51 protein-coding genes (2 of these 51 cut by a window edge) are annotated in these 56,226 nt (G+C 65.9%); 35 read left to right on the forward strand and 16 right to left on the reverse strand.

Annotation, left to right across the window (positions count from 1 at the left end; all coding sequences use genetic code 11):
- A protein-coding gene (gene mexK, locus VQ067_RS06860; protein WP_003129911.1) for a multidrug efflux RND transporter permease subunit MexK crosses the window boundary here: on the forward strand, window positions 1-1,573 show its 3' portion. The gene continues 1,505 nt to the left of window position 1, outside the view; only the last 1,573 of its 3,078 coding nucleotides appear in the window; its start codon lies beyond the left edge, outside the window; its stop codon occupies window positions 1,571-1,573.
- 40 nt (window positions 1,574-1,613) lie between these two features.
- On the opposite strand, the gene VQ067_RS06865 is transcribed toward mexK, so the two are convergent.
- From VQ067_RS06865 to plsB, 3 genes are all read right to left on the reverse strand, one after another.
- The gene (locus VQ067_RS06865) at window positions 1,614-2,294 is read right to left on the reverse strand and encodes a DUF4197 domain-containing protein (protein WP_003092461.1); all 681 of its coding nucleotides are present in this window, start codon (window positions 2,292-2,294) and stop codon (window positions 1,614-1,616) included.
- A gap of 136 nt (window positions 2,295-2,430) precedes the next feature.
- The gene (locus VQ067_RS06870) at window positions 2,431-2,829 is read right to left on the reverse strand and encodes a YbaY family lipoprotein (RefSeq protein ID WP_003119337.1); all 399 of its coding nucleotides are present in this window, start codon (window positions 2,827-2,829) and stop codon (window positions 2,431-2,433) included.
- A gap of 142 nt (window positions 2,830-2,971) precedes the next feature.
- Complete coding sequence (gene plsB / locus VQ067_RS06875) at window positions 2,972-5,476, reverse strand: glycerol-3-phosphate 1-O-acyltransferase PlsB (RefSeq protein ID WP_023097288.1); 2,505 nt, start codon at window positions 5,474-5,476, stop codon at window positions 2,972-2,974.
- A gap of 283 nt (window positions 5,477-5,759) precedes the next feature.
- Between plsB and VQ067_RS06880 the strand changes: the two genes are divergently transcribed.
- From VQ067_RS06880 to VQ067_RS06895, 4 genes are read left to right on the forward strand one after another with little or no spacing between them, the layout of a single operon-like run.
- Window positions 5,760-6,683, forward strand: coding sequence for an ABC transporter ATP-binding protein (locus tag VQ067_RS06880; protein ID WP_003092453.1), 924 nt, complete (start codon window positions 5,760-5,762; stop codon window positions 6,681-6,683).
- Window positions 6,680-7,414 (forward strand): ABC transporter permease, encoded by a 735-nt coding sequence (locus VQ067_RS06885; RefSeq protein ID WP_033991073.1) that lies wholly within the window; start codon window positions 6,680-6,682, stop codon window positions 7,412-7,414. Before VQ067_RS06880 ends, VQ067_RS06885 begins: the two co-directional genes overlap by 4 nt.
- A 10-nt stretch (window positions 7,415-7,424) precedes the next feature.
- The gene (locus VQ067_RS06890) at window positions 7,425-9,272 is read left to right on the forward strand and encodes a GldG family protein (RefSeq protein WP_023097289.1); all 1,848 of its coding nucleotides are present in this window, start codon (window positions 7,425-7,427) and stop codon (window positions 9,270-9,272) included.
- 3 nt (window positions 9,273-9,275) lie between these two features.
- Window positions 9,276-10,256: a DUF4340 domain-containing protein gene (locus VQ067_RS06895; protein WP_033991075.1), complete on the forward strand. Its 981-nt coding sequence runs from the start codon at window positions 9,276-9,278 to the stop codon at window positions 10,254-10,256.
- 6 nt (window positions 10,257-10,262) lie between these two features.
- On the opposite strand, the gene VQ067_RS06900 is transcribed toward VQ067_RS06895, so the two are convergent.
- The 5 genes from VQ067_RS06900 to VQ067_RS06920 all read right to left on the reverse strand — a co-directional run bounded on the left by VQ067_RS06900 (window position 10,263) and on the right by VQ067_RS06920 (window position 14,029).
- Complete coding sequence (locus VQ067_RS06900; protein WP_003092439.1) at window positions 10,263-10,685, reverse strand: SufE family protein; 423 nt, start codon at window positions 10,683-10,685, stop codon at window positions 10,263-10,265.
- Complete coding sequence (locus tag VQ067_RS06905) at window positions 10,682-11,887, reverse strand: cysteine desulfurase (RefSeq protein WP_003098634.1); 1,206 nt, start codon at window positions 11,885-11,887, stop codon at window positions 10,682-10,684. The genes VQ067_RS06900 and VQ067_RS06905 overlap by 4 nt, the downstream gene beginning before the upstream one ends.
- A gap of 94 nt (window positions 11,888-11,981) precedes the next feature.
- Window positions 11,982-13,016, reverse strand: a complete 1,035-nt coding sequence (gene dapD, locus VQ067_RS06910; RefSeq protein WP_003092431.1) for a 2,3,4,5-tetrahydropyridine-2,6-dicarboxylate N-succinyltransferase — start codon at window positions 13,014-13,016, stop codon at window positions 11,982-11,984.
- A gap of 29 nt (window positions 13,017-13,045) precedes the next feature.
- A complete protein-coding gene (locus tag VQ067_RS06915; RefSeq protein ID WP_031685467.1) occupies window positions 13,046-13,669 on the reverse strand; it encodes a LysE family translocator in 624 nt (207 codons plus the stop codon).
- A gap of 12 nt (window positions 13,670-13,681) precedes the next feature.
- The gene (locus VQ067_RS06920; RefSeq protein WP_003092424.1) at window positions 13,682-14,029 is read right to left on the reverse strand and encodes an ArsC family reductase; all 348 of its coding nucleotides are present in this window, start codon (window positions 14,027-14,029) and stop codon (window positions 13,682-13,684) included.
- 303 nt (window positions 14,030-14,332) lie between these two features.
- On the opposite strand from VQ067_RS06920, the gene VQ067_RS06925 reads away from it, so the two are divergent.
- Window positions 14,333-14,686 (forward strand): YkgJ family cysteine cluster protein, encoded by a 354-nt coding sequence (locus VQ067_RS06925; RefSeq protein ID WP_003092421.1) that lies wholly within the window; start codon window positions 14,333-14,335, stop codon window positions 14,684-14,686.
- Window positions 14,687-14,700: 14 nt separating this feature from the next.
- On the opposite strand, the gene VQ067_RS06930 is transcribed toward VQ067_RS06925, so the two are convergent.
- Together VQ067_RS06930 and VQ067_RS06935 are read right to left on the reverse strand one after the other, a co-directional pair.
- A complete protein-coding gene (locus VQ067_RS06930) occupies window positions 14,701-14,994 on the reverse strand; it encodes a hypothetical protein (RefSeq protein WP_003138008.1) in 294 nt (97 codons plus the stop codon).
- Between the two features lie 321 nt (window positions 14,995-15,315).
- On the reverse strand, window positions 15,316-15,675 hold the full coding sequence (locus VQ067_RS06935; RefSeq protein WP_003092416.1) for a hypothetical protein: 360 nt from the start codon (window positions 15,673-15,675) through the stop codon (window positions 15,316-15,318).
- Between the two features lie 237 nt (window positions 15,676-15,912).
- Between VQ067_RS06935 and VQ067_RS06940 the strand changes: the two genes are divergently transcribed.
- The gene (locus tag VQ067_RS06940; RefSeq protein ID WP_003109341.1) at window positions 15,913-17,658 is read left to right on the forward strand and encodes a Na+/H+ antiporter; all 1,746 of its coding nucleotides are present in this window, start codon (window positions 15,913-15,915) and stop codon (window positions 17,656-17,658) included.
- 50 nt (window positions 17,659-17,708) lie between these two features.
- Here the strand turns inward: VQ067_RS06940 and dapC are convergent, their stop codons facing one another.
- The 3 genes from dapC to map form a co-directional block, all read right to left on the reverse strand.
- The gene (gene dapC, locus VQ067_RS06945) at window positions 17,709-18,917 is read right to left on the reverse strand and encodes a succinyldiaminopimelate transaminase (protein WP_003092403.1); all 1,209 of its coding nucleotides are present in this window, start codon (window positions 18,915-18,917) and stop codon (window positions 17,709-17,711) included.
- Between the two features lie 17 nt (window positions 18,918-18,934).
- The gene (locus VQ067_RS06950; RefSeq protein WP_003098610.1) at window positions 18,935-21,637 is read right to left on the reverse strand and encodes a [protein-PII] uridylyltransferase; all 2,703 of its coding nucleotides are present in this window, start codon (window positions 21,635-21,637) and stop codon (window positions 18,935-18,937) included.
- Between the two features lie 166 nt (window positions 21,638-21,803).
- The gene (map, locus tag VQ067_RS06955) at window positions 21,804-22,589 is read right to left on the reverse strand and encodes a type I methionyl aminopeptidase (protein ID WP_003092395.1); all 786 of its coding nucleotides are present in this window, start codon (window positions 22,587-22,589) and stop codon (window positions 21,804-21,806) included.
- 264 nt (window positions 22,590-22,853) lie between these two features.
- Between map and rpsB the strand changes: the two genes are divergently transcribed.
- The 24 genes from rpsB (at window position 22,854) to ispD (ending at window position 50,130) form a co-directional block, all read left to right on the forward strand.
- The gene (gene rpsB, locus VQ067_RS06960; protein WP_003092394.1) at window positions 22,854-23,594 is read left to right on the forward strand and encodes a 30S ribosomal protein S2; all 741 of its coding nucleotides are present in this window, start codon (window positions 22,854-22,856) and stop codon (window positions 23,592-23,594) included.
- Window positions 23,595-23,724: 130 nt separating this feature from the next.
- Window positions 23,725-24,594 carry a translation elongation factor Ts gene (gene tsf / locus VQ067_RS06965; protein ID WP_003092393.1) on the forward strand — a complete coding sequence of 290 codons (870 nt, stop codon included), beginning with the start codon at window positions 23,725-23,727 and terminating at the stop codon, window positions 24,592-24,594.
- A gap of 198 nt (window positions 24,595-24,792) precedes the next feature.
- Window positions 24,793-25,530: a UMP kinase gene (gene pyrH / locus VQ067_RS06970; protein WP_003092391.1), complete on the forward strand. Its 738-nt coding sequence runs from the start codon at window positions 24,793-24,795 to the stop codon at window positions 25,528-25,530.
- Window positions 25,531-25,532: 2 nt separating this feature from the next.
- Window positions 25,533-26,090, forward strand: coding sequence for a ribosome recycling factor (gene frr / locus VQ067_RS06975; RefSeq protein ID WP_003092390.1), 558 nt, complete (start codon window positions 25,533-25,535; stop codon window positions 26,088-26,090).
- 15 nt (window positions 26,091-26,105) lie between these two features.
- The gene (gene uppS, locus VQ067_RS06980; RefSeq protein WP_003113863.1) at window positions 26,106-26,861 is read left to right on the forward strand and encodes a polyprenyl diphosphate synthase; all 756 of its coding nucleotides are present in this window, start codon (window positions 26,106-26,108) and stop codon (window positions 26,859-26,861) included.
- Complete coding sequence (gene cdsA, locus VQ067_RS06985) at window positions 26,855-27,670, forward strand: phosphatidate cytidylyltransferase (protein ID WP_003092388.1); 816 nt, start codon at window positions 26,855-26,857, stop codon at window positions 27,668-27,670. Before uppS ends, cdsA begins: the two co-directional genes overlap by 7 nt.
- Window positions 27,667-28,857 carry a 1-deoxy-D-xylulose-5-phosphate reductoisomerase gene (gene ispC, locus VQ067_RS06990; protein WP_023109728.1) on the forward strand — a complete coding sequence of 397 codons (1,191 nt, stop codon included), beginning with the start codon at window positions 27,667-27,669 and terminating at the stop codon, window positions 28,855-28,857. The genes cdsA and ispC overlap by 4 nt, the downstream gene beginning before the upstream one ends.
- A gap of 25 nt (window positions 28,858-28,882) precedes the next feature.
- On the forward strand, window positions 28,883-30,235 hold the full coding sequence (gene rseP / locus VQ067_RS06995; protein WP_031755775.1) for a sigma E protease regulator RseP: 1,353 nt from the start codon (window positions 28,883-28,885) through the stop codon (window positions 30,233-30,235).
- A 70-nt stretch (window positions 30,236-30,305) separates the two neighbouring features.
- Complete coding sequence (bamA, locus tag VQ067_RS07000; protein WP_003129941.1) at window positions 30,306-32,672, forward strand: outer membrane protein assembly factor BamA; 2,367 nt, start codon at window positions 30,306-30,308, stop codon at window positions 32,670-32,672.
- A 50-nt stretch (window positions 32,673-32,722) separates the two neighbouring features.
- Complete coding sequence (locus VQ067_RS07005) at window positions 32,723-33,229, forward strand: OmpH family outer membrane protein (RefSeq protein WP_003098586.1); 507 nt, start codon at window positions 32,723-32,725, stop codon at window positions 33,227-33,229.
- Entirely contained in the window at window positions 33,229-34,290 is a 1,062-nt protein-coding gene (lpxD, locus tag VQ067_RS07010) for a UDP-3-O-(3-hydroxymyristoyl)glucosamine N-acyltransferase (protein WP_033991078.1), read from the forward strand. Before VQ067_RS07005 ends, lpxD begins: the two co-directional genes overlap by 1 nt.
- Before the next feature lie 45 nt (window positions 34,291-34,335).
- On the forward strand, window positions 34,336-34,776 hold the full coding sequence (fabZ, locus tag VQ067_RS07015; protein ID WP_003092375.1) for a 3-hydroxyacyl-ACP dehydratase FabZ: 441 nt from the start codon (window positions 34,336-34,338) through the stop codon (window positions 34,774-34,776).
- Window positions 34,773-35,549 carry an acyl-ACP--UDP-N-acetylglucosamine O-acyltransferase gene (lpxA, locus tag VQ067_RS07020; RefSeq protein WP_003092373.1) on the forward strand — a complete coding sequence of 259 codons (777 nt, stop codon included), beginning with the start codon at window positions 34,773-34,775 and terminating at the stop codon, window positions 35,547-35,549. The genes fabZ and lpxA overlap by 4 nt, the downstream gene beginning before the upstream one ends.
- A 3-nt stretch (window positions 35,550-35,552) precedes the next feature.
- Window positions 35,553-36,689 (forward strand): lipid-A-disaccharide synthase, encoded by a 1,137-nt coding sequence (gene lpxB, locus VQ067_RS07025; RefSeq protein ID WP_003109334.1) that lies wholly within the window; start codon window positions 35,553-35,555, stop codon window positions 36,687-36,689.
- On the forward strand, window positions 36,689-37,294 hold the full coding sequence (rnhB, locus tag VQ067_RS07030; protein ID WP_003092371.1) for a ribonuclease HII: 606 nt from the start codon (window positions 36,689-36,691) through the stop codon (window positions 37,292-37,294). The genes lpxB and rnhB overlap by 1 nt, the downstream gene beginning before the upstream one ends.
- 216 nt (window positions 37,295-37,510) lie before the next feature.
- Window positions 37,511-38,926: an alanine/glycine:cation symporter family protein gene (locus VQ067_RS07035; protein WP_003138024.1), complete on the forward strand. Its 1,416-nt coding sequence runs from the start codon at window positions 37,511-37,513 to the stop codon at window positions 38,924-38,926.
- A gap of 129 nt (window positions 38,927-39,055) precedes the next feature.
- On the forward strand, window positions 39,056-42,577 hold the full coding sequence (dnaE, locus tag VQ067_RS07040; RefSeq protein WP_003098578.1) for a DNA polymerase III subunit alpha: 3,522 nt from the start codon (window positions 39,056-39,058) through the stop codon (window positions 42,575-42,577).
- A gap of 149 nt (window positions 42,578-42,726) precedes the next feature.
- Complete coding sequence (gene accA, locus VQ067_RS07045) at window positions 42,727-43,677, forward strand: acetyl-CoA carboxylase carboxyl transferase subunit alpha (RefSeq protein ID WP_003109333.1); 951 nt, start codon at window positions 42,727-42,729, stop codon at window positions 43,675-43,677.
- Between the two features lie 69 nt (window positions 43,678-43,746).
- A complete protein-coding gene (gene tilS / locus VQ067_RS07050) occupies window positions 43,747-45,075 on the forward strand; it encodes a tRNA lysidine(34) synthetase TilS (protein WP_049950275.1) in 1,329 nt (442 codons plus the stop codon).
- 170 nt (window positions 45,076-45,245) lie between these two features.
- Entirely contained in the window at window positions 45,246-46,874 is a 1,629-nt protein-coding gene (locus tag VQ067_RS07055) for a CTP synthase (protein WP_003092366.1), read from the forward strand.
- 2 nt (window positions 46,875-46,876) lie between these two features.
- Window positions 46,877-47,722 carry a 3-deoxy-8-phosphooctulonate synthase gene (kdsA, locus tag VQ067_RS07060; protein ID WP_003092365.1) on the forward strand — a complete coding sequence of 282 codons (846 nt, stop codon included), beginning with the start codon at window positions 46,877-46,879 and terminating at the stop codon, window positions 47,720-47,722.
- A gap of 45 nt (window positions 47,723-47,767) precedes the next feature.
- Window positions 47,768-49,057: a phosphopyruvate hydratase gene (gene eno, locus VQ067_RS07065; RefSeq protein WP_003092364.1), complete on the forward strand. Its 1,290-nt coding sequence runs from the start codon at window positions 47,768-47,770 to the stop codon at window positions 49,055-49,057.
- 64 nt (window positions 49,058-49,121) lie between these two features.
- Window positions 49,122-49,406 (forward strand): cell division protein FtsB, encoded by a 285-nt coding sequence (ftsB, locus tag VQ067_RS07070; protein WP_340080809.1) that lies wholly within the window; start codon window positions 49,122-49,124, stop codon window positions 49,404-49,406.
- A gap of 19 nt (window positions 49,407-49,425) precedes the next feature.
- Window positions 49,426-50,130 (forward strand): 2-C-methyl-D-erythritol 4-phosphate cytidylyltransferase, encoded by a 705-nt coding sequence (gene ispD, locus VQ067_RS07075; RefSeq protein WP_003092359.1) that lies wholly within the window; start codon window positions 49,426-49,428, stop codon window positions 50,128-50,130.
- A gap of 60 nt (window positions 50,131-50,190) precedes the next feature.
- On the opposite strand, the gene yedF is transcribed toward ispD, so the two are convergent.
- The 3 genes from yedF to gfnR form a co-directional block, all read right to left on the reverse strand.
- Complete coding sequence (gene yedF, locus VQ067_RS07080; RefSeq protein WP_003092358.1) at window positions 50,191-50,439, reverse strand: sulfurtransferase-like selenium metabolism protein YedF; 249 nt, start codon at window positions 50,437-50,439, stop codon at window positions 50,191-50,193.
- Complete coding sequence (gene yedE, locus VQ067_RS07085) at window positions 50,405-51,631, reverse strand: selenium metabolism membrane protein YedE/FdhT (RefSeq protein ID WP_049885963.1); 1,227 nt, start codon at window positions 51,629-51,631, stop codon at window positions 50,405-50,407. Before yedE ends, yedF begins: the two co-directional genes overlap by 35 nt.
- Window positions 51,632-51,706: 75 nt before the next feature.
- Entirely contained in the window at window positions 51,707-52,615 is a 909-nt protein-coding gene (gfnR, locus tag VQ067_RS07090) for a glutathione-dependent formaldehyde neutralization regulator (protein ID WP_003092354.1), read from the reverse strand.
- 131 nt (window positions 52,616-52,746) lie between these two features.
- Between gfnR and VQ067_RS07095 the strand changes: the two genes are divergently transcribed.
- From VQ067_RS07095 to truD, 4 genes are all read left to right on the forward strand, one after another.
- Window positions 52,747-53,859, forward strand: a complete 1,113-nt coding sequence (locus VQ067_RS07095; protein ID WP_003092351.1) for an S-(hydroxymethyl)glutathione dehydrogenase/class III alcohol dehydrogenase — start codon at window positions 52,747-52,749, stop codon at window positions 53,857-53,859.
- 53 nt (window positions 53,860-53,912) lie between these two features.
- A complete protein-coding gene (gene fghA / locus VQ067_RS07100) occupies window positions 53,913-54,764 on the forward strand; it encodes an S-formylglutathione hydrolase (protein ID WP_003092349.1) in 852 nt (283 codons plus the stop codon).
- A gap of 70 nt (window positions 54,765-54,834) precedes the next feature.
- Window positions 54,835-55,308: a 2-C-methyl-D-erythritol 2,4-cyclodiphosphate synthase gene (ispF, locus tag VQ067_RS07105; RefSeq protein WP_003092346.1), complete on the forward strand. Its 474-nt coding sequence runs from the start codon at window positions 54,835-54,837 to the stop codon at window positions 55,306-55,308.
- Window positions 55,305-56,226, forward strand: partial view of a tRNA pseudouridine(13) synthase TruD gene (gene truD / locus VQ067_RS07110; protein WP_003092343.1) — the 5' portion only. 146 nt of this gene lie beyond the right edge of the window; the window shows 922 of its 1,068 coding nt (coding positions 1-922); its start codon is at window positions 55,305-55,307; the stop codon falls past the right edge of the window. Before ispF ends, truD begins: the two co-directional genes overlap by 4 nt.

Here is a 56,226-nt window from a genome sequence, read left to right on the forward strand (position 1 = left end):
CGGCGGCAGCGCCGACGGCTACGATCCCTATGCAACGGCCTTCTACCAGCGCTTCCGGCGTCTGGTGGAGTGGTGCGTGCGCTACCGCAAGACGGTGATCGTCCTGACCCTCGCCGCCTTCGTCGGCGCGCTGCTGCTGTTCCGCCTGGTGCCGCAGCAGTTCTTCCCGCCCTCGGCGCGCCTGGAGCTGCTGCTGGACATCAAGCTGGCCGAGGGCGCCTCGCTGCGCTCGACCGGCGAGGAAGTCCAGCGCCTGGAAAAAATGCTGCAGGGCCATGACGGCATCGACAACTACGTGGCCTACGTCGGCACTGGCTCGCCCCGCTTCTACCTGCCGCTGGACCAGCAGTTGCCGGCGGCCAGCTTCGCCCAGGTGGTGGTGCTGGCCAAGGACCTGGAGAGCCGCGAGGCGCTGCGCAAGTGGCTGATCGAGCGGATGAACGAGGACTTCCCGCACCTGCGCAGCCGCATCAGTCGCCTGGAGAACGGGCCGCCGGTGGGCTATCCGGTGCAGTTCCGGGTTTCCGGCGAGGACATCCCGCAGGTTCGCGAACTGGCGCGCAAGGTCGCCGACAGGATGCGCGAGAACCCGCACGTGGTGAATGTGCACCTGGATTGGGAAGAGCCGAGCAAGGTGGTGTACCTGAGCATCGACCAGGAGCGCGCCCGTGCCCTGGGGGTGAGCACCGCCAGCCTGTCGCAGTTCCTGCAGAGCGCGCTGACCGGTTCGCATGTGAGCTTCTTCCGCGAAGACAACGAGCTGATCGAGATCCTCCTGCGCGGCACCGAGCAGGAGCGTCGCGACCTGTCGTTGCTGCCGAGCCTGGCGGTGCCGACCGAGAATGGCCGGAGCGTGGCGCTGTCGCAGATCGCCACGCTCGAATACGGTTTCGAAGAGGGGATCATCTGGCACCGCAACCGCCTGCCGACGGTCACCGTGCGCGCCGATATCTACGACGATTCGCTGCCGGCGACCCTGGTCGCGCAGATCGCCCCGACCCTGGAACCGATCCGCGCCGAGCTGCCGGACGGCTACCTGCTGGAGGTGGGCGGAACGGTGGAGGACGCGGCGAAGGGCCAGAGTTCGGTGAACGCCGGCGTGCCGCTGTTCATCGTGGTGGTGTTGAGCCTGCTGATGGTGCAGTTGCGCAGCTTCTCGCGGATGGCGATGGTATTCCTCACCGCACCGCTGGGCCTGATCGGCGTGACCCTGTTCCTGCTGCTGTTCCGCCAGCCGTTCGGCTTCGTGGCGATGCTCGGGACCATCGCCCTGGCCGGCATGATCATGCGCAACTCGGTGATCCTGGTGGACCAGATCGAACAGGACATCAGCCATGGACTGGATCGCTGGCACGCCATCATCGAGGCTACCGTGCGGCGTTTCCGGCCCATCGTGCTGACCGCGCTGGCGGCGGTGCTGGCGATGATCCCGCTGTCGCGCAGCGTGTTCTTCGGGCCGATGGCGGTGGCGATCATGGGCGGGCTGATCGTCGCCACCGTGCTCACCCTGCTGTTCCTGCCGGCGCTCTATGCCGCCTGGTTCCGCGTGAAGAAGGACGAGGCGCGGGCCTGACGGGAGAAGGGGACGGGGCGATCGCGCCCCGTCCGTCGACTCACCTGGCCGCGCCGAAGACCTTCTTGGCCAGGCCGGTGGCGGCCGCCGCCGGGTTCTGGCGGATGCTCTTCTCCTGCTTGGCGATCATCTCGAAGAGCCCGTCGAGGGCCTGTTCGGTGACATAGCCCTCGACGTTGGCGCTCTTCGCATCGACCACCCCAAGGGTCGCCGCCTGGCTGGCGAAGGCGTTGTACTGCTTGACCAGGCCGACCTCGTCGGTGGCCTGCTTGACGATCGGCAGGAACTTCGCGCGCAGCTGTTCGCGGCTGGACTTGTCCAGGTATTCGGTGGCGGCGTCGTCACCGCCCTTGAGGATGCCCTTGGCGTCGGCCACGGTCATCTTCTTCACCGCCTCCACCAGCAGGCCCTGGGCCTGCGGCACGGCAGCCTCGGCGGCGCGGTTCATGCTCGCCTCGAGCTGGTCGACCTGGGCGCCCATGCCGAACTGCTTCATCAGCTTCGCCGCCTTGCCCAGCTTGCCGGGCAGTTCGATGCGCACGTCCGGGTTGTTGTTGAAGCCGCCCGGCTGGCCAAGCTGGCGGACGGCGATCTGCGCGCCCTGGGTCAGGGCGTCCTTCAGGCCGCTGGAGGCGTCGTTCTGCGACAGGTCGGCGAGGGACAGGGCGAGGGCGTTGGCCGAGAGCAGCAGGCCGGCGCAGAGGGCAGTGAGTCGGAACATGACAGCGTCCTTGATGTGGAACGTACGGGGTATCCGGCCGCTCGTCGTGAGGTGGATCGGCAACCGGTAGCGAATAGGAGGTGGAGTGTACTGGAGGGAACCGCCGATTCGCACCGGCGGCTTGCCGCGGTGTGCTTCAGCGCGCCGATTCGACCTGCACGCGATAGGGCTGCGGGTCGCTGCCGTCGAGTTTCACCGAGTGGCGGGTGGTGTTGATGAACAGCAAGCGGCCGTTCAGCTCGATGCGCGCGCTCACCGCGTAGCTGTGGCCCGGCTTGACCTGCTTCGGGTCGTACTCCAGGTGGAACGCCAGCGGCACCTGGCTGGTGATCTCGCGGGTCTGGCTGGCCAACTGCACCGAAGGGGCGTCGGCCAGGGACACGTCTTCCAGGCTCACGCTCAGGCGCGCCGAGGGCGGCAGGGCGATACGCTCGCGGTAGAAGACCTCACCATCGAAGCTGGCGTTCGAAGTCGATTGCTGGGTACCGCAGCCGGCGAGGATGCTGGCGGCGAGCAGCAATGGCAGTTTTTTCATGGGAGCCTCCTTTCAGACGGAACAAAAAACGAGCGGGCCTCTGACCCGGGAAACCAGCATAGGTTGCCGGGCCGGAACAGGGAAAGGTCGCAGGATATTTCAGCGGAGCGGCGCCCGTCCCTCGCAGGGCGGGCGCCGGGTCTCAGGTGGCGGCTGCGTCGTTGCTTTCGGCGGCGGCTTCCTCGGCGGGACGCTCCAGCGCCACCTGGCGGATCGACAGGCGGATCTCCGCCGGCAGCACGCGCTTGGCGGCGCCTTCGGCCAGTTCGCCGAGCAGTTCGTGGTAGCTCAGTTTGCCGGCCTCGTCCTTGCGCAGCACACGCAGGTCGAGAAGGGTCTGGATGAAGTGGCGGAACAGGCTCTTGTCGAAGAACTCCGGGGCGTTCAGGCCATGCAGGATCGACAGGCGCTGGGCCATCACGGTGCAGAGGTTCTCCAGTTCCTCGGCGGTCAGGGCGTTCTGCCCGGCGTTGAGCAGCAGGGCGATGGCCATGTAGAAGCGCTGCAGGGTCTGGGTCACCGAACGAGCGAGGAGGATCAGCAGCACGTATTGCCGCGAGCTTGGCGCCGGGCGGATGAAGGTGTCGTTCTCCTGGCGCAGCAGGCCCTGCTCCACCAGGGCCGCCAGCCACTGGTCGATCACCGCGTCGAGTTCGTCCAGGCTCCAGCGGATGAACAGTTCCGCCTGCAGGTAGGGATAGAGCGCGCGGGCGAAGCGCAGCAACTGTTCGCGGCTGATCCGCGAGTTGCTCTGGAAGAAGCTGGCGATCAGCGCCGGCAGGGCGAAGACGTGGAGGACGTTGTTGCGGTAGTAGGTCGCCAGCACCGCGTTCTGTTCGTCGAGATAGAGGATGCGGCCCAGCGCGTCCTTCTGCTCGGCCAGCAGGTTCATGCTCTTCACGTATTCGATCAGGGCCTGGCCGTCGCCGTCCGGCAGGGTCGCGCTGGGCGAGTAGGGCACCTTGCGCAGCAACGCCAGGTAGAGGTCGAGGATTCGCGCCAGGGCGCTTTCGTCGAGGGCCTGGCGGCTGGTGGAGAGCAGCGCCAGGGCGACCAGGTTGACCGGGTTGATCGCCGCCGCGTCGTTGAGGTGGCGGGCGACGTCCTTGGCCAGCAGGTTGGTGGTCTGCGGCAGCCAGTCGGGGCGGTATTCCGGGCCGAGGTCCTGGTCCTGCCAGTCGGGCTGGTGGCGGTCGAGGAACTGGTCGAGATGGATCGGCTCACCGAAGTTCACCCAGACCTGGCCAAAACGCTGCTTCAGGGCGCCGACCACCTTGAACAGGTCGAAGATCGACTCCTTCTTCTTGGTCGCGCCGCGCAGTTCGCCGAGGTAGGTGCGGCCTTCCAGCACGCGCTCGTAGCCGATGTAGACCGGCACGAAGACGATCGGCCGGCGCGAGTCACGGAGGAAGCTGCGCAGGGTGATGGCGAGCATGCCGGTGCGTGGGTGGAGCATGCGCCCGGTACGCGAACGGCCGCCCTCGACGAAGTACTCGGTGGAGAAGCCGCGGGAGAACAGGGTGTGCAGGTACTCGTTGAACACCGCGGTGTAGAGCTGGTTGCCCTTGAAGCTGCGGCGCATGAAGAAGGCCCCGCCGCGGCGCAGGATCGAGCCGATCACCGGCATGTTCAGGTTGATCCCGGCGGCGATGTGCGGCGGGGTCAGGCCGTTGCGGAACAGCAGGTAGGAGAGCAGCAGGTAGTCGATGTGGCTGCGGTGGCAGGGCACGTAGACGATCTCGTTGCCCTGGGCCACGTCCTGCACCCGCTCGATGTGGTTGACCTTGACCCCTTCGTACAGCTTGTTCCAGAACCAGCTGAGAATGACTTCGAGGAAGCGGATCACCGGATAGGAGAAGTCCGAGGCGATTTCATTGGCGTAGCGCAGCGCGATGCCTTCGGCCTTCTCCTGGGATATCCGTTCGCTCTCGCATTCCTCGTTGATCGCCTGGCGTACCAGCGGCGCGCGCAGCAGGCCCTTGACCAGGTTGCGGCGGTGCGACAGGTCGGGACCGATTACCGCGGTCTTCAGGTTGCGGAAGTGCACCCGGAGGATACGGTTGACCATGCGCAGCGTGCGTTCGTGGCCCTTGCCCTGTTCCACCAGCTCGCGCAGGTGGATCGGCGCGGAGAACTGCACGCGGGTCTTGCGTCCGAGAATCAGGATGCGCGCCAGCTTGCGCAGGCGCCCGGTGACCGCCCAGTTGTCGGCGAACAGCAGCTTCCAGGGGCTCGATTCGCTGTCCGGCGATTGTCCCCAGAACACGCTGACCGGAATGATCTGCGCGTCGTCGAGACCGTTCTGGCCGACCGCGGCGAGCATGCGCACCAGGGTCGGCGAGGCGCCGCGCTTGTCCTGGCGGCCCAGCCAGTCGGGTTCGGGCGTCAGGTAGAAGAACGCCGCCGGCTCGATGGCGTCGCCTACCGCTACCGGCATCACCGGACGCGGCAGCCCGGCCTTGCGGCATTCGGTATCCACTACCGCGAGATCGCTGACCGAAGGCTGTTGCAGCACGTAGAGCACCGGCTTGCTGCGGTCGATCTTCAGGGTGAAGGCCGATTGGTTGATGGTTTCCGAGCGTACCCAGAGGTACAGCAGGCGGCGCAGGGCGCCAAAACCAAAGCGGCGGAAAGGGTAGCGGGGCATACGGTGTCTACTGGCAGTTGATCGGGACCCGGCGTGACGGGCGCGGCTAGTTTGCCGCAATCCCCGGAGGGCCGCAAAAGAACGCAACGCGTCCTACGGCGAACGGCGGCGAACAGGTTGCGAATGTAGAACCTTCGGCAGGCGTTCGGGTTCTGTCACGTTTTGCCAAGGTTCTCCCGATGCCCCGTATTGCCAGGCGGCGGGGCGCTTCGGCTATAGTCCCTGCGCGTTTTTCGCGGCCCTGGCCGGACATGGCGGCGGCCGCCGGAACAGGTAGGGGACCATGATCGAAACAAGAAACCTCGGCAAACGCTTCGGCTCGCGGGTGGCGGTGGACGACCTGTCCTTCCAGGTGGCGACGGGGGAGGTACTGGGCTTCCTCGGTCCGAACGGCGCCGGCAAGTCCACCACCATGAAGATGCTCACCGGCTTCCTGGCGCCCAGCGCCGGCACCGCGAGCATTTTCGGCTTCGACATCCGCAACCGCACGCTGCAGGCGCAGCGGCTGATCGGCTACCTCCCGGAAGGTTCGCCCTGCTACGCGGAAATGACCGTGCAGGGCTTCCTCGATTTCATCGCCGAGATCCGTGGCTACCGTGGTGCCGGCAAGCGCGAGCGGGTCGCCCGGGCACTGGGGCTGCTGGAACTGGACGAGGTGCGCCGGCAGACCATCGAAACCCTCTCCAAGGGCTTCCGCCGGCGTGTCGGCCTGGCCCAGGCGATCCTCCACGAACCGCGGGCGCTGGTGCTCGACGAGCCCACCGACGGGCTCGATCCGAACCAGAAGCACCAGGTCCGCGAGCTGATCCGCGGCCTCGCGCAGGAGCGCATCGTGATCATCTCCACCCATATCCTCGAGGAAGTCTCGGCGCTATGCAGCCGCGCCCTGGTGATCGGCGGCGGGCGGCTGCTGGCCGACAGCACGCCGCTGGAACTGGCCAGCCGCTCGCGCTACCACCAGGCGGTGACGCTCTACAGCGACGACCCCCTGGATACCGTGGCGCTGGCGGTGCTGCCGGGCGTGGCGGGCATCGAGGAGAACCCCGCCGAAGGCAGCCTGACCGTCCTGGCGCAGCCGGGCGCGGTGATCTTTCCCCAGGTCAGCGGGCTGGTCGCCGAGCGCGGCTGGCGGATCCGCGAACTGGACGTGGAGCGCGGCCGGCTCGACGAGGTATTCCGCAACCTGACCCGGGGGACGGAGGCATGAAGCAACTGCCGGTGATCTTCAAGCGCGAGCTGGCGAGTTATTTCGCCACGCCGCTGGCCTATGTGTTCATCGTGATCTTCCTGGTCCTGGCGGGCGTGTTCACCTTCTACCTGGGCAACTTCTACGAACGCAGCCAGGCCGACCTGGCCTCCTTCTTCGCCTTCCATCCCTGGCTCTACCTGTTCCTGGTTCCCGCGCTGGCCATGCGCCTGTGGGCGGAGGAGCGCAAGTCCGGCTCGATCGAGCTGCTGATGACCCTGCCGCTGACCCGCTTCGAAGCCGTGGCCGGCAAGTTCCTGGCCGCCTGGGCGTTCGCCGGAATCGCGCTGCTGCTGACCTTCCCCATGGTGCTCACGGTGAACTACCTGGGCGAGCCGGACAACGGTGCGATTCTCGCCGGCTATCTGGGCAGTTGGCTGCTGGCCGGCGGCTACCTGGCCATCGGTTCGTGCATGTCGGCCCTGGCGAAGAACCAGGTGATCGCTTTCATCCTCGCCGTGGCCGCCTGCTTCCTGTTCATGCTCAGCGGCTTTCCGCTGGTGCTCGATGCGTTCAGCCAGTGGGCGCCGCAGTGGTTGCTCGATGCGGTGGCCTCGCTGAGCCTGCTGACCCGCTTCGATGCCGTCAGCAAGGGCGTCATCGACCTGCGCGACCTGCTGTATTTCGTCAGCCTGATCGTCGCCTGGCTGGCCGCCACGGCGGTGGCGGTCGAGCTGAAGAAAGCCGAATGAGGGGGAGTCGATGAAACGCGTGTTGTCCTCTGGCGCCGGGCTGTTGCTGATCGCGCTGGCGTTCCTGGCCTTCAACATGGTCTCCGGCCTGCTGTTCAGCGGCGCGCGGCTCGACCTGACCGAGCAGAAGCTCTACACCATCAGCCCCGGCACCAAGCGGATCCTGGCCGGCCTCGACGAGCCGATCAACCTGTACTTCTTCTATTCGGATAGCGGTGCCCGGGAACTGGTGCCGCTGCGCAACTACGCCAGGCGCGTCGAGGAACTGCTGCGCGCCTACGAGCGCGAGGCGAACGGCAGGATTCGCCTGCAGGTGATCGATCCCGAGCCGTTCTCCGAGAACGAGGACAAGGCCACCGAGTTCGGCCTGCAAGGAATTCCCCTGCAGCAGGGCGGCGGCAACCTGTACTTCGGCCTGGCCGGCAGCAACGTCCTGGACGGAGTCCAGGTCATACCCTTCTTCCCGCTCGATCAGGAGGAGTTCCTCGAATACGACATCAGCCGCCTGGTGCAGACCCTGGCCCAGCCGCAGCGGCCGGTGGTCGGCCTGATGTCGTCGCTGCCGCTCAATGGCGGCTTCGACATGGCCAGCCGGCAGCCGACCTCGCCGTGGATGGTCATGGAGGAAATCCGCCAGCAATTCGACCTGCGCAGCCTCAAGAGCGATGCCACGGAAATCCCGCCGGAGGTCTCGGTGCTGCTGCTGGTGCATCCCAAGCAGTTACCCGAGCAGACGCTATACGCCATCGACCAGTTCGTCCTGCGCGGGGGCAAGCTGCTGGCGTTCGTCGACCCCTTCAGCGAGGCCGACAGCGGCAGCGATTTCGCCGCTACGCTGGATGGCGACAAGTCGTCCGACCTCGCGCCGCTGTTCGAGGCCTGGGGGCTGCGGCTGCTGCCGGGCAAGGTACTCGGCGACGGCGCCTATGCGATGTCCATCAGTCTTGGCCGGGACCAGCGTCCGACCCGGCATCCGGCCTGGCTCAGCTTGCCGCGCGAGGCGCTGGATCAGGACGACATCGCCACTGCCGGCCTGGAAAGCCTGACCCTGGCGACGCCCGGCATCCTCGAAAGGCTCCCCGGAGCGAGCACCAGCTTCACGCCTTTGCTGCAAAGCTCGGCCCAGGCGATGCCGTTCGATGCCTCGCGTTTCGGCCTGCTGCGTGACCCCGGCGATCTGATGCGCGAGCTGCGCCCGAGCGGCCGGCGGCATACTCTCGCCGCCCGTATCCAGGGGCCGGCGAAGAGTGCCTTCGCGGAGGGCATCGAGGGGCATCGCGAAGGCCTGAAGGAGGCGCGCAACATCAATGTCATCGTCGTGGCCGATACCGACCTGCTCAGCGATCGCATGTGGGTCCAGGTGCAGGACTTCTTCGGCCAGCGCGTGCCGCAGCCCTGGGCCGACAACGGCGCGCTGGTGGTCAACGCGCTGGACAACCTGTCGGGCACCGACGCGCTGATCAGCGTGCGCTCCCGCGGCCGGTTCAGCCGGCCGTTCGTGGTGGTCGAGCGCCTGCAGCGCGAGGCCGAGACGAGCTTCCGGCAGAAGGAGGAGCAGCTCAAGCAGCGCCTCGCCGATACCGAGCAGCAACTCGCCGCCCTCCAGCAGGGTGCCGACCCGGAGAAGGCCGTCGAACTGACGCCCGAACAGCAGGCCACGGTGCGCCAGTACATGCAGGAGAAGCTGCGCATCCGCAAGGAGCTGCGCGAGGTGCAGTACCAGTTGAACGCCGATATCGACGCACTGGGCCGCACCCTGAAGCTGGTCAATATCGCCCTGGTTCCCTCGTTGCTCACGGTCGGCGTGCTGCTCGGCTGGCTCTGGCGGCGCCGGCGCATGGCCCGGGGAGGGCATTGACGCATGCGGCGCAATACGCTGATCGTCCTGCTGGCGCTGGTGGCGGCGCTGGCCGGAACCTTCGCCTGGCTGCAGCGCGAGCGCGCAGCCGAGGTACCTGCCTTGCCGGTGGCAGAGCGCTGGCTGCCGGAACTGGACAGCGCGACGCTGAGTGGCCTGCACGTGCAGTTTGCCGACGGTTCGCCGGATATCCGGGTCGAGCGGCGTGCGGGCGCGTGGGTCCTGCCGGCCAAGGCCGGCTATCCGGCCGATCGGCTACGCTTGTCGGCGCTGCTCGAGGCACTGGCAGAGGCGCGCAAGGTCGAGGCGAAGAGCGCCAACCCGAAGAACCACGCGCTGCTTGGCCTGGCGGAGCGTGGCGAGGGGCAGGCGCTACGCCTGAGCCTGCAGCGGCAGTCCAGCGAGCCTCTGGTGCTGCTGATAAGCAAGGATGCGCAGCATGGCGGTAGCTTCGTACGACGACTGGGCGATCCGCAGGCCTGGCTGATCGACAAGCGGCTGCCGTTGCCGAACAACGAACTGGAGTGGCTCGACCGGCGGATCGCCACGCTGCCCTTCGCCCGGGTGCGCGAACTGCAACTGCGCTATCCGAAGGGCGAGCGTCTGGATCTCTATCGCGACGACGCCGGGCAGCCGAACCTGCAGGTCCGGCAATTGCCCTCAGGGCGCAAGCTGGCCTATGAGGCAGCGGCCAACGGCGCGGCGGCGCTGTTCGCCGACCTGCGTTTCGCCGATGTAGCGCCGCTGGCGCAGGTGGGATTCAGACAGGCGCCATTGCTCCTGGTGTTCAGCCTGCGGACGTTTTCCGGCGCGCGCCTGGATGGCGAGATTCGGCGCCAGGGCGAGCAATACTGGTTGTTGCCGAAGAGCGTCGAGGGCTTCGCCGAGGGCGAGGTCGCCGCCCATCCTGACTGGGCCTATCGGATCGAAGAGGACCGCTACCGCGCCCTGGCCCGGCACCTGCCGGAACTGCTGGCGCGCTGAGCGGGCTCAGCCGGCGGTCTGGCCGGCCAGTTCGCGCATGCGTTGCAGCACGGCGTTCAGGCCGTTGCTGCGCGAGGGCGACAGTTGGCGGGAAAGACCCAGGCAGGTGAACCAGTCGTTGAGGTCCAGGCGCGCCAGTTCGCGGGTCTCGATGCCGTCGACCCGTGCCAGCAGCACCGCCAGCAGGCCGCGGATCAGGCGCGCGTCGCTGTCGGCACGGAAGCGCCAGTGGCCGTCGCGCTGCTCGCCGAGCAGCCAGACCAGGCTTTCGCAACCGTGCACGCGATGCTCTTCCTGGCGTTCGTGTTCCGCGAGCGGCGCCAGGCGCTCGCCCCATTGCAGCAGCAGACGCGCACGCTGTTCCCAACTGGCGGTGTGACCGAAGGCGTCCAGTGCCTCCTGGGCCTGTTCGGGGAGAACCGGGTTCATCGCAGCAACTCCAGTGAGCGGTCGAGAGCCAGGAAGAAGCGCTCCAGGTCGTCGGCATCGTTGTACAAGCCCAGCGAGACACGCAGGGCGCCGGGTACCTCGAGGCGTTGCAGCAGCGGCATCGCGCAATGGTGGCCGGCGCGCACCGCGATGCCCTGTTCGCCGAGCAGGTGGGCGAGATCGGCGACGTGCACGCCGTCGACGCAGAAGCTGGCCAGCGCCGCCTGCGGTTCGCCGAGCAGGCTGACGCCGTCGCGCGCCAGCAGGCCGGCGAGCAGGCGGGCGTGGAGGGCGCCTTCGTGGGCGGCGACTTCGGCTTCGTCCAGGGTGGCCAGCCAGTCGATGGTCGCGCCCAGGCCGATCGCCGCGGAAACCGCCGGGGTGCCCGCCTCGAAGCCGAGCGGAGCGGCATGGAAGCTGGCTTCGTGGAAGCCGGTGTGGCGTACCATCTCGCCGCCGAACTGCCAGTGCGCCAGTTGCTCCAGGGCCTGTGGGCGACCCCAGAGCACGCCGATGCCGTCGGGGCCGTAGAGCTTGTGGCCGGAGAATGCGTAGAAGTCGCAGCCCAGGCCCGGCAGGTCGTGGCGTCCGTGGACGCTGCCCTGGGCGCCGTCGACCAGGGTCCAGGCACCGCGCTCGCGGGCCAGCTGGATCAACTCCACCACCGGTTGCCAGGTGCCGAGAACGTTGGACAACTGGCTGATCGCCAGCAGGCGGGTACGCTCGCCGATGATATGGCGAGCCTGCTCCAGGTCGATCACCCCGCGCTCGTCCAGCGGCAATACGCGCAGGACCAGGCCGCGGCGCAGGGCCAACTGCTGCCAGGGAAGCAGGTTGGCATGGTGTTCCAGGGCACTGACCAGCAGTTCGTCGCCAGGCCGGAAATGCCGCTCCAGGCCATAGGCCACCAGGTTGATCGCCTCTGTGGTGCCGCGGGTGAACAGCACCTCGGCCGGGTTGCCGGCGTGCAGCCAGTGGGCGACGCGGCTGCGCGCGGCCTCGAAGGCCCGGGTGGCGCGCTCGCCGGGGACATGTTGGGCGCGGTGGACGTTGGCGGCGCCGCCGAGGTAGTAGCCGTTCAGGGCGTCGAGTACGGCCTGTGGCTTCTGGGCGGTGGCGGCGCTGTCGAGGTAGGTCAGGCCTTCCGCGGCGAAGGCGGAAAAGGCCGGAAAGTCGGCGCGCCAGGGAGACGGCAGGGACATGGCGGACACTGTGCGAGGACGGTTACAGGGGAAAGGGTAGCGCACCCGGCGGCGCTGGCGAGCGCCGTCGGGCGAGCGGGGAGGCGAGCTGGGCTCAGTTGTGCGCGTGCAGCGCTTCGTTCAGCTCGATGGCGGTCTTGTTGGTCTTGCACTCCACCGCACCGTTCTGCGAGTTGCGGCGGAACAGCAGGTCGGGCTGACCGGCCAGGTCGCGGGCCTTGACCACTTTCACCAGAGCGTTCTGCTCGTCGAGCAGGGCGACCTTGGTGCCGGCGGTGATGTACAGGCCGGCCTCGACGATGTTGCGATCGCCCAGCGGGATGCCGATGCCGGCGTTGGCGCCGATCAGGCAGCCTTCGCCGACGCTGATGACGATGTTGCCGCCACCGGAAAGGGTGCCCATGGTCGAGCAGCCGCCGCCCAGGTCCGACCCCTTGCCGACGAACACGCCGGCGGATACGCGGCCTTCGATCATGCCCGGGCCTTCGGTGCCGGCGTTGAAGTTGACGAAACCTTCGTGCATCACCGTGGTGCCTTCACCGATGTAGGCGCCCAGGCGCACGCGGGCGGTGTCGGCGATGCGTACGCCGGCCGGGACCACGTAGTCGGTCATCTTCGGGAACTTGTCGACGGAGAAGACTTCCAGCAGCTTGCCCTTCAGTCGCGCTTCCAGTTGCAGTTCGGCCAGTTCGGCCAGGTCCACCGCGCCGATGTTGGTCCAGGCCACGTTCGGCAGGAGCGGGAAGATGCCGCTCAGGTTCACAGCGTGCGGTTTGACCAGGCGGTGGGAGAGCAGGTGCAGCTTGAGGTAGGCCTCCGGGGTGGAGGACGGCGCGGCGTCTTCCGCCAACAGGGTGGCGACCAGCGGCTTCTGGCTTTCCGCCAGGCGCGAGAGCAGGGCCGACTGAGCGGCGTCGATACCCTTCAGGGCGTCGGCCAGCTGGTAGGCCTGCTGCGAAGTGAAGGTCAGCGCCTGGTTGCCGGCTGCGTAGCCAAGGATCGGTGCGACGGCAGCGACGATTTCGCTCGAAGGCTTGAGCAGCGGCAGCGCGTAGAACACTTCCAGCCAGGCTTCCTGGCGGTTCTGGGTGCCGACGCCGAAGGCCAGGCTGAACAGGGATTGCGACATGTGGGTTTCCTCGAAACGGAGTGGAACGGTCAGGCCGGACGGCGGCTGAGCAGCAGGCCCAGTCCCGCGCTGCCGAGCAGCGCGGCGCAACCGCGGTTGAACAGACGCCGGGCCCGCTGGCCGGCGAGCAGCCGGCCGAGGTGGAGCCCGGCATAGGAATAAAGAGCGATGGCCAGCCATTCGAGCAGCAGGAATGCCGCACCGAGCTGGGCGAACTGGGCGCCCAGCGGTTGGCCGGGATCGACGAACTGCGGCAGGAAGGCGGTGAAGATCAGGATCGCTTTCGGGTTGCCCGCCGCCACCAGGAACTCCTGGCGCCCCAGGCGCCAGAGGCTGGGACGCGCCGGGCTGGCTTCGTTCGCCAGTGGCTGCGCATCGGCCCGCCACAATTGCACCGCAAGCCACAACAGGTAGGCAGCGCCGAGCAGCTTGATCGCCAGGAACAGCCAGGCCGAGGTGTGCAGCACCAGCGCCAGCCCGGAGGCGACCAGGGCGAGCATGCCGGCGAATGCCAGCAGGCGCCCGCCGCCGGCCAGCGAGGCGGTGGCGAAACCGTGCCGCGCGGCGTTGTTCAGCGACAGCAGGTTGTTCGGCCCCGGCGCCAGGTTGAGGGCGAAGCAGGCGGGTACGAACAGGGCCCAGGCGATGCTCATGCGGCCTCCCGTTCAGGCCAGCGCGGCGGCGTAGGCGTCGGGCTTGAAGCCGACCAGCGTCCTGCTGCCCAGTTCCAGCACCGGGCGCTTGATCATCGACGGCTGGGCCAGCATCAGCTCGATCGCCTTGGCTTCGTCGAGATCGGCCTTCTGCGCTTCGTCGAGCTTGCGGAAGGTAGTGCCGGCGCGGTTGAGGACGGTCTGCCAGCCGTGCTCCGCGCACCAGCGCTGCAGGTGTTCGCGGTCGATGCCGACGGCCTTGTAGTCGTGGAAGTCGTAGGCGACCTTGTGCTCGTCGAGCCAGGTCCGAGCCTTCTTCATGGTGTCGCAGGCTTTGATGCCGTAGAGAACGTAGGTCATTGTTTTTCCTTTGGGGTTTTGGCTCCTCCAAAACCCCTCCAATATTCCTCTAAAATTCCCGCCGGATTATGCCACGTCGTTCCGCCCCTGTGCGGTCTCGGGGCTACCGCGCTCGGGAGCGGCGTGACGGCAGATAGCCGTGGACGGGCGGGCGGACAGGGAGCCGGGCTGTTTCCCTGGCCGGGAACGGAGAGAGCGCAGGTTGAACAGGTCGATTCGGCTCGCTGGAGAGCATCCTTACCGGTACTTTCGGAATGCTCCGGTCCGCGCTGTACAATCCTTCCCCCGCCGAGGAGATTTCCCATGAGTTGCATCGGTCGCCAGATAGACCAATTACGCCTGCAGATACCGGGCTTCGCCTGCAAGCCCGGCTGCCACGATTGCTGCGGGCCGGTTACCGCCTCGTCGGAAGAGATGGCTCGCCTGCCGCTGAAGAGCGAGGCCGAACACGACGCCGCCCTGGCCGAGTGGAACTGCGTCCATCTCGGACCGAACGGCTGCGAGGCATATGAGGAACGTCCGCTGATCTGCCGGCTGTTCGGCACCACGCCGAACCTGCCCTGCCCGGAGGGGCGGGGGCCCGAAGTGCCGGTGGCGGAGCAGGTGGAGCGACAGGTCCATGCGCTGATCGCCAGCACTCGCCAGGTGCTGGTGTAGCGGCCTGCCCGCCGCTAGGTTTCCGCGGTCTCGGTGGCGCGGGACTGCAGGGACGGTTCGAAGGCTGGTTCGGGCGGCGTTTCCTCTAGGGGCATCGGCTCGTCCGCAGAGAGTTTCTGGAGAACCGCGGCGATCCGCTCGATGCTCTCTTCGAGCTCGAGCACCCGGTTGACCATGTACAGGATCATCTCCGGCGAACTCAGGTGCGCCAGCCGCATGGTCGCCTGCAAGTCGTCGTGGCGGTTGTCCCGGTCGGCCATCAGTGTTTCCGCCAGGCTCTTCAGCAACAGCATCTCGGCGCGCCTCATGGGCCGCTGCTCCGCGATTCCGCGGTAGGGGAAAAAGCTCGTTCCATCTCGCGACCTACCCGAAACGACTACATCCAAAGGTGTAATTCTACATTGCCATCACTTCGATCGTCGGACAATAGCCGCGTTCCAGACGCCTTGCACAGGTGACGAACGGGACTCGAAGCGGCCTGGTCTGCATGGCCGGGTGATGGGCGAGTTCCTTGATGCGGGGCGGCGGCTGTTTGGCGCAGGACAAAAAAAGCCCCGCCGGGTAGGCGAGGCTCAGGGGGAGAACAGCGTGCGGGGGCTCGCTGTCCGGGATGAATCGTCGTGGTGCGCTTAGCCGCAGGGCTGCTGCGGACCGCCGGTCATGCTCTCGACGCTGTCCAGCACGGCATGGCCCTTGCCGACCTTCTGCACGTCGTCGACGTCGCGCATGATGCTGCCGCCGTCGCTCATCTGGTTGCGGGTCTTGATCAGGTTGGTGGTGATGTCCAGCAGGCTGCGACCGGTAGCGATCAGGTCATTGGTGGCGCTGGGGGTGCAAGGGGTGTTGGCGGAGGCGACCTGGGCCTGGCCGGGTTGCCCGGGCTGGGTGGTGCGGTAGCCCTGGGTCAGTGCGTTCTGCTGGAGGCAGCCGGAGGTGGCGGCGAACATCGAGGCGAGCAGCAGTGCGGAAGTAAGTCCCTTGCTTGTCATGGCGGCATTCCTTTGTCTGAGTGGGCGCTGCACCCCGTACTCCTTCGGGGCGTCGTCCTGGCCGACGCTACGGCGGGCCTGGACTGAAGGGGAGTGTAGGAGCGTCTCGCACCGCTATGAAATAGCTCGGATGTACTAGTGCGGGAACCTTGGCCGGGCGGCCCGGTCGTCGCCGCGGAGGGGGCGGACGCGCGGGGTAGAGCGGCGGGGCTAGGAAAGACCGTACGGATTGTGCGAATGTCGGATAGCTGCCTACCGATCGCGATGGTGCAATCGGCGCAGTCGCATCGTCCAGGGACGAAGCCGGAGATCCCCGCCCTCATGCAAACCGTGTACACCGTTCTGACCCTGCTGCTGGTCGTCGGCGCCACCCGCCTGGCCGCCCAGTTGCTGCCCTTGCCGCTACCGCTGATCCAGATCGCCGCCGGGGCCCTGCTGGCCTTGCCGTCCCTCGGGCTGCACATTGCCCTCGACCCGGAACTGTTCCTCTTCCTGTTCATTCCGCCGCTGCTGTTCGTCGACGGCTGGCGCATTCCCAAGCGGGAAGTCTGGCGGATGCGCTGGCCGATCCTGATGATGGCGTTCGGCCTGGTGTTCTTCACCGTGGTCGGCGCCGGCTATTTCATCCACCTGCTGATCCCGGAAATTCCCCTGGCGGCTTCCTTCGCCCTCGCCGCCGTGCTGTCGCCCACGGACGCCCTGGCGGTCTCGGCGATCACCCAGGGGCGGCTGCCCAAGCGCCTGATGCACCTGCTGGAGGGCGAGGCGCTGATGAACGATGCCTCTGGCCTGGTGGCATTCAAGTTCGCCATCGCCGCGGCGATGACCGGCGTGTTCTCGCTGGTAGACGCCAGCCTCAACTTCCTCCTGGTCGCGGTCGGCGGCCTGGCCATCGGGGTGTTCCTCAGCTGGTCGCTGGGCCGCATCCGCGCCTGGATGATCTCCCGTGGCTGGGACGACCCGGCGACCCACGTGGTACTGATGCTGTTGCTGCCGTTCGCCTCCTACATGGTGGCGGAACATCTGGGCGTCTCCGGGATTCTCTCGGCGGTGGCGGCCGGCATGATGCAGAGCTGGGTCGACCTGCTGCCGCGGCAGACTTCCACGCGCCTGCTCAACCGCAGCGTCTGGTCGATGCTGGAGTTCGCCTTCAACGGCGTGGTGTTCCTGCTGCTCGGCCTGCAGTTGCCGGACATCATGAAGTCGGTGGCCAACCACCACGGCGACCTGCTCTGGCGTTCCTCGCTGCTGCTGGCCTACGTGGCGGCGATCACCGCCGTGCTGATGCTGATCCGCTACGGCTGGGTCTATGGCTACTGGAAGCTGTCGCTGCGCATCGATCGCTGGCGCGGCAAGAGCCCGCCCGGGCTGAGCGGCATCTCCCTGCGCCGTCTCTCCGCCCTCAGTGCATTGAGCGGCGTGCGTGGTGCGGTGACCCTGGCGGCGGTGCTGTCGGTACCGATGAGCCTGATGGATGGCAGCGCCTTCCCGCAGCGCGACCTGATCATCTTCATCGCCACCAGCGTGATCCTGATTTCCCTGATCGGCGCGACCATCGGCCTGCCGCTGCTGCTGCGCGGACTGCCGGCGAGCAACAATGGCGCCCACGAGCGCGAGCGGCGCGAGGCCTGGCGCAAGACCGCGGAGGCGGCGATCCGGGCCCTGGAGAGCGAGGAACTGCCGCAGGTGGAAGGCAACGATGCGGCGAATACTTCGCGGGTCGCCGAGGCGCGTGCGCAGATCATGGCCGAATACCGCCAGTCGCTGGATACCGCACCGACCACCGATGAGGCCCGCGACCAGGCCCAGGCCCTGGAGATCGCCGACAAGGCCTTGCGCCTGAAGGCGTTGCGCGCGCAGCGCCTGGAACTGTACCGGCAGCGGCGTAACAACGAGATCGACGACGAGACCCTGGGCGATATCCTGCGCGAGCTGGACCAGCAGGAAAGCTGGCTGACCAATCGCTTCGCCCGCTGGGTGTGAACGAAAAAGGGATCGCCGCGGCGATCCCTTTTCGTTTCTCCGCGCAGGCTTCAGCGCGCCCGCAGGTAGTCGCGGATGCGCTCGGCGGCTTCGACGCACTCGGCCAGCGGTGCCACCAGGGCCATGCGCACGCGGTTGGCGCCGGGGTTTTCGCCGTCCACCTCGCGCGACAGGTAGGAACCCGGCACCACCGTCACGTGCTGCTGCTCGAACAGTTCGCGGGTGAATACGGTGTCGTCCACCGGGGTGCGTGCCCACAGGTAGAAACTGCCGTCCGGGCGCTGTACGTCGAGCACGCCATCGAGGATCGCCAGCACGGCGTCGAATTTCTCGCGGTAGAGGCTGCGGTTGGCGCGCACATGGACCTCGTCGTTCCAGGCGGCGATGCTCGCCAACTGGGTCTGCACCGGCATGGCGCAGCCGTGGTAGGTGCGGTAGAGGAGGAATTTCTTCAGGATCTCCGCGTCGCCGGCGACGAAGCCCGAGCGCAGGCCGGGCAGGTTGGAGCGCTTGGACAGGCTGTGGAACACCACGCAGCGGCTGAAGTCCGTGCGGCCCAGCTCGGCGCAAGCGTTGAGCAGGCCGGGCGGCGGGGCGTTTTCGTCGAAGTAGAGTTCGCTGTAGCACTCGTCGGCGGCGATCACGAAGTCGTAGCGGTCGGCCAGGGCGATCAGCTTCTTCAGGGTCTCCAGCGGTACCAGGGCCCCGGTGGGGTTGCCCGGCGAGCAGAGGAAGAGAATCTGGCAGCGCTGCCAGGTCGCCTCGTCGACCGCGTCGAAATCGGGGTTGAAGCCGTTTTCCTCGCGGCAGGGCAGGTAGTGCGGCACGGCTCCGGCGAGCAGCGCCGCGCCTTCGTAGATCTGGTAGAACGGGTTCGGGCTGACCACCAGGCCGGGCGCCTCGCCGGGCTCGCTGCGGCGGACCACGGTCTGGGTGAAGGCGAACAGCGCCTCGCGGGTACCGTTCACCGGCAGTACGTGGCGCGCCGCATCCAGCCAGCCGGCCGGTACCGAGAAGCGCCGCTCGCACCAGCGCGCGATGGCTTCGCGCAGGGCCGGCAGGCCGAGGGTGGTCGGGTAGACCGCGAGCTGGTCCAGGTTCTCCGCCAGGGTTTCGGCGACGAAGCTCGGCGAGCGGTGCTTGGGCTCGCCGATGGACAGTGCGATCGGCTTCAGCGTCGCGGGCGGCCGGGCGCCGCCGAGCAGGGCGCGGAGCTTCTCGAAGGGGTAGGGCTGGAGGTTGTCGAGTGCGGTATTCATGGCGTTGGCAAGGCTTCTCAGAAGTTTATCCGGGTAGGCAGGGTGTCCCGTCCGTTGTCTTGTGACAGCTGCTCGACCAGGGCGGCCTGCAGGCGTTTGCACAGGTCGGGGTCGGCGAGCGGCTGGTTGCGCGCATCGGTGATGTAGAAGACGTCCTCCACGCGCTCGCCGAGGGTGGCGATCTTGGCGTTCTGCACCGACAGGTCGAAATCCAGGAAGATGCCGCCGATCCGCGCCAGCAGGCCGGGGCGGTCGGGGGCGATGACTTCGAGCACCGAGACCTGGCGCAGCGCGTCGGTGGAGATGGTCACCTGCGGGGCGAAGGCGAAATGCTTGAGCTGGCGCGGCACCCGGCGCTGGATGATGGTCGGGTAGTCGTCGGGGTTCTTCAATGCGTCGATAAGCCCCTCGCGGATCTCGGCGATGCGCTCCGGGTTGTTGCCGATGGAGTCGCCGTCGGCGTCGAGCACGATATAGGTATCGAGGGTGAACTGGCTGGTGGAGGTGATGATCCGCGCGTCCTGGATGCTCAGGTTGAGCTGGTCCATGGCGGCCACGGTGACCGCGAAGAAATCGTGCTGGTCGGCGGCGTAGATGAATATCTGCGAACCGCTCTCGAACTCGCGCTGGGTGGTTTCCTTGATCAGCACCAGCGGCGTGCCGTCGTCCGGGTGCTGGAGGATCGCCTCGGTGTGCCAGGCCACGTCGCCGGCGGTGTGGCGCAGGAAGTAGTCGTCGCCGAGCTGGCTCCATAACTGCTCGGCATCGTCCTGGTCGATGCCGTTGCGTACCAGTTGGTCGAGGGCCGCGGTCTGCGTCTGGCGGATCTGCTCCTCGCGGTCCACCGGGTTCTCCAGGCCGCGGCGCAGGGCGCGCTTGGTCTCGGTGTAGAGCTGCCGGAGCAGGCTGGCGCGCCAGGAGTTCCAGAGCGTCGGGTTGGTGGCGTTGATGTCGGCCACGGTGAGCACGTACAGGTAGTCGAGGTGGGTCTGGTCGCCGACCAGTTGGGCGAAATCGAAGATCACCTGCGGGTCGGAGAGGTCCTTGCGTTGCGCGGTGGTCGACATCACCAGGTGGTTCTGCACCAGCCAGGACACCAGTTGGGTGTCCCAGAGCGGCAACTGGTGGCTCTGGCAGAAGGCCTCGGCGTCCACCGCACCGAGTTCCGAGTGGTCGCCGCCACGGCCCTTGGCGATGTCGTGGTAGAGGCCAGCGATGTAGATCAGTTCCGGCTTGGGCAGACGATCGATGATCTTGCTCGCCAGCGGATATTTCTCGGCCATCTCCGGCCGATTCAGCTTGCGCAGGTGCTTGATCAGGTTGAGGGTGTGGGCGTCCACCGTATAGATATGGAACAGGTCGTGCTGCATCTGCCCGATGATATGGCCGAACTCCGGCAGGTAGCGACCGAGGATGCCGTAGCGGTTCATCCGCCGCAGGTTGCGGTGGATACCCTGGCTGCTCTTGAACAGCTCGATGAACAGGCTGGTGTTGCGGATGTCGTGGCGGAACTCGTCGTCGATCAGGTGTCGGCTGTCGCGCAGCAGGCGAATGGTGTCGGCGCGCACGCCCTTGATTTCCGGGTGCTGGGCCATCAGCACGAAGATTTCCAGGAGGGCGAACGGGGTGCGCTTGAAGACGTTCGGGTGCGTCACCTCGATGTAGCCGTCGCGCAACTGGAAGCGACTGTTCAGCGGTTGGATCTGCACCGGCTGCTCGCAGGGCAGGATGACTTCCTCGAAGTGCTGGATGATCAGGTCGTTCAGCTCGGAGATCGCCATCACCACCCGGTAGTACTTCTGCATGAAGCGTTCGACCGCCAGCTTGACGTCGTTGTCTTCGTAGCCGAACAGACGGGCGATGCTGCGCTGGTGATCGAACAGCAGGCGATCCTCGGCGCGCCCGGCGAGCATGTGCAGGGCATAGCGGACCCGCCAGAGGAACTCCTGGCTGGAAGCCAGCATGCTGCACTCGCTTTCCACCAGGAAGCCTTCGCGCACCAGGGCGTGCAGGTTGAGGCTGCCGAACTGGCGGCGGGCCATCCAGAGGATGGTCTGGATGTCGCGCAGGCCGCCGGGGGAGCCCTTGACGTTGGGCTCGAGGTTGTACTCGGTGTCGTTGTACTTGGCGTGGCGGCGCTGCTGTTCGTGGCGTTTGGCCAGGAAGAACTCCTTGCTCGGCCACATGTGCGCGCTGCCGGTAACCCGCAGCATGCGCTGGCGCAGGCTGTCAGGGCCGCAGATGGTGCGGCATTCCATGAGGGTGGTGATCACCGTCAGGTCGGCGCGTGCTTCCTCCGCGCACTGCTGCACCGAGCGCACGCTCTGGCCGACTTCCAGGCCGATGTCCCAGAGCAGGGTGAGGAAGCCTTCGATCGGCTCGCGGAAGCTCTCCTGGTCCTCGCTGTCGAGGAGGATCAGCAGGTCGACGTCGGAGTAGGGGTGGAGTTCGCCGCGGCCGTAGCCGCCCACGGCGACCAGGGCGATGTCGGCGTCGTCTCCCCAGTCGAAGCGCTGCCAGGCCTGTTGCAGGATCTGGTCGACGCACCAGGCGCGATCTTCGATCAGGCGGCGGATGTCGCGGCCGCTGTTGAAGCGGTTGTCGAGCACTTCGCGGAATTGCCGGATGGCCTTCTTGAAGGCGGCGATCGGGCTGGACTTCAAGGCCAGTTCCGCCTGGAACTGCCCGCGATCGAACAATTCGGGATCCACCTGCGGCATGCGGCCTTCCTTTATCTGCTAGCGGTTGGGTTCGATACGCGAGCGCCCCGTCTTGGTGCGTTTTTGCGCTGTATTGGTGCGCGCGCTGCGCCGAATCGGGGCGTCGGCCCCGCCGGAATGGGGCGGGGCGTCGAGGCGCACGGCTGGCAGCAAAAGCCGGGCCGGATCAGGCGGCCGAGGTGCGCGGGAAGGTTTCGTCGTTGCGCAGGGTGAGGATCTCGTAGCCATCGGCGGTGACCAGCACGGTGTGCTCCCATTGCGCGGACAGCTTGCGATCCTTGGTGATCGCGGTCCAGCCGTCGCCGAGCAGGCGGGTCTCCGGGCGGCCCTGGTTGATCATCGGCTCGATGGTGAAGATCATGCCTTCCTTCAGCTCGATGCCGGTACCCGCACGACCGTAGTGGAGGACCTGCGGCTCCTCGTGGAACACCTTGCCGATGCCATGGCCGCAGTATTCGCGGACCACCGAGAAGCCGTTCTTTTCCGCGTGCTTCTGGATGATTTCGCCGATATCGCCCAGGTGCGCGCCCGGACGCACCACGGAAATGCCCTTGTACATGCATTCCTGGGTGATCTGGCAGAGGCGGTCGGCCCATTCCGGGGTCTTGCCGACCAGGAACATCTTGCTGGTGTCGCCGTGGTAGCCGTCCTTGATGACGGTGATGTCGACGTTGAGGATGTCGCCTTCCTTCAGCGGCTTCTCGTTGGGGATGCCATGGCAGACCACATGGTTGATCGAGGTGCAGATCGACTTGGGAAAGCCCTTGTAGTTCAGCGGGGCGGGAATCGCCTTCTGCTCGTTGACGATATAGTCGTGGCAGATGCGGTCCAGCTCCTCGGTGGTCACGCCGGGCTTGATGTGTTCGCCGATCATTTCCAGCACTTCGGCGGCCAGGCGGCCGGCGATGCGCATCTTCTCGATATCGTCCGGCGTCTTGATGGTGACGGTCATGCGAATTCTCTTCGGGCGTGCAAGCACGCATGAATAATAAGGAATACGCGATTCTAGCAGACCTGACCGACCGATCTACTCCCGCCCGGCCATCCGCGGCGGGTTTCACTGCGTCCACGGTTATGGTATAAAGCGCCCCGCTCCGAGGCTGCGGCCTTTTCCGGAGCACAAACCCACACATGCATCGACACGATGGCCTGGGTGCCCGCAAGGGTTGGTCATTGGGATGCGTGGAGGCCTAACCCGACTTATCGAGGAACTATCATGTCCCAAGTCAACATGCGCGATATGCTGAAGGCCGGTGTGCACTTCGGCCACCAGACCCGTTACTGGAACCCGAAAATGGGCAAGTTCATTTTCGGCGCGCGCAACAAGATCCATATCATCAACCTCGAAAAGACCCTGCCGATGTTCAACGAGGCCCTGACCTTCGTTGAGCGCCTGGCCGCTGGCAAGAACAAGATCCTGTTCGTCGGCACCAAGCGTTCCGCCGGCAAGATCGTTCGCGAGGAAGCCGCTCGTTGCGGCATGCCGTACGTCGACCATCGCTGGCTGGGCGGCATGCTCACCAACTACAAGACCATCCGTCAGTCGATCAAGCGCCTGCGCGACCTGGAAACCCAGTCCCAGGACGGCACCTTCGACAAGCTGACCAAGAAAGAAGCCCTGATGCGCAGCCGTGACCTCGAGAAGCTCGAGCGCAGCCTGGGCGGCATCAAGGACATGGGCGGCCTGCCGGACGCTCTGTTCGTGATCGACGTCGACCACGAGCGCATCGCCATCACCGAAGCCAACAAGCTGGGCATCCCGGTCATCGGCGTTGTCGATACCAACAGCAGCCCGGAAGGCGTCGACTATGTAATTCCCGGTAACGATGATGCCATCCGCGCCGTGCAACTCTACCTGAACTCGATGGCCGAAGCGGTAATCCGCGGCAAGCAGGGCGCTGCCACCAGCGCCGACGAGTTCGTCGAGGAAGCGCCGGCCGAATCCGCCGAAGGCTGATTCCGGGACGTTCAGACGTCCGACGGTGCGCAGGAAGGGGGCTAGGCCCCCTTTTTGCCACCTTTGAGTTTCTGCCCGGCAGGCCGGGCACAAAGGTTTTTTGAGAGCTACCACTCAAGAGGATTTCGAAATGGCAGAAATTACTGCAGCCATGGTTAAAGAACTGCGCGAGCGTACCGGCTTGGGCATGATGGAGTGCAAGAAGGCGCTGACCGCCGCTGGCGGCGACATCGAGAAGGCCATCGACGACATGCGCGCTGCCGGTGCGATCAAGGCTGCCAAGAAGGCCGGCAACATTGCCGCCGAAGGCTCGATCGCCGTCAAGATCGCTGCCGACAACAAGGCCGCCGTGATCATCGAAGTCAACTCCCAGACCGACTTCCTGGCCCTCCAGGACGACTTCAAGGGCTTCGTCGCCGAGAGCCTGGAAAAGGCCTTCAACGAGAAGCTGACCGACGCCGCTCCGCTGGTCGAAGCGCGTGAGGAGGCTCGTCTGGCCCTGGTCGCCAAGACCGGCGAGAACGTCAACATCCGCCGCCTGACCCGCGTCGAGGGCGACGTGGTCGGCGCCTACCTGCACGGCCACCGCATCGGTGTCGTGGTCAACCTGAAAGGCGGCAACCCGGAACTGGCCAAGGACATCGCCATGCATGTCGCCGCCAGCAACCCGCAGTTCCTGAGCGCTTCGGAAGTTTCCGAAGAAGCGATCGCGAAAGAGAAGGAAATCTTCCTGGCGCTGAACGCCGACAAGATCGCCGGCAAGCCGGAGAACATCGTCGAGAACATGGTCAAGGGCCGCATCAGCAAGTTCCTCGCCGAAGCGAGCCTGGTCGAGCAGCCTTTCGTGAAGAACCCGGAAGTGAAGGTCGGCGACCTGGCCAAGCAGGCTGGCGCCGAAATCGTTTCCTTCGTTCGTTACGAAGTGGGCGAAGGCATCGAGAAGGCCGAAGTGGACTTCGCTGCCGAAGTTGCCGCTCAAGTAGCCGCCACCAAGCAGTAACAAAGACGGTTTCGACTGTCGCCCCGGAAGAGGCTGCCCGCTGATGCGTGCGGCCTCTTCGTCAAATGGGGAAGCGTTCGGGGCAGCTTCCGCGTTGCCGGCCCGCTCGGCGGGCTCGCACGCAACGCAGGCGCAAAGTCGTCTCCGCCCACGACGGCCCGGCCGTCACGTATTTTTATCGCCGCAGGAGAAAAGGTCATGGCTCAGCAACTGAGCGCTCGTCAACCTCGCTATAAACGCATTCTTCTAAAGTTGAGCGGCGAAGCCCTGATGGGCTCGGAGGAGTTCGGCATCGATCCCAAGGTGCTGGACCGCATGGCGCTGGAAATCGGCCAGTTGGTCGGGATCGGCGTGCAGGTCGGCCTGGTCATCGGCGGCGGCAACCTGTTCCGCGGCGCGGCGCTGTCCGCGGCCGGCATGGACCGGGTGACCGGCGACCACATGGGGATGCTGGCCACCGTGATGAACGGCCTGGCGATGCGCGATGCGCTGGAGCGCTCGAACATCCCCGCGCTGGTGATGTCGGCGATCTCCATGGTCGGTGTGACCGACCACTACGACCGCCGCAAGGCCATGCGCCACCTCGGCGGTGGCGAGGTGGTGATCTTCTCCGCCGGTACCGGCAACCCGTTCTTCACCACCGACTCGGCGGCTTGCCTGCGCGCCATCGAGATCGACGCCGACGTGGTCCTTAAGGCTACCAAGGTCGATGGCGTGTACACTGCCGACCCGTTCAAGGACCCGAATGCCGAGAAGTTCGAGCGCCTGACCTATGATGAAGTGCTCGACCGCAAGCTCGGCGTGATGGACCTGACCGCCATCTGCCTGTGCCGTGACCAGAACATGCCGCTGCGGGTGTTCAACATGAACAAGCCGGGCGCATTGCTGAATATTGTTGTTGGTGGTGCCGAAGGCACCCTGATCGAGGAGGGTTGAGAATGATCAACGAGATCAAGAAGGAAGCGCAGGAGCGCATGGGCAAGACCCTGGAAGCGCTGGGCCATGCCTTCGCGAAGATTCGTACCGGTCGCGCGCATCCGAGCATCCTGGATAGCGTGATGGTTTCCTATTACGGGGCCGATACGCCGCTGCGCCAGGTCGCCAACGTCACCGTGGAAGACTCCCGCACCCTGGCCCTGGCCGTGTTCGACAAGAGCATGATCCAGGCGGTCGAGAAGGCCATCATGACCTCCGACCTGGGGCTCAACCCGGCCACCGCCGGCACCACCATCCGCGTACCGATGCCGGCCCTGACCGAGGAGACCCGCAAGGGCTACACCAAGCAGGCGCGTGCCGAGGCCGAGCAGGCGCGGGTTTCCGTGCGCAACATCCGTCGCGATGCGCTGGCCCAGCTGAAGGACCTGCAGAAGGAAAAGGAAATCAGCGAGGACGAAGAGCGCCGCGCCGGCGACGACGTGCAGAAGCTGACCGACAAGTTCATCGGTGAGATCGAGAAGGCACTGGAAGCCAAAGAAGCGGACCTCATGGCTGTCTGAGGCCGGGCTGACGTCATGGAAAAGACCCGGAAGGATGTGTGCGTGCCACGCCACGTGGCCATTATCATGGACGGTAACAATCGCTGGGCGAAGAAGCGTCTTCTGCCCGGCGTCGCCGGCCACAAGGCCGGTGTCGATGCCGTCAGGGCGGTGATCGAGGTCTGCGCCGAGGCAGGGGTCGAGGTCCTCACCCTGTTCGCGTTCTCCAGCGAGAACTGGCAGCGTCCGGCGGACGAAGTCAGCGCGCTGATGGAGCTGTTTCTCGTGGCCCTGCGCCGCGAGGTGCGCAAGCTCGACGAGAACGGCATCCGCCTGCGCATCATCGGCGATCGCACGCGTTTCCATCCGGAGTTGCAGGCGGCCATGCGCGAAGCGGAAGCCGCCACTGCCGGCAATACCCGTTTCCTCCTCCAGGTCGCCGCCAACTACGGCGGCCAGTGGGACATCGTCCAGGCCGCACAGCGCCTGGCGCGCGAGGTCCAGGGCGGGCACCTGGCGGCGGACGATATCTCCGCCGAGCTGCTCCAGGGCTGCCTGGTGACCGGCGACCAGCCGCTGCCCGACCTGTGCATCCGCACTGGCGGCGAGCATCGCATCAGCAATTTCCTTCTCTGGCAGCTGGCCTACGCCGAGCTGTATTTCTCCGACCTGTTCTGGCCCGACTTCAAGCACGCGGCGATGCGGGCTGCCCTGGCGGATTTCTCCAAGCGCCAGCGCCGCTTCGGCAAGACCAGCGAGCAAGTCGAGGCCGAGGCCCGTCCGTCATGCTGAAACAACGGATCATCACGGCGCTGGTGCTCCTGCCCATCGCGCTGGGTGGTTTTTTCCTTCTCGAAGGGGCGTTCTTCGCCCTGTTCATCGGCGCGGTGGTGAGCCTGGGGGCCTGGGAATGGGCACGCCTGGCCGGCTATGAACAGCAGTTCGGCCGCGTTGCCTACGCGGCGACGGTCGCCGTACTGATGGTCGCTCTCTACCATCTGCCGCAGCTTGCCGGAGCCGTGCTGCTGCTGGCGTTGGTCTGGTGGACGCTGGCCACTGTGCTGGTGCTCACCTACCCGGAAAGCGTCGGCTACTGGGGCGGACGCTGGCGCCGCCTGGGCATGGGCCTGCTGATCCTGTTGCCGGCCTGGCAGGGGCTGGTCCTGCTCAAGCAGTGGCCGCTGGCCAATGGCCTGATCATCGCCGTGATGGTGCTGGTCTGGGGCGCGGATATCGGCGCCTACTTCTCCGGCAAGGCCTTCGGCAAGCGCAAGCTGGCGCCGCGGGTCAGCCCCGGCAAGAGCTGGGAAGGCGTTTACGGCGGCCTGGCGGCCAGCCTGGCGATCACCCTGGCGGTCGGCCTCTACCGCGGCTGGTCCCTCGGCGCGCTGCTCCTGGCCCTGCTCGGCGCGGCGCTGGTGGTGTTCGTCTCGATCGTTGGCGACCTCACCGAAAGCATGTTCAAGCGCCAGTCCGGAATCAAGGACAGCAGCAACCTGCTGCCCGGCCACGGTGGCGTGCTGGATCGCATCGACAGCCTGACGGCAGCCATCCCGGTATTCGCGGCCCTGCTCTGGGCCGCCGGCTGGGGTGCGCCATGAGTCGACCGCAGCGGATCAGCGTGCTCGGCGCGACCGGCTCGATCGGCCTGAGCACCCTGGACGTCGTCCAGCGTCATCCCGATCGTTACGAAGCCTTCGCCCTGACCGGCTTCAGCCGCCTGGCCGAACTCGAGGCGCTGTGCCTCAGGCACCGCCCCGTCTATGCGGTGGTGCCGGAGCAGGCCGCGGCGATCGCCTTGCAGGGCTCGCTCGCCGCGGCGGGTATCCGCACCCGGGTGCTGTTCGGCGAGCAGGCGTTGTGCGAAGTGGCCAGCGCGCCCGAAGTGGACATGGTAATGGCGGCCATCGTCGGCGCCGCCGGGCTGCCGTCGACCCTGGCGGCCGTCGAGGCCGGCAAGCGCGTACTGCTGGCCAACAAGGAAGCGCTGGTGATGTCCGGCGCGCTGTTCATGCAGGCGGTCAAGCGCAGCGGCGCGGTGCTCCTGCCGATCGACAGCGAGCACAACGCGATCTTCCAGTCGCTGCCGCGCAATTATGCCGATGGCCTGGAGCGGGTCGGCGTGCGCCGGATCCTCTTGACCGCCTCCGGCGGCCCGTTCCGCGAGACGCCGCTGGAGCAACTCGCTTCGGTGACGCCGGAGCAGGCTTGTGCGCACCCGAACTGGTCGATGGGGCGGAAGATTTCCGTCGATTCCGCCAGCATGATGAACAAGGGGCTCGAACTGATCGAGGCGTGCTGGCTGTTCGACGCCCAGCCGAGCCAGGTCGAGGTGGTGATCCACCCGCAGAGCGTGATCCACTCGATGGTGGACTACATCGACGGCTCGGTGATCGCCCAGCTCGGCAATCCGGACATGCGCACGCCGATTTCCTATGCCATGGCCTGGCCGGAGCGAATCGATTCCGGCGTTTCGCCGCTGGACATGTTCGCCGTCGGTCGCCTGGATTTTCAGCGCCCCGACGAGCAGCGCTTCCCCTGCCTGCGCCTGGCGAGCCAGGCCGCGGAAACCGGCGGCAGCGCCCCGGCCATGTTGAATGCCGCGAACGAGGTGGCCGTGGCCGCATTTCTCGAGCGGCGCATCCGCTTCAGCGACATCGCGGTTATCATCGAGGACGTGCTGAACCGCGAGGCGGTGACCGCAGTCGAATCGCTCGATCAGGTCCTGGCCGCCGATCGCCGCGCCCGTTCGGTCGCCGGGCAATGGTTGACCCGACACGCCGGCTAGTCTTCGGACGGCCTGGAGGTAGGAGATGAGTGCGCTTTACATGATCGTCGGTACCCTGGTGGCCCTGGGCGTGCTGGTGACGTTCCACGAATTCGGCCACTTCTGGGTCGCGCGACGCTGCGGGGTGAAGGTCCTGCGCTTCTCCGTCGGCTTCGGCACGCCGCTGGTGCGCTGGCACGACCGGCACGGCACCGAGTTCGTGGTGGCGGCCATTCCGCTGGGCGGCTACGTCAAGATGCTCGACGAGCGCGAGGCGGAAGTACCGGCCCATCTGCTCGAACAGTCCTTCAATCGCAAGACGGTCCGTCAGCGGATCGCCATCGTCGCGGCTGGTCCCATCGCCAATTTCCTACTGGCGATTCTGTTCTTCTGGGGCGTCGCCCTGCTCGGTAGCCAGCAGGTGCGCCCGGTCATCGGTTCCGTGGCGCCGGAGAGCCTGGCCGCCCAGGCCGGCCTGGAGGCCGGGCAGGAACTGCTGGCGGTGGACGGCGAGCCCGTCACCGGCTGGAGCGGGGTCAACCTGCAGCTGGTTCGCCGTCTCGGCGAGAGCGGTACGCTGGAAGTGCGGGTGCAGGAAAAGGGCTCGAATGTCGATTCCACCCACCAGGTGCGTCTGGATGGCTGGCTGAAGGGCGAGGACAATCCCGATCCCATTGCCTCGCTGGGCATCCGGCCCTGGCGGCCGGCCTTGCCGCCGGTGCTGGCCGAACTCGACCCCAAGGGGCCGGCGCAGGCCGCCGGGCTGAAGCTCGGCGACCGCTTGCAGAGCATCGATGGCATCGCCGTCGACGACTGGCAGCAGGTGGTGGACAGCGTCCGTGCCCGTCCCGGGCAGCGCGTCCAGCTCAAGGTACTGCGCGACGGCGAAGTGCTGGATGTTGCCCTGGAGCTGGCGGTGCGCGGCGAGGGCAAGGCCCGGAGCGGCTACATGGGGGCGGGGGTCGCCGGTACCGAATGGCCGGCGGAAATGCTCCGCGAAGTGAGCTACGGACCGCTGGAGGCGGTGGGTCAGGCGCTTTCCCGAACCTGGACCATGAGCCTGCTAACGCTCGACTCCATAAAGAAAATGTTGCTCGGCGAGCTCTCGGTAAAAAACTTGAGCGGGCCGATAACCATTGCTAAAGTGGCGGGCGCTTCAGCCCAGTCTGGCGTGGGGGATTTTCTCAATTTCCTGGCCTATCTGAGCATTAGCTTGGGGGTTCTCAACCTGCTGCCGATCCCTGTCCTCGATGGCGGGCATCTGCTGTTCTATCTGGTTGAGTGGGTGCGCGGGCGCCCATTATCCGAACGGGTACAGGCTTGGGGGATGCAGATCGGCATCAGTCTGGTCGTTGGCGTGATGTTGCTCGCTCTGGTCAACGATCTGAGTCGTCTGTAGTCATGTTGAATTCGAATCTGCCGCCCTTTGCGGCAGATTCTCTATTTGTCAGTTGGAAAAAAAGGACTCCATGAAACGCTTTCTGCTACCCGCGCTGCTGTCAGCGCTGATGATCGCCGAGGTTCACGCCGAGTCCTTCACTGTTTCCGATATCCGGGTCAATGGCCTGCAGCGCGTGTCCGCCGGTAGCGTGTTCGCCGCCCTGCCGCTGAACGTCGGCGAGACCATCGACGACCAGGCCCTGGTCCAGGCCACCCGCTCCCTGTTCAAGACCGGTTTCTTCCAGGACATCCAGCTCGGCCGCGATGGCAACGTGCTGGTAGTCACTGTAGTCGAGCGCCCGTCGATCTCCAGTATCGAGATCGAGGGCAACAAGGCGATTTCCAAGGAAGACCTGCTCAAGGGCCTGAAACAGTCCGGCCTGGCCGAGGGCGAGATCTTCCAGCGCGCCACCCTCGAAGGCGTGCGCAACGAGCTGCAACGCCAGTACGTGGCCCAGGGCCGCTACTCGGCCGAGATCAACGCGGAAGTGATCCCGCAGCCGCGCAACCGCGTCGCGCTGAAGATCAACATCAACGAAGGCACGGTCGCCGCGATTTCCCACATCAACGTGGTGGGCAACACCGTCTTCTCCGAAGAAGACCTGACCGACCTGTTCGAACTGAAGACCACCAACTGGCTGTCGTTCTTCAAGAACGACGACAAGTACGCCCGCGAAAAGCTCTCCGGCGACCTCGAGCGCCTGCGCTCCTATTACCTGGACCGCGGCTACATCAACATGGATATCGCCTCCACCCAGGTATCCATCACCCCGGACAAGAAGCACGTCTACATCACCGTCAACATCAACGAGGGTGAGAAGTACACCATCCGCGACGTGAAGCTGACCGGCGACCTGAAGGTGCCGGAAGAGGAAGTGAAGCGCCTGCTGCTGGTGCAGAAGGGCCAGGTGTTCTCGCGCAAGGTGATGACCACCACCTCCGACCTGATCACCCGTCGCCTGGGCAACGAGGGCTACACCTTCGCCAACGTCAACGGCGTGCCGGAAGCCCATGACGACGACAAGACCGTCTCGGTGACCTTCGTCGTCGACCCGGGCAAGCGCGCCTACGTCAACCGCATCAACTTCCGCGGCAACACCAAGACCGAAGACGAAGTGCTGCGCCGCGAAATGCGCCAGATGGAGGGCGGCTGGGCCTCCACCTACCTGATCGACCAGTCCAAGGCCCGCCTGGAACGCCTCGGCTACTTCAAGGAAGTCAACGTCGAGACCCCGGCGGTTCCCGGCACCGACGACCAGGTCGACGTCAACTACAGCGTCGAAGAGCAACCGTCCGGCTCGATCACCGCCAGCGTCGGCTTCGCCCAGAGCGCCGGCCTGATCCTCGGTGGCTCGATCAGCCAGAACAACTTCCTGGGTACCGGCAACAAGGTCAGCATCGGCCTGACCCGCAGCGAATACCAGACCCGCTACAACTTCGGCTTCGTCGACCCCTACTGGACTGTCGACGGTGTCAGCCTCGGCTACAACGCCTTCTACCGGAAGACCGACTACGACGAGCTCGACGTCGACGTCGCCAGCTACTCGGTGAACAGCCTGGGCGCCGGCATGAGCATCGGCTACCCGATCAGCGAGACCTCGCGCCTGACCTATGGCCTGAGCGTGCAGCGCGACCAGATCGACACCGGCCGCTACACCGTGGACGAGATCTACGACTTCCTCGACAAGGAAGGCGACAACTTCACCAACTTCAAGGCTTCCATCGGCTGGTCCGAATCGACCCTGAACAAGGGCGTGCTGGCCACCCGTGGTCACTCGCAGAGCCTGACCCTGGAAACCACCCTGCCGGGCAGCGACCTGTCGTTCTACAAGATCGACTACCGCGGGCAGGTCTTCGCCCCGCTGACCGACAACTACACCATGCGCTTCCACACCGAGTTGGGCTATGGCGACGGCTACGGATCCACCGAGCGCCTGCCGTTCTACGAGAACTACTACGCCGGCGGCTTCAACTCGGTGCGGGGCTTCAAGGACAGCACGCTGGGGCCTCGTAGTACTCCGAGCCGTGGAGAGGCGGAAGGTGGTCGACCTGGAACCGTCAGGGATCCAGACCAGGATCCCGAAGCCTTCGGTGGTAACATCCTGATCACCGGCGGCGCCGAGCTGCTGTTCCCGCTACCGTTCGTCAAGGACCAGCGCCAGTTGCGTACCGTGCTGTTCTGGGACGTGGGTAGCACCTTCGATACCGATTGCCCGACCAAGACCACTCAGAACTGCGACGGCATCAAGACCGACAACCTCGCCAGTTCCGTGGGCGTCGGCCTGACCTGGATCACCGCGCTGGGCCCGCTGAGCTTCAGCCTGGCGACGCCGATCAAGAAGCCGGACAACGCGGAAACCCAGGTCTTCCAGTTCTCCCTGGGCCAGACCTTCTGATTTGTACGTAGTACCGAGTAACGAAACCATGCTTTGTGCAGGAGTGCATCGTGCGTAAGTTCACCCAGTTCGTCCTGATCACCGCAGCCATCATGGCGGCTCCTTCGGCGTTCGCTGAAATGAAGATCGCGGTGCTCAACTACCAGATGGCGCTGCTCGAGTCCGATGCCGCCAAGCAATACGCCGTGGATGCCGAGAAGAAGTTCGGCCCCCAGCTGAACAAGCTGAAGAACCTCGAACGCGACGCCAAGGCGCTGCAGGACAAGCTGGTTTCCAACGGCAGCAAGATGTCCCAGGGCGACCGCGAGAAGGCCGAGCTGGACTTCAAGCAGAAGGCCCGTGACTTCCAGTTCCAGTCCAAGGAACTGAACGAGTCGAAGGCCGCCGCCGACCGCGACATGTTGAAGAAGCTCAAGCCGAAGCTGGACCAGGCCGTCGAGGAAACCATCAAGAAAGGCGGCTACGACATGGTCATCGAGCGTGGCGCCGTGGTCGACGTCAAGCCGCAATACGACATCACCCGCCAGGTGATCGAGCGGATGAACCAGCTGCGTTGATGATGAGCACCTTGTCCTACACCCTGGGCCAGCTGGCCGCGCATGTCGGCGCGGAACTCCGTGGCGACGCGGACCTGCCGATCCAGGGCCTGGCGACCTTGCAGGAGGCCGGACCGGCTCAGCTGAGCTTCCTGGCCAACCCGCAGTATCGCAAGTACCTGCCCGAAAGCCGTGCCGGCGCCGTCCTGCTGACGGCTGCCGACGCCAACGGGTTCTCCGGTACCGCGCTGGTGGTGGCCAATCCCTACCTGGCCTATGCCAGCCTGTCGCACCTGTTCGATCGCAAACCGAAGGCGGCCGCCGGTATCCATCCCACCGCCATCGTCGCGGCGGACGCCGAGGTCGATCCGAGCGCCAGCGTCGGCGCCTATGCGGTGATCGAGAGTGGCGCCCGCATCGGCGCTGGCGTCAGCATCGGCGCGCACTGCGTAATCGGCGCCCGTAGCGTGATCGGCGAAGGCGGCTGGCTGGCGCCGCGGGTCACGCTCTACCACGACGTCACCATCGGCGCGCGGGTGAGTATCCAGTCGGGCGCGGTGATCGGCGGCGAAGGTTTCGGTTTCGCCAACGAGAAGGGCGTCTGGCAGAAGATCGCCCAGATCGGCGGGGTGACCATCGGTGACGACGTCGAGATCGGCGCGAACACCACCATCGACCGTGGAGCACTGTCCGATACGCTGATCGGCAACGGTGTGAAGCTGGACAACCAGATCATGATCGCGCACAACGTGCAGATCGGCGATCATACCGCCATGGCCGCTTGCGTCGGCATTTCCGGCAGCGCCAAGATCGGCAGGCATTGCATGCTCGCCGGCGGCGTTGGCCTGGTCGGCCATATCGAGATCTGCGACAACGTTTTCGTGACCGGCATGACCATGGTGACCCGCTCGATCACCGAGCCGGGATCGTATTCCTCCGGTACCGCCATGCAACCGGCGGCCGAATGGAAAAAAAGCGCCGCGCGCATTCGTCAACTGGACGACATGGCGCGTCGACTTCAGCAGCTGGAAAAACGCCTGGCTGCCGTGACCTCAAGCGGTGACGCTTCATCTGATGCGTAATTGACGTTTTTTGCGTCACCCTTTTCTGAACAGGCTCCCCCTAACATGATGGACATCAACGAGATTCGCGAATACCTGCCTCATCGCTATCCTTTCCTGCTGGTGGATCGGGTGGTAGAGCTGGACATCGAGGGCAAGCGCATTCGCGCCTACAAGAATGTCAGTATCAATGAGCCGTTCTTCAACGGACATTTCCCCGAGCACCCGATCATGCCGGGCGTGCTGATCATCGAGGCGATGGCCCAGGCGGCCGGTATCCTCGGTTTCAAGATGCTCGACGTGAAGCCCGCCGACGGCACCCTTTACTACTTCGTCGGTTCGGACAAGCTGCGCTTCCGCCAGCCGGTCCTGCCGGGCGACCAACTGCAACTGCACGCCAAGTTCATCAGCGTGAAGCGCAGCATCTGGAAATTCGACTGCCACGCTACCGTCGACGACAAGCCGGTATGCTCGGCTGAAATCATCTGTGCGGAACGCAAACTATGAGTTTGATCGATCCTCGCGCCATCATCGATCCGAGCGCCAGGCTGGCGGCTGACGTCCAGGTGGGCCCGTGGTCCATCGTCGGGGCGGAAGTGGAGATCGGTGAAGGGACGGTGATCGGTCCGCACGTGGTGCTCAAGGGCCCCACGAAGATCGGCAAGCACAACCGCATCTACCAGTTTTCCAGCGTCGGCGAGGATACTCCCGACCTGAAATACAAGGGCGAGCCGACGCGCCTGGTGATCGGTGACCACAACGTGATCCGCGAAGGCGTGACCATCCATCGCGGAACCGTCCAGGATCGCGCGGAAACCACCATTGGCGACCACAATCTGATCATGGCCTATGCGCACATCGGCCATGACAGCGTGATCGGCAACCATTGCATCCTGGTGAACAACACGGCGCTGGCTGGGCATGTCCACGTGGACGACTGGGCGATCCTGTCCGGCTACACCCTGGTGCACCAGTACTGCCGGATCGGCGCGCACAGCTTTTCCGGCATGGGCAGCGCCATCGGCAAGGACGTCCCGGCCTACGTGACGGTCTTCGGCAACCCGGCCGAAGCCCGCAGCATGAACTTCGAAGGCATGCGTCGGCGCGGCTTCAGCAGCGAGGCCATCCATGCCCTGCGGCGTGCCTACAAGGTGGTCTATCGCCAGGGACATACCGTCGAGGAAGCCCTGGCCGAGCTGGCCGAAAGCGCTGCCCAGTTCCCCGAGGTCGCGGTGTTCCGTGATTCCATCCAGAGCGCAACCCGCGGCATCACCCGCTGAGCCATGGCTGACGGATTACGCGTAGCCCTGGTCGCCGGCGAGGCCTCCGGCGACATCCTCGGGTCCGGACTGATGCAGGCGCTGCGGGCGCGGCACCCGGATATCGAGTTCATCGGCGTCGGTGGGCCGCGCATGGAGGCCGAAGGGCTGTCCAGCTATTTCCCCATGGAGCGCCTGTCGGTGATGGGCCTGGTCGAAGTACTGGGCCGGCTGCCGGAGTTGTTGCGACGGCGCAAGCGCCTGATCCGCACGCTCATCGAGGCCCGGCCGGATGTGATGATCGGCATCGACGCTCCCGACTTCACCCTCGGCGTCGAACACAAGCTGCGCCAGGCTGGCCTGCGCACCGTGCATTACGTCAGCCCTTCGGTGTGGGCCTGGCGGCAGAAGCGGGTGCTGAAGATTCGCGAAGCCTGCGACCTGATGCTGGCATTGTTCCCCTTCGAAGCACGTTTCTACGAAGAGCATGGGGTGCCCGTGCGTTTCGTCGGCCACCCCCTGGCCAACACCATTCCCCTGCAGGCGGATCGCGCTGCGGCCCGCGCGCGGCTCGGATTGCCGGCGGACGGACAGGTGGTGGCGCTGATGCCGGGCAGTCGCGGCGGCGAGGTCGGCAAGCTCGGCGCCTTGTTCCTCGACACCGCCCAGCGCCTGCTCGTCGAACGGCCGGGCCTGCGTTTCGTGCTGCCCTGCGCCAGCGCTGCACGGCGCGAACAGATCGAGCAGATGCTCCAGGGCCGCGAGCCTCTGCCGCTGACGCTGCTCGACGGCGCTTCCCATGAAGCGTTGGCCGCCTGCGATGCGGTGCTGATCGCCTCCGGTACCGCGACCCTCGAGGCGCTGCTCTACAAGCGGCCCATGGTGGTGGCTTATCGGGTCGCCGGGCTGACGTACCGGATTCTCAAGCGCCTGGTGAAAAGCCCTTACATCTCCCTGCCGAACCTGCTGGCCGGGCGCCTGTTGGTGCCGGAACTGATCCAGGACGCCGCCACCCCGCAAGCGCTGGCCGCAACCCTCTCGCCGCTGCTGGACGACGGCTCGCAGCAGGTGGAATTCTTCGATGCCATCCATCGGGCCTTGCGCCAGGATGCTTCGGCACAGGCGGCGGAAGCCGTCCTGCAACTGGTGGAGCGCCGCTGATGCAACTGGGCCTGGATTTCAATCTGGTGGAGGATCTGGTCGCGGGCGTCGACGAGGTCGGTCGCGGTCCGTTGTGCGGTCCGGTGGTCACCGCCGCGGTGATTCTCGACCCGAGCCGCCCAATCCTCGGCCTGAACGACTCGAAGAAGCTCAGCGAAGCTCGTCGCGAGGCGCTGTTCGAAGAGATCCGCGAGAAGGCCCTGGCCTGGTGCATCGCCCGCGCCGAGGTCGAGGAGATCGACCGGCTGAACATTCTGCATGCCACCATGCTTGCCATGCAGCGCGCGGTCGAAGGCCTCAGCGTGACTCCGCGGCTGGCCCTGATCGACGGCAATCGCTGTCCGAAACTGGCGGTGCCCAGCGCGCCGGTGGTCAAGGGCGACAGCCAGGTACCGGCAATCGCCGCGGCGTCGATCCTGGCCAAGGTCAGTCGCGACCGGGAAATGGTCGAGCTGGACCGGGTCTATCCGGGCTATGGCATGGCCGGGCACAAGGGCTATCCGACCGCTGTCCATCTCGAGGCGCTTTCCCGTCTCGGCCCGACGCCGATCCATCGACGCTCGTTTGCTCCGGTTCGCGAATTGCTGGATGTCCCTGTTCAATAATTGAGCGGATGTCGCGTGACTGACCGTATCCGTCGCCTGGTGACAAGCGGTGAGCGGCGTCAATAGCGGAAAGTCCTGCCCCTTCCTGCCAGGTACCATTCACAGCGAAATTTCCTTCGGCTCGCACGTCATTCCGTGTGTGTCCGAAACACGCGGCCTTCTACCCGGGAGGTCGGCTGACAACAATCCGCCATAAGCGGAACAGGGGAGTTATCCATGCAAGAATTCGCCACTCAGGTCGTCGACCTGCTCAACGGCCTTATCTGGGGCAAGATCCTCATCTGGCTGCTGGTCGGTTGCGGCCTGTACTTCACTGTGCGCCTGGGATTGATCCAGTTCCGCCACTTCGGCCATACCTTCAGCGTGCTCAAGGGCAGCCGCCAGTCGGACGACTCGGGAATCTCCTCGTTCCAGGCGCTCTGCACCTCTCTGGCGGCGCGGGTCGGTACCGGCAACGTCGCCGGCGTGGCGGTAGCGATCACGCTCGGCGGTCCCGGCGCAGTGTTCTGGATGTGGGCGATCGCCCTGGTGGGGATGGCGACCGGCTTCGTCGAGGCGACCCTGGCCCAGTTGTTCAAGATTCGCGACGACAAGGGCCAGTTCCGTGGCGGCCCGGCCTACTACATGGAGAAGGGCCTGGGCGCGCGCTGGATGGGCATCCTGTTCTCGATCTTCCTGATCATCGCCTTCGGTTTCGTCTTCAACTCGGTGCAGGCCAATACCATCACCGGTGCCATGCAGGGCGCCTTCGGCGTGCCGACCTGGATCAGCGGCATCGCCGTGGTGATCCTCACCGCGTTGATCATCTTCGGCGGCCTGCGCTCCATCGCGCGCTTCTCCGAGCTGGCGGTACCCTTCATGGCGGTGGCCTACCTGCTGCTGGCGGTGGGCATCATCCTGTTCAATCTCAGCGAACTGCCGGGCGTCCTGGAGATGGTGGTGAAGAGTGCCTTCGGCTGGCACGAGGCCGCCGCCGGCGGCATCGGCGCGGCGATCCTCAACGGCTTCAAGCGCGGCCTGTTCTCCAACGAAGCAGGCATGGGCTCGGCGCCCAACGCCGCCGCCTCGGCCACGCCCTATCCGCCGCACCCGGCGTCCCAGGGCTACGTGCAGATGGCCGGCGTGTTCATCGATACCCTGCTGATCTGCACCGCTTCCGCCGCCATCATCCTGCTGGCCGGACCGCAGGAAGGCGAGGGCATCATGCTGGTGCAGAATGCCCTGACCAGCCAGGTCGGCGACTGGGGCCGCTACTTCCTGGCGGTGATCATCCTGTTCTTCGCCTTCACCTCGATCGTCGCCAACTACTTCTATGCCGAGAACTGCCTGGTATTCCTCGAGCACAACCACCTGGCGGGCCTGTTGATCTTCCGCCTGATCGTGCTGGCGATGGTGATGTTCGGCGCGCTGGCTTCGCTGCCGTTCGTCTGGAACCTCGCCGACGTGTCGATGGGCCTGATGGCGATCACCAACCTGATCGCCATCCTGCTGCTGTCCAACCTCGCGATCAAGCTGGCCAAGGACTATAACGCCCAGCGCAAGGCCGGCAAGCTGCCGACCTTCGACGCCAGCCAGTTCCCTGAAGTCCAGCAGAAGCTCGAACCGGGCATCTGGGACGACCGCCGCGCCTGAGCGCGGGGCGGGCGACGTTTCTCGGCGCAGCCGAGGCGCATCGTCCGCTCTTGAACCTGTAGCTTTGCCACCGGGCCCGGTACAATCCGGGCCTTGTCGTTTTTGCGTTATTTCTGCTCCGGGGCCTTCATGACCGTATCCTTCGTTCACCTGCGTCTGCATACCGAATTCTCCCTGGTCGACGGCCTGGTCCGGGTCAAGCCCCTGGCCAAGGCGGTGGCGGGGCTGGGCATGCCGGCGGTGGCGGTCACCGACCAGAGCAACATGTGCTCGCTGGTGAAGTTCTACAAGACCGCCATGGGCGCCGGCATCAAGCCGATCTGCGGGGCCGACATCTGGCTCGCCAGCCGCGAGGAAGATGGCCCGCTCAGCCGCCTGAGCCTGCTGGCGATGAACGCGAAGGGCTATCGCAACCTCACCGAGCTGATTTCCCGCGGCTGGAGCGAAGGCCAGCGCAATGGCGAGATCATCATCGAGCGCGACTGGGTCAAGGAGGCGGCGGAAGGCCTGATCGCGCTGTCCGCGGCCAAGGAGGGCGAGATCGGCCACGCGCTGCTCGACGGCGAGGAGGCCAAGGCCGAGGCGCTGTTGCGCGAGTGGATGGAGGTGTTCCCCGAGCGCTTCTACGTCGAAGTGCAACGTACCAGTCGGGTCAACGACGAGGAGCACCTCCACGCGGCGGTGGCTCTGGCGTCACGCTGTAACGCGCCGCTGGTGGCGACCAACGACGTGCGCTTCATCAAGCAGGAAGACTTCGAGGCCCACGAGACCCGCGTCTGCATCGGCGAGGGGCGGACCCTCGACGATCCGCGGCGGCCGCGTACCTATTCGGACCAGCAATACCTGAAGTCGCCGGCGGAAATGGCCGAGCTGTTCAGCGACCTGCCGGAAGCGTTGGAAAACACCGTCGAGATCGCCAAGCGCTGCAACATCGAGGTGCAGCTGGGCAAGTACTTCCTGCCGGACTTCCCCACGCCCAATGGCATGGGCATCGACGACTACCTGCGGCACGCCTCCTTCGAAGGTCTCGAGGAGCGCCTGGAGGTGCTGTTGCCGAAGGACACCCCGGACTACGAGGCTAAGCGCCAGGTCTATGTCGACCGTCTGAACTTCGAACTCGATATCATCATCCAGATGGGTTTCCCCGGTTACTTCCTCATCGTGATGGACTTCATCAAGTGGGCGAAGAACAACGGCGTGCCGGTAGGCCCCGGGCGGGGCTCGGGCGCCGGCTCGCTGGTGGCCTACGTGCTGAAGATCACCGACCTCGATCCGCTGGCCTACGACCTGCTGTTCGAACGTTTCCTCAACCCGGAACGGATCTCCATGCCCGACTTCGACGTCGACTTCTGCATGGAGGGCCGCGACCGGGTGATCGACTACGTGGCCGACGCCTACGGGCGCAACGCGGTGAGCCAGATCATCACCTTCGGCACCATGGCGGCGAAGGCGGTGGTACGCGACGTGGCGCGGGTCCAGGGCAAGTCCTACGGTCTCGCCGACCGGCTGTCGAAGATGATTCCGTTCGAAGTCGGCATGACCCTGGATAAGGCCTACGAGCAGGAAGAAATGCTCCGCGACTTCCTCAAGAGCGACGAGGAAGCCGCCGAGATCTGGGAGATGGCCCTCAAGCTGGAAGGCATCACCCGCGGTACCGGCAAGCACGCTGGTGGCGTGGTGATCGCGCCGACCAAGCTGACCGACTTCTCGCCGATCGCCTGCGACGAGGAAGGCGGCGGCCTGGTGACCCAGTTCGACAAGGACGACGTGGAGGCGGCCGGCCTGGTGAAGTTCGACTTCCTCGGCCTGCGGACCCTGACCATCATCAAGTGGGCGATGGAGATCATCAACCGCGAGCAGGCCAAGAAGGGCCTGGAGCCGGTGAACATCGACTTCATCCCGCTGGACGACAAGCCGACCTATTCGCTGCTGCAGAAGGCCGAGACCACTGCGGTGTTCCAGCTCGAATCGCGCGGCATGAAGGAGCTGATCAAGAAGCTCAAGCCGGACTGCCTGGAAGACCTCATCGCACTGGTGGCGCTGTTCCGCCCGGGTCCTCTGCAGTCGGGCATGGTGGACGACTTCATCAACCGCAAGCACGGTCGCGCCGAGCTGTCCTATCCGCACCCCGATTACCAGTACGCCGGCCTGGAGCCGGTGCTCAAACCCACCTACGGCATCATCCTGTACCAGGAACAGGTGATGCAGATCGCCCAGGTCATGGCCGGCTATACCCTCGGTGGCGCGGACATGCTGCGCCGGGCGATGGGCAAGAAGAAGCCCGAGGAAATGGCCAAGCAGCGCGGCGGTTTCATCGAGGGTTGCAAGAACAACGGCATCGATGCCGATCTCGCGGGCAACATCTTCGACCTGGTGGAAAAATTCGCCGGCTACGGCTTCAACAAGTCACACTCGGCAGCCTACGGCCTGGTCTCCTACCAGACCGCTTGGCTGAAGACCCACTTCCCGGCGCCGTTCATGGCCGCGGTACTCACCGCGGATATGCAGAACACCGACAAGGTGGTGACGCTGATCGAAGAATGCCGGCACATGAAGCTGCGCATCGTGGCGCCGGACGTGAACAACTCCGAGTTCCGCTTCACCGTCGACGACGATGGCCGGATCGTCTATGGCCTGGGTGCGATCAAGGGCGTCGGCGAGGGGCCGGTGGAGGCGATCACCGAATGCCGCGCCGAAGGCGGGCCGTTCAACACCCTGTTCGACTTCTGCGACCGCGTCGACCTCAAGCGCATCAACAAACGCACCCTGGAGGCGCTGATCCGCGCCGGTGCGCTGGATCGCCTGGGGCCGCACTACCACGACGAGCTAAAGGCCTACCAGGCTACCGTCGACCTCAACCGCGCCGTGCTGCTGGCGGCGATGGAGGAAGCGATCCAGGCTGCGGAGCAGACCGCGCGCAGCCACGACAGCGGGCACATGGACCTGTTCGGCGGAGTCTTCGCCGAGCCGGAGGCGGATGTCTACGCCAACCACCGCAAGGTCAAGGAGCTGACCCTCAAGGAACGCCTGAAGGGCGAGAAGGACACCCTCGGCCTGTACCTGACCGGCCATCCGATCGACGAGTACGAAGGCGAGGTGCGGCGCTTCGCCCGCCAGCGCATCGTCGAGCTGAAGCCGGCGCGCGATACCCAGACGGTGGCCGGGCTGATCGTCAACCTGCGGGTGATGAAGAACAAGAAGGGCGACAAGATGGGCTTCGTCACCCTCGACGACCGCTCCGGACGGATCGAGGCCTCGCTGTTCTCCGAAGCCTTCGCCGCGGCCCAGTCGCTGCTGCAGACCGACGCGCTGGTGGTGGTCGAGGGCGAGGTCAGCCAGGACGACTTCTCCGGCGGACTGCGCCTGCGCGCCAAGCGCGTGATGAGCCTGGAGGAGGCGCGTACCGGCCTGGCGGAGAGCCTGCGGATGAAGCTGCACGCCGACCTGTTGAAGGGCGATCGCCTGCGCTGGCTGGGCGAGCTATTCAACCGCCATCGCGGTTCCTGCCCGATCACCCTGGACTACACCAGCGCCGACGCCAAGGCCCTGCTGCAGTTCGGCGAGAGCTGGCGGGTGGATCCGGCGGACGATCTGATCCAGGCATTGCGTGACCAGTTCGGGCGCGACAACGTCTTCCTCAATTATCGTTAATCGCGATGGGCGATAACGCCGTTGTTCCGCGCTCTGCGGCGGGAAAACGCGGATCGCCCTTGCTCCCGGCTCGACCCCTGGCGCCCGATCCCGTAAGGTAGGGCGCCAAACGGAAACGGCCCACTAGAATCTGCGCACGACGGAAGCCTATGAACCCGAACTTTCTTGATTTCGAACAGCCGATCGCCGACCTGCAAGCCAAGATCGAAGAGCTGCGCCTGGTGGGCAACGACAATGCGCTGAACATCAGCGACGAAATCTCGCGTCTGCAGGACAAGAGCAAGGCGCTCACCGAAAACATCTTCGGCAATCTGTCCAGTTGGCAGATCGCCCAGCTCGCGCGCCATCCCAAGCGTCCCTATACCCTCGACTACATCGGCTACCTGTTCAGCGATTTCGAGGAACTGCACGGCGACCGGCATTTCGCCGACGACCCGGCGATCGTCGGTGGCGTTGCCCGCCTCGACGGTTCCCCGGTGATGGTCATCGGCCACCAGAAGGGCCGCGAAGTCCGTGAGAAGGTCCGGCGCAACTTCGGCATGCCGCGTCCGGAAGGCTATCGCAAGGCCTGCCGCCTGATGGAAATGGCCGAACGCTTCAAGATGCCGATCCTGACCTTCATCGACACGCCCGGCGCCTACCCGGGGATCGATGCCGAGGAACGCGGCCAGAGCGAGGCGATCGCCTGGAACCTGCGGGTGATGGCGCGACTGAAGACGCCGATCATCGCCACCGTGATCGGCGAGGGCGGTTCCGGCGGCGCGCTGGCCATCGGTGTCTGCGACCAGTTGAACATGCTGCAATACTCCACCTATTCGGTGATCTCGCCGGAGGGCTGCGCCTCCATCCTCTGGAAGACCGCCGAGAAGGCGCCGGAAGCCGCCGAGGCCATGGGCATCACCGCCGAGCGCCTGAAAGGCCTGGGCATCGTCGACAAGGTCATCGACGAACCGCTGGGCGGCGCCCATCGCGATCCGGCGAGCATGGCCGAATCGATCCGTGGCGAACTGCTGGCGCAACTGAAGATGCTCCAGGGCCTGGAAATGGGAGAGTTGCTGGAGCGTCGTTACGACCGCCTGATGAGCTACGGCGCGCCGTAAACCATCCGGCGCACTGGTACGATCGACAAGCCCGGCATTCGCCGGGCTTGTCGCATGAGGAGCGCAAGCATGCCGGCGGTGCCGCTCGAATCCCGTCTGTTACAGGCCCTGGCGCCCTGGCGCGAAGCGGGGGGCTGGTGCGTGGCGTTTTCCGGCGGGCTGGATTCCACGGTGTTGCTGCATCTGCTCGCCCAACTGGCCCGGAGCGAAGCCTTGCCGGCGCTGTCGGCGCTGCATGTCCACCATGGCTTGCAGGCTGCGGCGGACGGTTGGCCGGCGCACTGCCAGGCGGTCTGCCGGTCGCTGGGTATCCCGCTGCGGGTCGAGCGGGTGCAGGTCGCCGTTGGCGGCAGCATCGAGCAGGCGGCGCGCGACGCCCGCTATCGCGCATTCCAGGCGAACCTGGGCGAGGGACAGGTGCTGCTCACCGCGCAGCACCTCGACGACCAGGCCGAGACCTTGCTGTTCCGCCTGTTGCGTGGAGCGGGCCTGCGCGGCCTGGCGGCGATGCCGGCGAGCCGGCCGCTGGGCGGCGGCCGCCTGTGCCGCCCCTTGCTCGGGGTTTCCCGCGCCGAACTGGAAGCCTATGCGCAGGCGCACCGGCTGGACTGGGTGGAGGATCCTTCCAACCAGGATCCGCGCTTCTCGCGCAACTACCTGCGCCGGGAGATCATGCCGCGTCTCGCCTCCCACTGGCCGCAGGCCGTCGCCGGCATGGCGCGCTGCGCGGCGCATCTGCGCGAGGCCGAAGACCTGCTGGCTGAACTGGCCGCCATCGACCTCCGGGCCTGCCGCCAACCCTCGGAACTGGATTGGCCGGACTGGCTGGATCTGCCCCGGATCGCCCTGGAGCCTCTGCGCCGCCTCAGCGCTGCGCGCCAGCGCAACCTGCTGCGGGCCTGGCTGGGACAGCTGACGCGGTTGCCGGACAGCGACCACTGGGCCGGCTGGGAGTCGTTGCGCGATGCCGGCGACGATGCCGACCCGATCTGGCGCCTGGAGAGCGGCGAGTTGCGTCGCGGCGCGGGGCGGATCTGGTGGTTGCCGGCGGACTGGCGTGCAGCGGCGGGACCGTTCGTCTGGGAGTGTCCCGCTCATCCATTGCTTCTTCCCGGCAATGGCCGGCTGGCGTTGCTCGGCGAGGTTCCGGCGGGACCGTTGCGCGTCGACTACCGGCGGGGTGGGGAGGTGCTGGCCCTGGCCGGGCGCGGTCGCCGCGACCTCAAGCGATTGCTCAACGAAGCGGGCGTACCGAGCTTCCTGCGCGGTCGTTTGCCGCTGCTCTTCCGAGCCGACGAACTGCTCGCGGTGGCCAACATTCCTGGCCTGGACAGTCCCCGCGAGGGGGGCTGGCGACTGTCCTGGAGCCCGCCGACGAACGACCCGGGTTTGAGCTAGTAAGCCGTTTCCAGTAGACTACGCTCCCGTCTTGTACTGCTCCCGCCGATTCCCTCCGGAATCAGCAGGAGTTTGCTTTGCCCACGGATTTGTCCGTGGCGGGAGCTGGCCTCCCTTCTCCGAATCCCCGGCGGTTGATCCCGCCTAAACGCTGACTTCTAGGGTTTTTCATGACGCGCTACATCTTCGTCACGGGTGGTGTTGTTTCTTCATTGGGGAAAGGCATCGCTTCGGCTTCTCTGGCTGCGATCTTGGAAGCGCGTGGCCTGAAGATCACGATGCTCAAGCTGGACCCTTACATCAACGTGGACCCGGGCACCATGAGCCCGTTCCAGCACGGTGAGGTCTTCGTGACCCAGGACGGCGCCGAGACCGACCTGGACCTGGGCCATTACGAGCGCTTCGTTCGTACCACCATGACCCAGAACAACAACTTCACCACCGGCCGCGTCTACATGGACGTGTTGCGCAAGGAACGCCGCGGCGACTACCTGGGCGCCACCGTGCAGGTGATCCCGCACATCACCGACGAGATCAAGCGGCGCATCATCAAGGGCGCCGGCGATGCCGACGTCGCCCTGGTGGAGATCGGTGGCACCGTCGGCGACATCGAGTCGCAGCCGTTCCTCGAGGCGATCCGCCAACTGCGCGTCGAGATCGGCGCCAAGCGCGCGATGCTGATGCACCTGACCCTGGTCCCGTACATCGCCACCGCCGGCGAGACCAAGACCAAGCCGACCCAGCACTCGGTCAAGGAGCTGCGCTCCATCGGCCTGCAACCGGACGTGCTGGTCTGCCGTTCCGACCACCCGATCGACGTCTCCTCGCGGCGCAAGATCGCGCTCTTCACCAACGTCGAGGAGCGCGCGGTGATCGCCCTGGAAGACGTCGACACCATCTACCGCATCCCGTCGGTGCTGCATGCCCAGGGCCTGGACGACATCGTCGTCGAGCGCTTCGGCCTGGAGTGCGGGCAGGCCGACCTGTCCGAATGGGACCGGGTGGTCGATGCCAAGCTCAACCCCGAGCGTGAAGTCACCATCGCCATGGTCGGCAAGTACATGGAACTGCTGGACGCGTACAAGTCGCTGATCGAGGCGATGACCCACGCCGGCATCCAGAGCCGCACCAAGGTCAACCTGCGCTACATCGACTCCGAAGACATCGAGCAGCAGGGCACCAGCCTGCTGGAAGGCGTCGACGCCATCCTGGTCCCGGGCGGCTTCGGCCTGCGCGGCGTGGAAGGCAAGATCAGCACCGTGCAGTACGCCCGCGAGAACAAGATCCCCTACCTGGGCATCTGCCTGGGCATGCAGGTCGCGGTCATCGAATACGCCCGCAACGTGCTCGGCTGGAGCGACGCCAACTCCACCGAGTTCGACAAGTCCAGCGGCCATCCGGTGGTCGGCCTGATCACCGAATGGCAGGACGCGACCGGCGCCACCGAGATCCGCACCGAAGCTTCCGACCTGGGCGGCACCATGCGCCTGGGCGCCCAGGAGTGCCAGCTGCAGACCGGCACCCTGGTGCACGACTGCTATGCCAAGGACGTGATCGTCGAGCGCCATCGCCATCGCTACGAAGTGAACAACAACCTGCTGCCGCAACTGGAGCAGGCCGGCCTGAAGATTTCCGGCCGCTCCGGCGACGGCGCCCTGGTGGAAGTGGTCGAGGCCCCGGAGCATCCGTGGTTCGTCGCCTGCCAGTTCCACCCGGAGTTCACCTCCACACCGCGTGATGGCCACCCGCTGTTCAGCGGTTTCGTCAACGCCGCGCTGAAATATTCCGGGAAGGCCTGAGCATGGCACAGAAGATCGTTCGCGTCGGCGATATCCAGATCGGCAACGACCTGCCGTTCGTGCTGTTCGGCGGCATGAACGTGCTGGAGTCGCGCGACCTGGCCATGCAGGTCTGCGAAGAATACGTACGGGTTACCGAGAAACTCGGTATCCCCTATGTGTTCAAGGCCAGCTTCGACAAGGCCAACCGTTCCTCGATCCACTCGTTCCGTGGTCCGGGCCTGGAAGAGGGAATGAAGATCTTCGAAGAGATCAAGAAGACCTTCAAGGTACCGGTCATCACCGATGTCCACGAGCCGTTCCAGGCCCAGCCGGTGGCCGAGGTCTGCGACATCATCCAGCTGCCGGCCTTCCTCTCGCGACAGACCGACCTGGTGGTGGCGATGGCCAGGACCAACGCGGTGATCAATATCAAAAAGGCCCAGTTCCTCGCGCCCCAGGAGATGAAGCACATCCTGACCAAGTGCGAGGAAGCCGGTAACGACCGCCTGATCCTCTGCGAGCGCGGCTCCTCCTTCGGTTACAACAACCTGGTGGTCGACATGCTCGGCTTCGGCATCATGAAGCAGTTCGAGTACCCGGTATTCTTCGACGTCACCCACGCCCTGCAGATGCCTGGCGGTCGCGCGGACTCCGCCGGCGGCCGGCGCGCCCAGGTCACCGACCTGGCCAAGGCCGGGCTCAGCCAGAAGCTCGCCGGGCTGTTCCTCGAGGCCCATCCGGACCCCGAGCACGCCAAGTGCGACGGTCCGTGCGCGCTGCGCCTGAACAAACTCGAAGCCTTCCTGTCCCAGCTCAAGCAACTGGACGAGCTGATCAAGAGCTTTCCTGCAATCGAGACTGCCTAGTCTCCTCAGACCGCCCCGTTCATTCACTTCGGAGTGTTAACAAGAATGGCAAAGATCGTCGACATCAAGGGCCGTGAGGTCCTGGACTCCCGCGGCAACCCTACCGTTGAAGCGGACGTGATCCTGGACAACGGCATCGTCGGCAGCGCCTGCGCGCCTTCCGGTGCTTCCACCGGTTCCCGCGAGGCCCTCGAGCTGCGCGATGGCGACAAGAGCCGTTACCTGGGCAAGGGCGTGCTGAAAGCCGTGGCCAACATCAACGGCCCGATCCGCGACCTGCTGCTGGGCAAGGACGCGGCCGACCAGAAAGCCCTCGACCACGCGATGATCGAGCTGGACGGCACCGAGAACAAGGCCAAGCTGGGCGCCAACGCGATCCTCGCGGTGTCCCTGGCTGCCGCCAAGGCCGCCGCACAGGCCAAGGGCGTACCGCTGTACGCGCACATCGCCGACCTCAACGGCACTCCCGGCCAGTACTCCATGCCGGTGCCGATGATGAACATCATCAACGGCGGCGAGCATGCGGACAACAACGTCGATATCCAGGAATTCATGGTCCAGCCGGTCGGCGCGAAGAACTTCGCCGAGGCGCTGCGCATGGGCGCCGAGATCTTCCATCACCTCAAGGCCGTGCTGAAGGCCCGTGGCCTGAACACCGCCGTCGGTGACGAAGGCGGCTTCGCGCCGAACCTGTCGTCCAACGAAGACGCCCTGGCCGCCATCGCCGAGGCCGTCGAGAAGGCCGGCTACAAGCTGGGTGACGACGTGACCCTGGCCCTGGACTGCGCCTCCAGCGAGTTCTTCAAGGACGGCAAGTACGACCTGGAAGGCGAAGGCAAGGTATTCGACGCCGCCGGTTTCGCCGACTACCTGGCCGGCCTGACCCAGCGCTACCCGATCATCTCCATCGAGGACGGCATGGACGAGTCCGACTGGGCCGGCTGGAAAGGCCTGACCGACAAGATCGGCGCCAAGGTCCAACTGGTCGGCGACGACCTGTTCGTGACCAACACCAAGATCCTCAAGGAAGGCATCGAGAAGGGCATCGGCAATTCGATCCTGATCAAGTTCAACCAGATCGGTTCGCTCACCGAGACCCTGGAGGCCATCCAGATGGCCAAGGCCGCCGGCTATACCGCGGTGATCTCGCACCGCTCCGGCGAAACCGAGGACTCGACCATCGCCGACCTGGCCGTGGGTACCGCCGCCGGTCAGATCAAGACCGGTTCGCTGTGCCGCTCCGACCGCGTGTCCAAGTACAACCAGTTGCTGCGCATCGAAGAGCAACTGGGCGCCAAGGCGCCGTACCGTGGTCGCGCGGAATTCCGCGGCTGAGCCTAGTCTGGTACGGTGAAGGGGTGGCAAGAGCCACCCCTTTTCTTCTCAAGGAGTTCGAGGCTTGAGGTTACGTAGCCCCTACTGGCTGTTCGTGGTGCTGATCCTGGCGCTGGCGGGCCTGCAATATCGCCTGTGGGTCGGCGATGGCAGCCTGGCGCAGGTGCGCGACCGGCAGAAGCAGATCGCCGACCAGCATGGCGAGAACGAGCGCCTGCTGGAGCGCAACCGGATTCTCGAAGCCGAAGTCGCCGAGCTGAAGAAAGGCACCGAGACCGTCGAGGAGCGTGCGCGGCACGAGCTCGGCATGGTCAAGGACGGCGAAACCCTCTACCAGCTCGCCAAGTGAGCTGACGACCCTTCTCCCGATGACGACTTCCGACCTTCCCGCCTTCTGGACGGTGATCCCCGCCGCCGGCGTGGGTTCGCGCATGCGCGCCGACCGCCCGAAGCAATATCTCGATCTTGCCGGTCGCACCGTGATCGAGCGCACCCTCGATTGTTTCCTCGAACACCCGATGCTCAGGGGCCTGGTGGTCTGCCTGGCCGAGGACGATCCCTACTGGCCCGGGCTGGACTGCGCCGCCAGCCGGCATGTGCAGCGCGCCGCCGGGGGCGCCGAGCGCGCCGGCTCGGTGTTGAACGGCTTGCTGCGCCTGCTGGAGTTGGGGGCACAGGCCGACGACTGGGTGCTGGTGCATGACGCCGCGCGGCCGAACCTGACCCGCGGCGACCTCGACCGCCTGCTCGAAGAACTCGCCGAAGATCCGGTCGGCGGGCTGCTGGCGGTGCCGGCGAGGGACACCCTCAAGCGCTCCGATCGCGACGGCCGGGTCAGCGAAACCATCGACCGCTCGGTGGTCTGGCTGGCCTATACGCCGCAGATGTTCCGCCTCGGCGCCCTGCACCGGGCGCTGGCCGATGCGTTGGTGGCCGGCGTGGCGATCACCGACGAGGCTTCGGCGATGGAGTGGGCCGGCTATGCGCCGAAGCTGGTGGAAGGGCGCGCCGACAACCTGAAGATCACCACCCCGGAAGACCTGCTGCGCCTGCAGCGCAGTTTTCCGCACTGAACCCTGGCACAAGAAAGCCGACCCGAGGGTCGGCTTTCTTGTCGTTGCAGGCTCGCTCGTTCAGCTTTCCAGCGGCACCTCTATGAGGAAGCGGAACAGCGCGCCATGCTGCTCCACCGCCAGGCATTTGTAGCCCTGGCGCTGGGTATCTTCGGGAATCCCGTGGACCGATTGCGAGCAGTCGGTGACCACTTCCAGGCGTTCGCCCGGCTGCATGGTCGCCAGGGTTTCCAGGGTGGCGATGGCGTTGTACGGGCAATGTTCGCCGCGCAGGTCAAGCGACAGGGTCGGTTTGTCGGTCTGGCTCATGGTTCGGTTTCCGCGGTCGGGTGAATCGGGAGGCGTTCAGTTGCACCAGCAGCAGGCACAGGGCCAGGCCGGCGAAGGTCAATAGCAGGCCGTTGCCGGGCCCGAAGCTTTCCAGCAGGTTGAGCTTGGGATAGGGCAGGGCGAGGCGGGTGCCCAACTGGTCCCAAAAGACCGCCACCAGGGTTCCGCCGATGACGTTGCCGATGCCGACCACCCAGAAGTGCACCTGGCCTTCCATCGAACGGTACATCCAGCCGGTCTCGCAACCGCCGGCGAGGACGATGCCGATGCCGAAGAGAATGCCGCCGATGATCGCATTCGGGCCCATCCAGAAGATCTTCGGCGCGACGCCCAGGCGGATCGCGGCGAAGGTACCGATGCAGGCGGCCGCCATGCCGAGCAGGATGCCGAAGGCGGCGCGGGTCCGGCCGGTGGTCCAGAGGTCCCGTGCGGCGCTGGTGAAGCAGATCTGCGCGCGCTCGATCAGGCCGCCGAACAGCAGGCCGAACAGGCAGGCCATGCCCAGCACCAGCGATACCTCGAAGCGCCAGGCGGCGAACAGCGCGGCGAGCGCCAGCACCGCCAGGCCCAGGCGGGCCTGCAGGCGTGCGCGTCGGGCCAGGCTTTCGGCGCTGGGCAGGGCGCTGGCCGTGGCGCCGACTTTCAGCGGTGTGCGCAGGAACGGCAGCAGGCTGATCTTCACGCCGATCCAGGCGCCGCCGACGGTGGCGAACATGAAGGCCCAGGCGTGCAGGGAAAACATCGGGATACCGGTGAAGAACGCCGCCAGGTTGCAGCCCATCGCCAGGCGCGCGCCGAAGCCGGCGACGATACCGCCGACCAGGCCCTGCAGCAGGCGACGTTTGCTGGTCGGCCAGCGCAGGCTGACGTTGCCGGCCCAGAGGGCGCAGCACAGGGCGCCGAGGAACATGCCGATGATCATCACTCCGTCGATCCGGTCCAGCGGCGTGCCTTGAAGGCCGATCAGCCTGAAGTAGCTCCAGTCCTGTGGCTGGTAGCCGAACCAGGACAGCACGTGGCCGCCCCAGCGGGTGAATTCGCCGGTCACCGCCCAGAAGGTGCCGGTGAGCGCGAAGTAGTAGGCGGAGGCGACGCCGAGGGCGACCAGCGCCGGCAGCGGCGACCAGAACCTCACCAGGTAGCGTTGGCGAAACGCATTGAGGGCAGACATGCGACTTCCTTGAATCGATAGCGGGTGGAACGGGAAACCGCCAAGTCTATCGCAGCGGCGAAACGCCTTACTGCTTCAGCGCAGGTTTTTCTCCCCGGCGAGTCCCGGATGGGATTGCGCCAGGCCTTCCTTGAGATAGTCCACCAGTTGCCGGACTTTCGGCGACAGGTGCCGCTGCTGCGGGTACAGCGCCCATACCGCGGTATTCGGCGGCTGGTGGCCTTCCAGCAAGGAGACCAGGCGGCCGCTGCGCAGATGCTCGATCACATAGTAGTCGGGCAACTGGCACAGGCCGAAGCCGCGCAGGGCGGCGTCGAGCACCGCCTGGCCGCTGTTGCAGCGCCAGTTGCCCTGGACCCGGTGCTGGGTTTCCCGGCCGTCCTCGAGGAAGCTCCACAGGTCACTGCTGCCGATCAGGCAGTTGAACTGGCCGAGTTCCGTCGGCGACTGCGGAGTGCCGTGGCGGCGCAGGTATTCCGGGGTGGCGCAGAGGTACATGAGGCGTGGCGCCAACCGTGTGGCGACCAATCGCGAATCGCTCAGGCGGCCGAGGCGGATGGCCAGGTCGAAGCCCTCGTGGAGCAGGTCCAACTGGCGGTTGGACAGCTCGATGTCGACCCGCAGTTGCGGATAGTCGGCCATGAAGGCATTCACCAGCGGCACGATGAAACGTTCGCCGTAGGCCACCGCGCAGGTCATGCGCAGCAGGCCCTTGGGCTCCGCGGAGAGGTCGCTGACCGCGCGCAGGGCTTCGTCGCGGGCGTCCTGCAGGCGCTGGCAATGTTGCAGGAAGGTCTGTCCGGCTTCGCTCAGCGACACTCGCCGGGTGCTGCGGTAGAGCAGGCGGGTCTGCAGGCGCTCCTCCAGGCGGGCGACCTGGCGGCTGATGTGCGACGAGGAAACGCCCATGCGTTCGGCTGCCGCGGTGAACTGCCCGGTTTCGGCGACAGCGACGAATTCGTCGAGTCCTTCCCAGCGATTCATCTGGATTGTCCCTGTATGGCAATAATGTTTTGATTATTGCCTGATTATTCCTTGAAACGCGGTTTTCTACACTTTCCGTTTCAGTGGGTCGCTTAGCGGCCCGCCGGCTTCCATCGTTCAGGAGTTCCCAGATGATCAAGTCCCGTGCCGCCGTCGCCTTCGCCCCCAACAAGCCGTTGGAAATCGTCGAGGTGGATGTGGCGCCGCCGCAGAAGGGCGAGGTACTGGTGCGCATCGTCGCCACCGGCGTCTGCCATACCGACGCGTACACCCTGTCCGGCCAGGATTCCGAGGGGGTGTTCCCGTGCATCCTGGGCCACGAAGGTGGCGGTATCGTCGAAGCGGTGGGCGAGGGCGTGACCTCCCTGCAGGTGGGCGACCATGTCATCCCGCTCTACACCGCCGAGTGCGGCAAGTGCAAATTCTGCCTGTCCGGCAAGACCAACCTCTGCCAGGCCGTGCGCGCCACCCAGGGCAAGGGCCTGATGCCCGACGGCACCAGCCGTTTCTCCTACAAGGGCGAGCCGGTCTTCCACTACATGGGCTGCTCGACCTTCTCCGAATACACCGTGCTGCCGGAAATCTCCCTGGCGAAGATTCCCAAGGACGCGCCGCTGGAGAAGGTCTGCCTGCTTGGTTGCGGCGTCACCACCGGGATCGGCGCCGTGCTGAATACCGCCAAGGTGGAAGAGGGCGCTACCGTTGCCATCTTCGGCCTGGGCGGTATCGGCCTGGCGGCGATCATCGGGGCGAAGATGGCCAAGGCCGCGCGCATCATCGCGGTCGACATCAACCCGGGCAAGTTCGACATCGCCAGGGAGCTGGGCGCCACCGACTTCATCAATCCGAAGGACTACGACAAGCCGATCCAGGACGTCATCGTCGAACTGACCGATGGCGGCGTCGACTACTCCTTCGAGTGCGTCGGCAACGTGCAGTTGATGCGCGCCGCGCTGGAATGCTGCCACAAGGGCTGGGGCGAGTCGGTGATCATCGGTGTCGCCGGCGCCGGCCAGGAAATCAGCACCCGGCCGTTCCAACTGGTCACCGGCCGCGTCTGGCGCGGTTCGGCGTTCGGCGGGGTGCGCGGGCGCAGCGAGTTGCCGAGCTATGTCGAGAAGGCGCAGAAGGGCGAGATCCCGCTGGATACCTTCATCACCCACACCATGGGGCTGGAGGACATCAACGAGGCCTTCGAGCTGATGCACGAAGGCAAGAGCATCCGCACCGTCATTCATTACTGACAAGCCGTCGCGGCGGGCCCTGCGGCTCGCCACGACCGTTTCACGGAGGTCACGTGAAGGATTCCCTCGAACTGATCGGCAGCCAGAAGTCCTTCGGCGGCTGGCACCAGCGTTACCGTCATTTTTCCCGGACCCTGAACTGCGAGATGGTCTTCGCCATCTACCTGCCGCCCCAGGCCGAGCCGGAGGCGGCGCTGCCGGCCCTGTACTGGCTGTCCGGGCTGACCTGTACCGACGAGAACTTCATGCAGAAGGCCGGCGCCCAGCGGGTCGCCGCCGAACTGGGATTGGTACTGGTGGCGCCGGATACCAGCCCGCGCGGCAGCGGTGTCCCCGGCGATCCCGACGGCGCCTGGGACTTCGGCCTGGGCGCAGGCTTCTACCTGAACGCCACGCAGGAGCCCTGGGCCGCGCACTACCGCATGCACGACTACGTGGTGCACGAGTTGCCGGCGCTGATCGAGGCGCATTTCCCGGTGTCCCGGCGGCGCGGCATCAGCGGGCACTCGATGGGGGGGCATGGCGCGCTGGTCTGCGCGCTGCGCAACCCGGGGCGCTACCTGTCGCTGTCGGCCTTCGCGCCGATCTGCCATCCGAGCGATTGCCCCTGGGGCCAGAAGGCGTTCTCTCGCTACCTGGGCGAGGACCCGGCGGCCTGGCGCGAGTGGGATGCCTGTGCGTTGCTCGAGGGTGCGTCCGAACGCTTGCCGATCCTGGTCGACCAGGGCGAGCGCGACGACTTCCTCGCCGTCCAGCTCAAGCCGGAAGCGCTACGCAATGCGGCGGACAAGGCCGGCCACCCGCTGGAGCTGCGTCTGCAACCAGGCTACGACCACAGCTACTACTTCATCGCCAGTTTCATCGAGGATCACCTGCGCCACCATGCCCAGGTTCTCAACGGTTGATCCGCGATACCTGAAGCCTGCCCCGATCCGGGGTAGAATCACGCCCTGATTCCAACCAGGGCGTTTTTTCATGCGAATTGGCCATGGCTACGACGTGCATCGCTTCGGCGAGGGCGACTTCATCACCCTCGGCGGCGTGCGCATTCCCCACAAACATGGGCTGGTCGCCCACTCCGACGGCGACGTGCTGCTGCACGCCTTGTCCGATGCGCTACTCGGCGCGGCGGCGCTGGGCGACATCGGCAAGCACTTCCCGGACACCGACCCGCGGTTCAAGGGCGCCGACAGTCGCGCGTTGCTGCGACATGTGGTCGCCATCGTCGCCGAGAAGGGCTGGAAGGTCGGCAACGTCGACGCCACCATCGTCGCCCAGGCACCGAAGATGGCGCCGCACATCGAAACCATGCGCGGGTCGATCGCCGAGGACCTCGGCGTCGCGGTCGACCAGGTCAACGTCAAGGCCACCACTACCGAGCGGCTAGGTTTCACCGGACGCGAAGAGGGCATTGCTGTACATGCGGTCGCTTTGCTGATGGCCCGATGAGCGTTCTCGGCGAACTCGACCTGCTCGGGCCGCGCGCCCATGGGGCAGCCTGCGGCGAGGCGGTGCTCAAGGCCGTGGCCGAGGACTTCCAGGTCGACGAGGTGCTGGACATTCCCCTCAGCGGTGAAGGCGAGCACCTCTGGTTGTGGGTGGAAAAGCGCGGATTGAACACCGAGGAGGCGGCCCGTCGCCTCGGCCGCGCCGCCGGCGTGCAGCAGAAGAACGTCAGCTACGCCGGGTTGAAGGACCGCCAGGCCCTGACCCGGCAATGGTTCAGCCTGCACCTGCCGGGCAAGGCCGATCCCGACCTGGGCGCAGCCGAGGGCGCGGACCTGCGGATTCTTCGCCGCACCCGTCATTCGCGCAAGTTGCAGCGAGGCGCGCATGCCGCCAACGGCTTCACCCTGCGTCTGACCGGGCTGCGGGCGGAGCGTGCCCTTCTCGACGCGCGCTTGGAACGTATCGCCGCGGACGGCGTGCCCAACTATTTCGGCCTGCAACGCTTCGGCCACGGCGGCGGCAACCTGGTCGACGCGCGCAGTTGCGCGGAACAGGACCTGCTGCCGGCGAACCGCAACCTGCGTTCGCGCTTCCTTTCCGCCGGGCGCAGCTACCTGTTCAACCGCCTGCTCGCCGAGCGGGTCGCGGAGGGTAGCTGGAACCGGGCAGCGGTTGGCGACCTGCTGGCCTTCACCGACAGCCGCAGCTTTTTCCTCGCTGGCGAGGAAGAATGCCGCGATGCCCGTCTGGCCGCCCTCGACCTGCACCCCACCGGACCGCTCTGGGGCGAGGGCGATCCGCCGAGCGGCGCCGGCGTCCTCGACCGCGAGCTGGCCCTGGCCGGGAGCGAGCCGGCGCTCTGCCGCTGGCTGGCGAAGGCGGGCATGGCGCACGAACGGCGCATCCTGCGGCTCCCCA

The sequence above is a fragment of the Pseudomonas sp. KBN12P06040 genome, assembly GCF_037574965.1.
GTDB lineage: Bacteria > Pseudomonadota > Gammaproteobacteria > Pseudomonadales > Pseudomonadaceae > Pseudomonas > Pseudomonas aeruginosa.

What these genes read in the sequence shown, in the direction of transcription:
- VQ067_RS06865 (WP_003092461.1), bottom strand. Translation starts at nt 2,294, where the DNA reads ATGTTCCGACTCACTGCCCTCTGCGCCGGCCTGCTGCTCTCGGCCAAC.
- VQ067_RS06870 (WP_003119337.1), bottom strand. Translation starts at nt 2,829, where the DNA reads ATGAAAAAACTGCCATTGCTGCTCGCCGCCAGCATCCTCGCCGGCTGC.
- plsB (WP_023097288.1), bottom strand. Translation starts at nt 5,476, where the DNA reads ATGCCCCGCTACCCTTTCCGCCGCTTTGGTTTTGGCGCCCTGCGCCGC.
- VQ067_RS06880 (WP_003092453.1), top strand. Translation starts at nt 5,760, where the DNA reads ATGATCGAAACAAGAAACCTCGGCAAACGCTTCGGCTCGCGGGTGGCG.
- VQ067_RS06885 (WP_033991073.1), top strand. Translation starts at nt 6,680, where the DNA reads ATGAAGCAACTGCCGGTGATCTTCAAGCGCGAGCTGGCGAGTTATTTC.
- VQ067_RS06890 (WP_023097289.1), top strand. Translation starts at nt 7,425, where the DNA reads ATGAAACGCGTGTTGTCCTCTGGCGCCGGGCTGTTGCTGATCGCGCTG.
- VQ067_RS06895 (WP_033991075.1), top strand. Translation starts at nt 9,276, where the DNA reads ATGCGGCGCAATACGCTGATCGTCCTGCTGGCGCTGGTGGCGGCGCTG.
- VQ067_RS06900 (WP_003092439.1), bottom strand. Translation starts at nt 10,685, where the DNA reads ATGAACCCGGTTCTCCCCGAACAGGCCCAGGAGGCACTGGACGCCTTC.
- VQ067_RS06905 (WP_003098634.1), bottom strand. Translation starts at nt 11,887, where the DNA reads ATGTCCCTGCCGTCTCCCTGGCGCGCCGACTTTCCGGCCTTTTCCGCC.
- dapD (WP_003092431.1), bottom strand. Translation starts at nt 13,016, where the DNA reads ATGTCGCAATCCCTGTTCAGCCTGGCCTTCGGCGTCGGCACCCAGAAC.
- VQ067_RS06915 (WP_031685467.1), bottom strand. Translation starts at nt 13,669, where the DNA reads ATGAGCATCGCCTGGGCCCTGTTCGTACCCGCCTGCTTCGCCCTCAAC.
- VQ067_RS06920 (WP_003092424.1), bottom strand. Translation starts at nt 14,029, where the DNA reads ATGACCTACGTTCTCTACGGCATCAAAGCCTGCGACACCATGAAGAAG.
- VQ067_RS06925 (WP_003092421.1), top strand. Translation starts at nt 14,333, where the DNA reads ATGAGTTGCATCGGTCGCCAGATAGACCAATTACGCCTGCAGATACCG.
- VQ067_RS06930 (WP_003138008.1), bottom strand. Translation starts at nt 14,994, where the DNA reads ATGAGGCGCGCCGAGATGCTGTTGCTGAAGAGCCTGGCGGAAACACTG.
- VQ067_RS06935 (WP_003092416.1), bottom strand. Translation starts at nt 15,675, where the DNA reads ATGACAAGCAAGGGACTTACTTCCGCACTGCTGCTCGCCTCGATGTTC.
- VQ067_RS06940 (WP_003109341.1), top strand. Translation starts at nt 15,913, where the DNA reads ATGTCGGATAGCTGCCTACCGATCGCGATGGTGCAATCGGCGCAGTCG.
- dapC (WP_003092403.1), bottom strand. Translation starts at nt 18,917, where the DNA reads ATGAATACCGCACTCGACAACCTCCAGCCCTACCCCTTCGAGAAGCTC.
- VQ067_RS06950 (WP_003098610.1), bottom strand. Translation starts at nt 21,637, where the DNA reads ATGCCGCAGGTGGATCCCGAATTGTTCGATCGCGGGCAGTTCCAGGCG.
- map (WP_003092395.1), bottom strand. Translation starts at nt 22,589, where the DNA reads ATGACCGTCACCATCAAGACGCCGGACGATATCGAGAAGATGCGCATC.
- rpsB (WP_003092394.1), top strand. Translation starts at nt 22,854, where the DNA reads ATGTCCCAAGTCAACATGCGCGATATGCTGAAGGCCGGTGTGCACTTC.
- tsf (WP_003092393.1), top strand. Translation starts at nt 23,725, where the DNA reads ATGGCAGAAATTACTGCAGCCATGGTTAAAGAACTGCGCGAGCGTACC.
- pyrH (WP_003092391.1), top strand. Translation starts at nt 24,793, where the DNA reads ATGGCTCAGCAACTGAGCGCTCGTCAACCTCGCTATAAACGCATTCTT.
- frr (WP_003092390.1), top strand. Translation starts at nt 25,533, where the DNA reads ATGATCAACGAGATCAAGAAGGAAGCGCAGGAGCGCATGGGCAAGACC.
- uppS (WP_003113863.1), top strand. Translation starts at nt 26,106, where the DNA reads ATGGAAAAGACCCGGAAGGATGTGTGCGTGCCACGCCACGTGGCCATT.
- cdsA (WP_003092388.1), top strand. Translation starts at nt 26,855, where the DNA reads ATGCTGAAACAACGGATCATCACGGCGCTGGTGCTCCTGCCCATCGCG.
- ispC (WP_023109728.1), top strand. Translation starts at nt 27,667, where the DNA reads ATGAGTCGACCGCAGCGGATCAGCGTGCTCGGCGCGACCGGCTCGATC.
- rseP (WP_031755775.1), top strand. Translation starts at nt 28,883, where the DNA reads ATGAGTGCGCTTTACATGATCGTCGGTACCCTGGTGGCCCTGGGCGTG.
- bamA (WP_003129941.1), top strand. Translation starts at nt 30,306, where the DNA reads ATGAAACGCTTTCTGCTACCCGCGCTGCTGTCAGCGCTGATGATCGCC.
- lpxD (WP_033991078.1), top strand. Translation starts at nt 33,229, where the DNA reads ATGATGAGCACCTTGTCCTACACCCTGGGCCAGCTGGCCGCGCATGTC.
- fabZ (WP_003092375.1), top strand. Translation starts at nt 34,336, where the DNA reads ATGATGGACATCAACGAGATTCGCGAATACCTGCCTCATCGCTATCCT.
- lpxA (WP_003092373.1), top strand. Translation starts at nt 34,773, where the DNA reads ATGAGTTTGATCGATCCTCGCGCCATCATCGATCCGAGCGCCAGGCTG.
- lpxB (WP_003109334.1), top strand. Translation starts at nt 35,553, where the DNA reads ATGGCTGACGGATTACGCGTAGCCCTGGTCGCCGGCGAGGCCTCCGGC.
- rnhB (WP_003092371.1), top strand. Translation starts at nt 36,689, where the DNA reads ATGCAACTGGGCCTGGATTTCAATCTGGTGGAGGATCTGGTCGCGGGC.
- VQ067_RS07035 (WP_003138024.1), top strand. Translation starts at nt 37,511, where the DNA reads ATGCAAGAATTCGCCACTCAGGTCGTCGACCTGCTCAACGGCCTTATC.
- dnaE (WP_003098578.1), top strand. Translation starts at nt 39,056, where the DNA reads ATGACCGTATCCTTCGTTCACCTGCGTCTGCATACCGAATTCTCCCTG.
- accA (WP_003109333.1), top strand. Translation starts at nt 42,727, where the DNA reads ATGAACCCGAACTTTCTTGATTTCGAACAGCCGATCGCCGACCTGCAA.
- tilS (WP_049950275.1), top strand. Translation starts at nt 43,747, where the DNA reads ATGCCGGCGGTGCCGCTCGAATCCCGTCTGTTACAGGCCCTGGCGCCC.
- VQ067_RS07055 (WP_003092366.1), top strand. Translation starts at nt 45,246, where the DNA reads ATGACGCGCTACATCTTCGTCACGGGTGGTGTTGTTTCTTCATTGGGG.
- kdsA (WP_003092365.1), top strand. Translation starts at nt 46,877, where the DNA reads ATGGCACAGAAGATCGTTCGCGTCGGCGATATCCAGATCGGCAACGAC.
- eno (WP_003092364.1), top strand. Translation starts at nt 47,768, where the DNA reads ATGGCAAAGATCGTCGACATCAAGGGCCGTGAGGTCCTGGACTCCCGC.
- ispD (WP_003092359.1), top strand. Translation starts at nt 49,426, where the DNA reads ATGACGACTTCCGACCTTCCCGCCTTCTGGACGGTGATCCCCGCCGCC.
- yedF (WP_003092358.1), bottom strand. Translation starts at nt 50,439, where the DNA reads ATGAGCCAGACCGACAAACCGACCCTGTCGCTTGACCTGCGCGGCGAA.
- yedE (WP_049885963.1), bottom strand. Translation starts at nt 51,631, where the DNA reads ATGTCTGCCCTCAATGCGTTTCGCCAACGCTACCTGGTGAGGTTCTGG.
- gfnR (WP_003092354.1), bottom strand. Translation starts at nt 52,615, where the DNA reads ATGAATCGCTGGGAAGGACTCGACGAATTCGTCGCTGTCGCCGAAACC.
- VQ067_RS07095 (WP_003092351.1), top strand. Translation starts at nt 52,747, where the DNA reads ATGATCAAGTCCCGTGCCGCCGTCGCCTTCGCCCCCAACAAGCCGTTG.
- ispF (WP_003092346.1), top strand. Translation starts at nt 54,835, where the DNA reads ATGCGAATTGGCCATGGCTACGACGTGCATCGCTTCGGCGAGGGCGAC.